General features: G+C 71.3%; 50 protein-coding genes and 2 pseudogenes (2 of these 52 cut by a window edge). 26 read left to right on the forward strand and 26 right to left on the reverse strand.

Annotated elements, in window-relative coordinates; all coding sequences use genetic code 11:
- The 3 genes in view from ABT034_RS13305 to ABT034_RS13315 are tightly spaced (at most 4 nt apart) and all read left to right on the forward strand, a layout consistent with a single transcriptional unit that may run on beyond the window.
- Nucleotides 1–1,272, forward strand: the 3' portion of a protein-coding gene (locus ABT034_RS13305; protein WP_351214446.1) for an FHA domain-containing protein. 1,368 nt of this gene lie to the left of the window's left edge; the window shows 1,272 of its 2,640 coding nt (coding positions 1,369–2,640); the start codon falls outside the window, past its left edge; it ends in the stop codon at nt 1,270–1,272.
- A 4-nt stretch (nt 1,273–1,276) separates the two neighbouring features.
- On the forward strand, nt 1,277–2,017 hold the full coding sequence (locus tag ABT034_RS13310) for an SH3 domain-containing protein (RefSeq protein WP_351214448.1): 741 nt from the start codon (nt 1,277–1,279) through the stop codon (nt 2,015–2,017).
- Nucleotides 2,017–3,015 (forward strand): serine/threonine-protein kinase, encoded by a 999-nt coding sequence (locus tag ABT034_RS13315; protein WP_351214449.1) that lies wholly within the window; start codon nt 2,017–2,019, stop codon nt 3,013–3,015. Before ABT034_RS13310 ends, ABT034_RS13315 begins: the two co-directional genes overlap by 1 nt.
- 36 nt (nt 3,016–3,051) lie before the next feature.
- Here ABT034_RS13315 and ABT034_RS13320 read toward each other — a convergent pair whose 3' ends face one another.
- A complete protein-coding gene (locus ABT034_RS13320) occupies nt 3,052–4,386 on the reverse strand; it encodes a streptophobe family protein (RefSeq protein WP_351214450.1) in 1,335 nt (444 codons plus the stop codon).
- 163 nt (nt 4,387–4,549) lie between these two features.
- On the opposite strand from ABT034_RS13320, the gene ABT034_RS13325 reads away from it, so the two are divergent.
- The gene (locus ABT034_RS13325; RefSeq protein ID WP_502972903.1) at nt 4,550–5,971 is read left to right on the forward strand and encodes a DUF6777 domain-containing protein; all 1,422 of its coding nucleotides are present in this window, start codon (nt 4,550–4,552) and stop codon (nt 5,969–5,971) included.
- Nucleotides 5,972–5,988: 17 nt separating this feature from the next.
- Here ABT034_RS13325 and ABT034_RS13330 read toward each other — a convergent pair whose 3' ends face one another.
- Nucleotides 5,989–6,930, reverse strand: a complete 942-nt coding sequence (locus ABT034_RS13330) for a hypothetical protein (RefSeq protein WP_351214452.1) — start codon at nt 6,928–6,930, stop codon at nt 5,989–5,991.
- A gap of 168 nt (nt 6,931–7,098) precedes the next feature.
- Between ABT034_RS13330 and ABT034_RS13335 the strand changes: the two genes are divergently transcribed.
- Nucleotides 7,099–7,602, forward strand: coding sequence for an FBP domain-containing protein (locus tag ABT034_RS13335; RefSeq protein WP_351214454.1), 504 nt, complete (start codon nt 7,099–7,101; stop codon nt 7,600–7,602).
- An 82-nt stretch (nt 7,603–7,684) separates the two neighbouring features.
- On the opposite strand, the gene ABT034_RS13340 is transcribed toward ABT034_RS13335, so the two are convergent.
- Nucleotides 7,685–8,875 carry an acyl-CoA dehydrogenase family protein gene (locus tag ABT034_RS13340; RefSeq protein ID WP_351214455.1) on the reverse strand — a complete coding sequence of 397 codons (1,191 nt, stop codon included), beginning with the start codon at nt 8,873–8,875 and terminating at the stop codon, nt 7,685–7,687.
- 182 nt (nt 8,876–9,057) lie between these two features.
- Between ABT034_RS13340 and ABT034_RS13345 the strand changes: the two genes are divergently transcribed.
- The 4 genes from ABT034_RS13345 to ABT034_RS13360 all read left to right on the forward strand — a co-directional run bounded on the left by ABT034_RS13345 (nt 9,058) and on the right by ABT034_RS13360 (nt 13,842).
- Nucleotides 9,058–10,260 carry a CaiB/BaiF CoA transferase family protein gene (locus ABT034_RS13345; RefSeq protein WP_351214456.1) on the forward strand — a complete coding sequence of 401 codons (1,203 nt, stop codon included), beginning with the start codon at nt 9,058–9,060 and terminating at the stop codon, nt 10,258–10,260.
- A gap of 65 nt (nt 10,261–10,325) precedes the next feature.
- A complete protein-coding gene (locus ABT034_RS13350) occupies nt 10,326–11,003 on the forward strand; it encodes a GntR family transcriptional regulator (RefSeq protein WP_351214458.1) in 678 nt (225 codons plus the stop codon).
- A 57-nt stretch (nt 11,004–11,060) separates the two neighbouring features.
- On the forward strand, nt 11,061–11,654 hold the full coding sequence (locus ABT034_RS13355) for a TetR/AcrR family transcriptional regulator (protein WP_351214460.1): 594 nt from the start codon (nt 11,061–11,063) through the stop codon (nt 11,652–11,654).
- A gap of 121 nt (nt 11,655–11,775) precedes the next feature.
- The gene (locus ABT034_RS13360) at nt 11,776–13,842 is read left to right on the forward strand and encodes a discoidin domain-containing protein (RefSeq protein ID WP_351214462.1); all 2,067 of its coding nucleotides are present in this window, start codon (nt 11,776–11,778) and stop codon (nt 13,840–13,842) included.
- 50 nt (nt 13,843–13,892) lie between these two features.
- On the opposite strand, the gene ABT034_RS13365 is transcribed toward ABT034_RS13360, so the two are convergent.
- Nucleotides 13,893–15,173 carry a YncE family protein gene (locus ABT034_RS13365; RefSeq protein WP_351214463.1) on the reverse strand — a complete coding sequence of 427 codons (1,281 nt, stop codon included), beginning with the start codon at nt 15,171–15,173 and terminating at the stop codon, nt 13,893–13,895.
- A gap of 176 nt (nt 15,174–15,349) precedes the next feature.
- Between ABT034_RS13365 and ABT034_RS13370 the strand changes: the two genes are divergently transcribed.
- Nucleotides 15,350–16,066, forward strand: coding sequence for a CBS domain-containing protein (locus ABT034_RS13370; protein ID WP_351214465.1), 717 nt, complete (start codon nt 15,350–15,352; stop codon nt 16,064–16,066).
- Between the two features lie 39 nt (nt 16,067–16,105).
- On the opposite strand, the gene ABT034_RS13375 is transcribed toward ABT034_RS13370, so the two are convergent.
- Nucleotides 16,106–16,405 (reverse strand): DUF1876 domain-containing protein, encoded by a 300-nt coding sequence (locus tag ABT034_RS13375; RefSeq protein ID WP_351214467.1) that lies wholly within the window; start codon nt 16,403–16,405, stop codon nt 16,106–16,108.
- A 128-nt stretch (nt 16,406–16,533) separates the two neighbouring features.
- Nucleotides 16,534–17,301 (reverse strand): SDR family NAD(P)-dependent oxidoreductase, encoded by a 768-nt coding sequence (locus ABT034_RS13380; RefSeq protein ID WP_351214469.1) that lies wholly within the window; start codon nt 17,299–17,301, stop codon nt 16,534–16,536.
- Between the two features lie 112 nt (nt 17,302–17,413).
- Here ABT034_RS13380 and ABT034_RS13385 point away from each other — a divergent pair, with 112 nt between their 5' ends.
- From ABT034_RS13385 to ABT034_RS13395, 3 genes are all read left to right on the forward strand, one after another.
- On the forward strand, nt 17,414–19,201 hold the full coding sequence (locus ABT034_RS13385; protein WP_351214471.1) for an NlpC/P60 family protein: 1,788 nt from the start codon (nt 17,414–17,416) through the stop codon (nt 19,199–19,201).
- A 307-nt stretch (nt 19,202–19,508) separates the two neighbouring features.
- Nucleotides 19,509–20,207 carry a type 1 glutamine amidotransferase domain-containing protein gene (locus ABT034_RS13390; RefSeq protein ID WP_351214472.1) on the forward strand — a complete coding sequence of 233 codons (699 nt, stop codon included), beginning with the start codon at nt 19,509–19,511 and terminating at the stop codon, nt 20,205–20,207.
- Between the two features lie 95 nt (nt 20,208–20,302).
- A complete protein-coding gene (locus ABT034_RS13395; RefSeq protein WP_502972904.1) occupies nt 20,303–21,253 on the forward strand; it encodes a LysR family transcriptional regulator in 951 nt (316 codons plus the stop codon).
- 15 nt (nt 21,254–21,268) lie between these two features.
- Here the strand turns inward: ABT034_RS13395 and ABT034_RS13400 are convergent, their stop codons facing one another.
- Nucleotides 21,269–23,296 carry a heavy metal translocating P-type ATPase gene (locus tag ABT034_RS13400; RefSeq protein ID WP_351214476.1) on the reverse strand — a complete coding sequence of 676 codons (2,028 nt, stop codon included), beginning with the start codon at nt 23,294–23,296 and terminating at the stop codon, nt 21,269–21,271.
- 95 nt (nt 23,297–23,391) lie between these two features.
- On the opposite strand from ABT034_RS13400, the gene ABT034_RS13405 reads away from it, so the two are divergent.
- The gene (locus tag ABT034_RS13405) at nt 23,392–23,760 is read left to right on the forward strand and encodes an ArsR/SmtB family transcription factor (protein ID WP_351214478.1); all 369 of its coding nucleotides are present in this window, start codon (nt 23,392–23,394) and stop codon (nt 23,758–23,760) included.
- A 108-nt stretch (nt 23,761–23,868) separates the two neighbouring features.
- Here ABT034_RS13405 and ABT034_RS13410 read toward each other — a convergent pair whose 3' ends face one another.
- Entirely contained in the window at nt 23,869–25,140 is a 1,272-nt protein-coding gene (locus tag ABT034_RS13410; RefSeq protein WP_351214480.1) for a hypothetical protein, read from the reverse strand.
- A gap of 44 nt (nt 25,141–25,184) precedes the next feature.
- Complete coding sequence (locus ABT034_RS13415) at nt 25,185–26,621, reverse strand: MFS transporter (protein WP_351214482.1); 1,437 nt, start codon at nt 26,619–26,621, stop codon at nt 25,185–25,187.
- Nucleotides 26,622–26,721: 100 nt separating this feature from the next.
- Here ABT034_RS13415 and ABT034_RS13420 point away from each other — a divergent pair, with 100 nt between their 5' ends.
- A complete protein-coding gene (locus ABT034_RS13420) occupies nt 26,722–27,300 on the forward strand; it encodes a helix-turn-helix domain-containing protein (RefSeq protein ID WP_351214484.1) in 579 nt (192 codons plus the stop codon).
- A 106-nt stretch (nt 27,301–27,406) separates the two neighbouring features.
- On the opposite strand, the gene ABT034_RS13425 is transcribed toward ABT034_RS13420, so the two are convergent.
- Nucleotides 27,407–28,288 carry a DUF2382 domain-containing protein gene (locus ABT034_RS13425; RefSeq protein WP_351214485.1) on the reverse strand — a complete coding sequence of 294 codons (882 nt, stop codon included), beginning with the start codon at nt 28,286–28,288 and terminating at the stop codon, nt 27,407–27,409.
- Nucleotides 28,289–28,486: 198 nt separating this feature from the next.
- Here ABT034_RS13425 and ABT034_RS13430 point away from each other — a divergent pair, with 198 nt between their 5' ends.
- Nucleotides 28,487–29,140 (forward strand): carbonic anhydrase, encoded by a 654-nt coding sequence (locus ABT034_RS13430; RefSeq protein WP_351214487.1) that lies wholly within the window; start codon nt 28,487–28,489, stop codon nt 29,138–29,140.
- A 127-nt stretch (nt 29,141–29,267) separates the two neighbouring features.
- Here the strand turns inward: ABT034_RS13430 and ABT034_RS13435 are convergent, their stop codons facing one another.
- The 8 genes from ABT034_RS13435 to ABT034_RS13470 all read right to left on the reverse strand — a co-directional run bounded on the left by ABT034_RS13435 (nt 29,268) and on the right by ABT034_RS13470 (nt 38,261).
- On the reverse strand, nt 29,268–30,083 hold the full coding sequence (locus ABT034_RS13435) for an ABC transporter ATP-binding protein (protein ID WP_351214489.1): 816 nt from the start codon (nt 30,081–30,083) through the stop codon (nt 29,268–29,270).
- Nucleotides 30,083–31,111: a FecCD family ABC transporter permease gene (locus ABT034_RS13440; RefSeq protein ID WP_502972911.1), complete on the reverse strand. Its 1,029-nt coding sequence runs from the start codon at nt 31,109–31,111 to the stop codon at nt 30,083–30,085. The genes ABT034_RS13435 and ABT034_RS13440 overlap by 1 nt, the downstream gene beginning before the upstream one ends.
- Nucleotides 31,112–31,193: 82 nt before the next feature.
- Nucleotides 31,194–32,219 carry an ABC transporter substrate-binding protein gene (locus ABT034_RS13445; RefSeq protein WP_351214493.1) on the reverse strand — a complete coding sequence of 342 codons (1,026 nt, stop codon included), beginning with the start codon at nt 32,217–32,219 and terminating at the stop codon, nt 31,194–31,196.
- An 82-nt stretch (nt 32,220–32,301) separates the two neighbouring features.
- Entirely contained in the window at nt 32,302–33,285 is a 984-nt protein-coding gene (locus tag ABT034_RS13450; RefSeq protein WP_351214495.1) for a PLP-dependent cysteine synthase family protein, read from the reverse strand.
- Nucleotides 33,282–34,424, reverse strand: coding sequence for a histidinol-phosphate transaminase (gene hisC / locus ABT034_RS13455; protein WP_351214497.1), 1,143 nt, complete (start codon nt 34,422–34,424; stop codon nt 33,282–33,284). The genes ABT034_RS13450 and hisC overlap by 4 nt, the downstream gene beginning before the upstream one ends.
- Nucleotides 34,421–35,872, reverse strand: coding sequence for an MATE family efflux transporter (locus ABT034_RS13460; RefSeq protein WP_351214499.1), 1,452 nt, complete (start codon nt 35,870–35,872; stop codon nt 34,421–34,423). Before ABT034_RS13460 ends, hisC begins: the two co-directional genes overlap by 4 nt.
- Nucleotides 35,869–36,849: an ornithine cyclodeaminase gene (locus tag ABT034_RS13465; protein ID WP_351214501.1), complete on the reverse strand. Its 981-nt coding sequence runs from the start codon at nt 36,847–36,849 to the stop codon at nt 35,869–35,871. The genes ABT034_RS13460 and ABT034_RS13465 overlap by 4 nt, the downstream gene beginning before the upstream one ends.
- Nucleotides 36,850–36,899: 50 nt before the next feature.
- Nucleotides 36,900–38,261, reverse strand: a complete 1,362-nt coding sequence (locus tag ABT034_RS13470) for an alanine racemase (protein WP_351214503.1) — start codon at nt 38,259–38,261, stop codon at nt 36,900–36,902.
- A gap of 392 nt (nt 38,262–38,653) precedes the next feature.
- Between ABT034_RS13470 and ABT034_RS13475 the strand changes: the two genes are divergently transcribed.
- The gene (locus ABT034_RS13475) at nt 38,654–39,484 is read left to right on the forward strand and encodes a glycoside hydrolase domain-containing protein (RefSeq protein WP_351214505.1); all 831 of its coding nucleotides are present in this window, start codon (nt 38,654–38,656) and stop codon (nt 39,482–39,484) included.
- A 162-nt stretch (nt 39,485–39,646) separates the two neighbouring features.
- Here ABT034_RS13475 and ABT034_RS13480 read toward each other — a convergent pair whose 3' ends face one another.
- Nucleotides 39,647–40,318 carry a TetR/AcrR family transcriptional regulator gene (locus ABT034_RS13480; RefSeq protein ID WP_351214507.1) on the reverse strand — a complete coding sequence of 224 codons (672 nt, stop codon included), beginning with the start codon at nt 40,316–40,318 and terminating at the stop codon, nt 39,647–39,649.
- 259 nt (nt 40,319–40,577) lie between these two features.
- On the opposite strand from ABT034_RS13480, the gene ABT034_RS13485 reads away from it, so the two are divergent.
- Together ABT034_RS13485 and ABT034_RS13490 are read left to right on the forward strand one after the other, a co-directional pair.
- Nucleotides 40,578–41,855 carry an MFS transporter gene (locus ABT034_RS13485; RefSeq protein ID WP_351214509.1) on the forward strand — a complete coding sequence of 426 codons (1,278 nt, stop codon included), beginning with the start codon at nt 40,578–40,580 and terminating at the stop codon, nt 41,853–41,855.
- Nucleotides 41,856–41,888: 33 nt separating this feature from the next.
- Nucleotides 41,889–43,667 carry a glycoside hydrolase family 3 protein gene (locus tag ABT034_RS13490; protein ID WP_351214511.1) on the forward strand — a complete coding sequence of 593 codons (1,779 nt, stop codon included), beginning with the start codon at nt 41,889–41,891 and terminating at the stop codon, nt 43,665–43,667.
- Between the two features lie 276 nt (nt 43,668–43,943).
- On the opposite strand, the gene ABT034_RS13495 is transcribed toward ABT034_RS13490, so the two are convergent.
- Both ABT034_RS13495 and ABT034_RS13500 read right to left on the reverse strand, forming a co-directional pair.
- Nucleotides 43,944–44,183 (reverse strand): chaplin, encoded by a 240-nt coding sequence (locus tag ABT034_RS13495; protein WP_502972906.1) that lies wholly within the window; start codon nt 44,181–44,183, stop codon nt 43,944–43,946.
- Between the two features lie 181 nt (nt 44,184–44,364).
- Nucleotides 44,365–44,508: a hypothetical protein gene (locus ABT034_RS13500; RefSeq protein WP_351214515.1), complete on the reverse strand. Its 144-nt coding sequence runs from the start codon at nt 44,506–44,508 to the stop codon at nt 44,365–44,367.
- 177 nt (nt 44,509–44,685) lie between these two features.
- Here ABT034_RS13500 and ABT034_RS13505 point away from each other — a divergent pair, with 177 nt between their 5' ends.
- Complete coding sequence (locus ABT034_RS13505) at nt 44,686–45,063, forward strand: TipAS antibiotic-recognition domain-containing protein (protein WP_351214517.1); 378 nt, start codon at nt 44,686–44,688, stop codon at nt 45,061–45,063.
- 219 nt (nt 45,064–45,282) lie between these two features.
- On the opposite strand, the pseudogene ABT034_RS35330 reads toward ABT034_RS13505, so the two are convergent.
- From ABT034_RS35330 to ABT034_RS13520, 3 genes and pseudogenes are all read right to left on the reverse strand, one after another.
- Nucleotides 45,283–45,327, reverse strand: a pseudogene (locus tag ABT034_RS35330) (hypothetical protein); the annotation flags it as partial.
- A 264-nt stretch (nt 45,328–45,591) separates the two neighbouring features.
- Nucleotides 45,592–46,482 (reverse strand): DUF4394 domain-containing protein, encoded by an 891-nt coding sequence (locus tag ABT034_RS13515; RefSeq protein ID WP_351214519.1) that lies wholly within the window; start codon nt 46,480–46,482, stop codon nt 45,592–45,594.
- Between the two features lie 171 nt (nt 46,483–46,653).
- A complete protein-coding gene (locus ABT034_RS13520) occupies nt 46,654–48,438 on the reverse strand; it encodes a cytochrome c biogenesis protein DipZ (protein WP_351214521.1) in 1,785 nt (594 codons plus the stop codon).
- Nucleotides 48,439–49,020: 582 nt separating this feature from the next.
- On the opposite strand from ABT034_RS13520, the gene ABT034_RS13525 reads away from it, so the two are divergent.
- The gene (locus ABT034_RS13525) at nt 49,021–50,523 is read left to right on the forward strand and encodes a serine/threonine-protein kinase (RefSeq protein WP_351214523.1); all 1,503 of its coding nucleotides are present in this window, start codon (nt 49,021–49,023) and stop codon (nt 50,521–50,523) included.
- 139 nt (nt 50,524–50,662) lie between these two features.
- On the opposite strand, the pseudogene ABT034_RS13530 reads toward ABT034_RS13525, so the two are convergent.
- Nucleotides 50,663–51,382: pseudogene (locus ABT034_RS13530) on the reverse strand (IS5 family transposase).
- Nucleotides 51,383–51,449: 67 nt separating this feature from the next.
- Nucleotides 51,450–52,145, reverse strand: coding sequence for a substrate-binding domain-containing protein (locus ABT034_RS13535; protein ID WP_351214525.1), 696 nt, complete (start codon nt 52,143–52,145; stop codon nt 51,450–51,452).
- Nucleotides 52,146–52,220: 75 nt separating this feature from the next.
- Between ABT034_RS13535 and ABT034_RS13540 the strand changes: the two genes are divergently transcribed.
- The 5 genes from ABT034_RS13540 to ABT034_RS13560 all read left to right on the forward strand — a co-directional run.
- Complete coding sequence (locus ABT034_RS13540; protein WP_351214527.1) at nt 52,221–52,988, forward strand: IclR family transcriptional regulator; 768 nt, start codon at nt 52,221–52,223, stop codon at nt 52,986–52,988.
- A gap of 112 nt (nt 52,989–53,100) precedes the next feature.
- A complete protein-coding gene (locus tag ABT034_RS13545) occupies nt 53,101–54,312 on the forward strand; it encodes a 4-hydroxybenzoate 3-monooxygenase (RefSeq protein ID WP_351214529.1) in 1,212 nt (403 codons plus the stop codon).
- A 105-nt stretch (nt 54,313–54,417) separates the two neighbouring features.
- Nucleotides 54,418–55,443, forward strand: a complete 1,026-nt coding sequence (locus ABT034_RS13550) for an amidohydrolase family protein (protein WP_351214531.1) — start codon at nt 54,418–54,420, stop codon at nt 55,441–55,443.
- Between the two features lie 16 nt (nt 55,444–55,459).
- Entirely contained in the window at nt 55,460–56,149 is a 690-nt protein-coding gene (gene ligK, locus ABT034_RS13555; protein WP_351214533.1) for a 4-carboxy-4-hydroxy-2-oxoadipate aldolase/oxaloacetate decarboxylase, read from the forward strand.
- 18 nt (nt 56,150–56,167) lie between these two features.
- Nucleotides 56,168–56,376, forward strand: the 5' end (the start) of a protein-coding gene (locus ABT034_RS13560) for an amidohydrolase family protein (RefSeq protein ID WP_351214535.1). 712 nt of this gene lie beyond the right edge of the window; 209 of the gene's 921 nt are visible here — the first part of the coding sequence; its start codon is at nt 56,168–56,170; its stop codon lies off the right edge, out of view.

The raw sequence follows: 56,376 nt of genomic DNA on the forward strand, positions 1-56,376 counted from the left end.
CAGCGCAAGCGGGTGAGCGTCGCCCTCGAGCTCCTCACCAAGCCGTCGCTGCTCTTCCTCGACGAGCCGACCTCCGGCCTCGACCCGGGCATGGACCGGTCCGTGATGCACATGCTGCGCGGGCTCGCGGACGACGGGCGTACGGTCGTCGTGGTCACGCACAGCGTGCTCAGTCTGGACGTGTGCGACCGGTTGCTCGTCCTCGCGCCGGGCGGTCGCGTCGCCTACTACGGGCCGCCAGGAGACGCCCTCGGCTTCTTCGGTTACGACCAGTGGCCCGAGGCCTTCGAGGCCTTCGAGAACGACCGGGACCGCGACTGGGCCGGTCAGTACGGGTCCTCGCGCTTCCACCGCCGGTACATCGCGGACGCCACGGCCCGCCCGCTGGTCCCCGTACCCGGGACCGGGACAGGAGCCGGGGCCGTCCCGCCGCCGGAGCCCGCCCCACCCCCGAAGGCGCAGAGCTGGGGCTCGCAGCTGCGGACGCTCGTACGCCGGTACGCGGCGGCGCTCTCCGCCGACCGCACCTTCCTCGCCATCATGATCGCGCTGCCGTTCGTGATGGGCGCGATGGCCAGAGCCCTTTCGGAGGGCAGCCTCAACCCCGAGTCGACCTTGAACGTCCTGCTCATCCTCTGTGTGGGCGGAGTCCTCACCGGCGCGGCGAACGCCGTGCGCGAACTGGTCAAGGAACGCACGATCTACCGGCGCGAGAGAGCCGTGGGCCTGTCCCGCTCCGCGTACCTCGCCTCCAAGGTGGTCGTCCTCGGCCTGATCACGGTGGTGCAGGCGGTCGTCCTCACCCTGGTGGCCCTGATCGGCGTGCCGCTGAACGTGCCCGGCGGCAAGGGCGTCCTGCTGCCTCCGCTCGTGGAGATCACGCTCGCCGTCGCGCTGCTCTCCTTCACCGCGATGATGCTCGGTCTGCTCGTCTCGGCCCTGGTCCGCAAGGAGGAGGTAACGATGCCGCTGCTCGTCCTCCTCGCCATCGTGCAGGTGGTGTTCTGCGGGGCGCTCCTGACCGTACGGGGCACGCCGGTCCTGGAGCAGCTGGCCTGGCTGGTGCCCTCGCGGTGGGCGTTCGCGGCGATGGGCGCGACGATCGACATCGGGGAGGTCGCGCCGAGCGACAAGACGGCTGATCCGCTGATGCGCCACACGGCGGAGGCCTGGTTGTTCGACATGGGCATGATGGTGCTGCTCTGTCTCGTCCTCGGCCTTCTCGTGGCCCGGCTGCTGCGCCGCCACGAGCCGGTCGTCATGCGGAGGTAGGCCCGTGAGCGTCCCCGTGTTCGAGTACCTGCCGGACTTCCGGCCCACCCACGTCGTACCGCGTGCCGGTCTCGCCGCCTGGGAGGCGCCGGACCCGGCGCTGCCCACGGTGCCGCTTGACGGGTTCCTGCCGGTGCGCCTGGAGGAGCGGACCGGCGACTGGGGGCGGGTCCAGTGTTCCAACGGCTGGACGGCGTGGGTCGACGCCCGCCTCCTCGTCTCCGTTCCCGACGACCCTCCGGCGGCGGGAAGGCCGCTCACCAGGACCGCCGACCCGCGCCCGCTGATCGCCCGCGCGGAGGACGCGCTCGGCCGCTACCGGCGCGCCGCCGAGGAGCTGGGGGCGGGCCGTCTCGACGGCGAGCACTTCCGGCTGCGGACCCGGGGCCTGCGGGTGGGCATGGTCGTCGACGGCGAGTCCGTGTGGCTGTACGACGCGGAGCACGAGCGCTGGGTGTACTGCGACGGCGTGGGGCTCAGTACGTACGCCGCTTCGGCCGCGCCCTCGGTCGCCTCCTCCCCCGCCGTCGCCGGATCCGCGTCCGCACCCGAGAAGACCCCTGAGGAACGGTCCGGCCCCACTCCCCCCGTGCACAAGCCGACGCAGGTGGCGGTGCGGGGCGACCCGTCCGCCGCCGCCGGGCCGCCACCGCCGACGCAGGTCGTGGAACGCCCGCCCGCCGCCGCGCCACCGCCGACGCAGGTCGTGGAGCGGCCGCCCACCGGACCGGTCGGTGAGGGCTGATGGCCGGCGGGCCGCGCGACGACCCCGAACTCCCGGCGGGCCGCCCCTCGGGGCTCCTCGGCAAGGAGGTCGCGGGCTACCGCGTGGAGGGCGAGATCGGGCGCGGCGGGATGGCGGTCGTCTACCGGGCGCGGGACCTGCGGCTCGGCAGGACGGTGGCGCTGAAGCTGCTCGCCCCCGAGCTGGCCCGTAACGACACCTTCCGCAAGCGCTTCGCGCACGAGTCGCGGGTCGCCGCCTCCATCGACCACCCGCACATCGTGCCGGTCTTCGAGGCGGGCGAGACGGAGGGCGTGCTGTACATCGCCATGCGGTACGTGGCGGGGCAGGACCTGGTGGCGCTGCTCGACCGGGAGGGGCCGCTGCCACCGGTGAAGGCGGGTCGGATCGCCGTACAGATCGCCTCGGCCCTCGACGCGGCGCACGCGCACGACCTCGTGCACCGGGATGTGAAGCCCGGCAACATCCTGGTCGCCGAAGGTACGGACCGCGACCATCCGGAGCACGTGTACCTCACGGACTTCGGCCTGACGAAGAAGTCGCTGTCGCTCACCGGCTTCACGACGGTGGGCGAGTTCGTCGGCACCCTCGACTACGTGGCGCCCGAGCAGATCTCGGGGAAGCCGGTGGACGGCCGGTGCGACGTGTACAGCCTGGCGTGCGTGGTCTTCGAGACCCTGGTGGGAGCGCCGCCGTTCCGCCGTGACACCGACTGGGCGGTGCTGTGGGCGCAGCAGTACGACCCGCCGCCGCCGCTCTCCGAGGTACGGCCCGGGTTGCCGGAGGCTGCGGACGCGGTGTTCGCGAGGGCGCTGGCGAAGACGCCCGAGGAGCGGTACGGGACGTGCCTGGAGTTCGTCGCGGAGCTGCGCGCCGCGCTCGCCGCGCTCGGCTCCGGGGGCGGCGGGACGGGGCCGGTGGGGACGAAGGGCCCCGAGCCCCTCGGGCCGCCGCGGGACCCGCCGGTGTGGGCGCGGCCGGTGTTCCGGGAGCTGTAGGGCCTCGTCCGGGAGCTGTAGGGCCTCGATCGTGAGCTATTGGTGCTCGATCTCGCCCTTGCGGCGTACCCGCGTGGCGAGGAGCCCGCCGAGGAAGCCGAAGAACAGGCCCCAGAGGAGGGCGAGTCCGACGGTCTTCCAGATGTGGGGGCGCAGGAGCACCTCTCCGCCGAGCGAGCCGAGGTCGCCGATGCCGAGGATCGAGAGGCCGAAGCGGGCTTCGACCAGGGTGAGGGGGGCGGCGACCAGCATGGTCAGGGCGAACGCGACCCCCAGGTGCAGGGCGTGCTGCCAGAGCCGGGTCCGGGCCGGGGAGCGGACCGCCGCCGCGAAGGCGGCGGCGAGGACGAGGAGGGCGGCGACGGGGAGCAGCCACCAGGCCTTCCCGTCCTGAGCGGCGAGCGAGCTCAGGTCGACGGTCGAGAGGTCCGGGGTGTCGCGGGTGCCGCCGCCCTGGCGCAGTACGGCGTCCAGGATCTGCGGCATGGGGAGGCCGAAGGGGCCTTCGGCCCGGCCCTCCCAGGAGCCGCCGATGCCCACGCCGAGGGCGAGCCAGGTGACGTTGGGCAGGCCGAGCAGGAGGACGGCGAGGGTTTCGGGGGCGTGGCCCCTGGTCGCCGCCACGACCAGGCCGATGACGAGACCGACGGCCACGTACGCGAGGAGGAGCAGGAGCATCGCGTGGGCGGCGGGCCTGACGGGTTCCTGGTAGCGGACGAGCCGGGGCGGCAGCGGGGCCCTGCGGGAGACGAGGAGCGCGACGACGAGTACGCCGAGGATCCACAGGAGGCCGTAGAACAGGGTGGGCCCGACATCGGTGCGGAAGCCGACGGTGGGGTTCACGGCGTCGAGGAGCTCTCCGAAGAGGTCCGCGAGGTCCCCGGTCTGCTCCCGGCCGCCGCCGATGGTGAGGGGGAAGTCGTGCCGGGCGAGCGCGCAGAGCCCCGCGAGGGCGGCCAGCCAGAGGACGACGGTGCTCGCGGCGCGCAGCAGGAGTTCACGGGAACTCGCCACGGCGTGGTGGCGCAGCGGGAGCAGGAAGCAGAAACCCGTGACCAGCGCGCCCACCAGGGTGACGGTGAGGGGCATGGCGGTCAGTTCGCCCTGGGTGCCCGCGAGGGATCCGGCGTCGCCGGAGAGTTCGACCTTGCCGCCCACGGCCATGACGACGACGGCGGCGAGGACGGCGGCGAAGCCGCCGGGCAGGTCGGCCGCGCCCGCGGCCCAGAGGCCGAGGCCGGCCGTGACGCCCATCGCGAGGTATCCGGCGACCACGGCCGCCAGGGCCTGGAGGCCGATGCGGGCGAGGGGCCCGGTGGAGGTCGCGGCGGGCCGCGTGGAGGTGGGGGGCCGACTGATCACGCTGACCACGCTAGTACCGGCGGCGGTCGGCCGCTTGCGGACGAGCGTGAAGCTGGTGCGGGGCTGCCACCGCTGCGGGGCCGCCCGAATGTCGCGACTGCGGGGCTGCCGGATGTCGGATGCCGGGGCGTGAGTCCCTCCGCTTGCGGGCGGGCACCGTTCGGCGCACACAATGGGCCCGGAACGGAAGAAAGGGAAAAACGTGACTTCCCACCCGCCGTCCGGCCCTCCGTCGGTCCCTCCCGCAGGTCCCCCCTCCGGCCCCCTCTCGGGCCGGAGCACACGCCCCGGGTCCGCCGGTCCGCCGCCACCCGCCGGGCCTCCCCACGACGGTTCGGGGGGAGGCTCGGGCGGCGGCGGTTCCTCCGGCGGCTCAGGGAGCGGCGGTTCGGGCGCCTCCCGCAGCGGCGGCCCCGGCAAGGGACCCTGGTGGCGCTCCGTCCCGAAGGTCGCCTCGGTCACCGCCGTCGTGGTGGCGGCCGCCGCCCTGGTCGTCGTCCTCACCAACCGCCCCGACGGCGACGGCACGGCGGGGGCGGGCGGCGGTGAGGTGTTCCTCCAGAACGCCGCCGCCGCGGGACCCGACCCGTTCACCAAGTCGACGGCCCGCACCGGCGGCGCCTCCGCCTCGCCGGCCTCGCTGCCGCCCCGTACCGCGTCGGCCACCACCGAGGTGTCGGGGTCGACGCCCGGCCTCTACGGCGGGACGCGGTCGGTGGCCAGCTGCGACGTGGAACAGCAGGTGCGCTACCTCTCCGGCGAGCCCGCGAAGAACACGGCCTTCGCCTCGGTCCTGGGCATCTCCGCGAACGAGGTACCGGCCTATCTCCGCTCCCTGACCCCGCTTCAGCTCCGTGCCGACACCCGGGTGACGAACCACGGCTTCCGGGACGGCGCCGCCACCACGTACCAGGCGGTGCTCCAGGCGGGGACGGCCGTCCTGGTCGACAACCGAGGAGCGCCCCGGGTGCGCTGCGCCTGCGGCAACCCTCTGACCGATCCGGTGGCGCAGAAGGAGCCGCGGACGACGGGGACGCCGTGGCAGGGGTACAGCACCTCCCAGGTCGTCGTCGTGGCGCCCTCGGTGACGGTCGTGAACGTCTTCGTCGTGTACGACCCCGAGGACGAGAAGTGGTTCGCGCGGAAGCACGGCGACACGGGCCGGCAGGACAAGCCGACCCCGCCGCCTCCGCGGCCTCCCTTCGTGTCCCCTACGGCCTCGGCGCCCACGTCCCCCTCCACGTCGACCTCCACATCCCCGTCCTCGCCTACCGACTCCCCGTCGACGGACACGTCCTCGCCGCCGACGTCCCCCTCGGACACGTCTCCTTCCACGGACACGTCCTCTCCCGAGTCGTCTCCGCCGACCGAGTCGTCTCCGTCGACCGAGTCGTCGGAACCGGGGTCGTCGCCCGCCACGGAGGGTCCGGCGGACCTGACCACCACGAGTGAGGAGGCCGACCGCTCCGCCTCGGTCGGCTCTCCCGCGAGCGTCTCCCCGCTGTCACCCCCGGCCGACACGGCTACGGCCTCGGTCTCGGGCCCCGCCTCGCTTCCGGTCCCCGGTCCGCAGGCGGCGGCAGGGGCGGCGTAGGCCGCCGGCTCCGGCCGTCAGGTGGCGGCGGCGGGCTGCTGCGGACCGTCGTTCTGCTGGCGCATCCAGACGATGGCGGCGCGTGTCGTGGTCATGGCGGTGACGATGGCGGTGAAGAGGGCGGTGTAGCGCCGTTTGGCCTCGGTCTCCCAGAGGGCGAACTTCCTCTTGTCCGCGTTGACGGTCAGACGCCGGTTGAGCACCTTGCCCGCCGCGTCGGCGTCGTATATCCGGTCGGCGAGATACGTCGGCCAGGTGGCCTCTCGCGCCGCCGCCTCCATGTCCGCGGGGACCGCCCACGTGCCCTCGACGCATGCGGAGGCCAAGGCCTTGAGCTCTTCACTGAAATCGCCGAACGTGGCGGAGTTCGCGTCGGACCCGGACGTCGAGTGCTCCGGGAGAGTGGCGATGTAGGACATGAACTCGGAGCCCTTGTCCGGGTGTCCGTACTCCTTGGCGGCTGCTGCGGCGGTGGTCAGGGCCGTCAACGCGTCCTTGCGTTGCTGGTGGACACGGGCGAACTCCGCCCTCAGGGTTTTCGCGACGGTCTTCTTCGTATCGTCGTCCACGCCCGCGAAGAACGTGTCCCACGCCGCCACGAGACGGGTGTGGACGCGGTCGGCGGTGTCGTCGAGCGAGTTGAAGACGTGGTCCCCCTGGCGCTTGCCTCCCTGGGAGGCCGCCGCCTTCCCCGAGGTGCCCTCTCCGTTGTTCCTCTTGTCGTTCCTCACGCGCTGCACCGCCGCCGTGGAACCGCCGGGCGTCCCGGCGGGCGCCCGCTGGACGGCCGTCTCCTGCGCCCAGGGGTGCCCCGCCTGCCGGAGCAGCTGCACGACGGCGGCGTTTCCCGCGAGGCGCTGGATGTCCGGGAGCCCGGGCCGGTCCGCCGGAGCCCGGCCTCCCGGCCGGTCGGGCTTCCTGACGGCAGACGCCTGGTCCGGCCTCTGGTCGTGCCTCATGGGGTGCCTTTCGTCGGGTCCAGGACGTACCCGAGCCCATCGGAAGGGCCACATGCGGGAGAAGGGCCGCGGGGGCACCTTCCGGGGCACGTTCCCCTGCCCGAGGACACACGAGCACGAGGTGTTATTCGGATGCCCGCTCACGGAGGTCCGTGTACGGTCCACCGAGTGGAACCACTCACCGACAAACAGATCCGCTCGTCCTTCGTGAACTGCACCAAGGGCGAGGCGGCGCGCCTCAAGCTGCCGCTCGACTTCGCCGAACTCCCCTGGGAGGACCTGGACTTCCTGGGCTGGGTCGACCCGGGCGCGCCGCTGCGCGCGCACCTGGTCGTGCCCCGCGCGGACGGGCCGGTCGGCGTCACCCTGCGCGTCCCGGCCTCCGGCCGGACCAGCGCCGTGAAGTCGAGCATGTGCCAGGTCTGCCTGACCGGGCACGCCTCCTCGGGTGTGACGCTCCTCGTGGCGCCCCTCGCCGGCAGCCGTGGCCGCGAGGGGAACACGGTCGGCATCTACCTCTGCGCCGACCTGGCCTGCTCCCTGTACGTGCGGGGCAGGCGGCTGCCGAAGCTGCGCGGCGGGCGCCACGAGGAGTCCCTCACGCTCGACGAGCAGGTCGCCCGTCTGACGGGCAACCTGGACGCGTTCGTCGGCCGGGTGACGTCGGGCTGAGCCCGGCCGGGCCGGACCCGGCGCAACGGCGACGGCCCGGGCCGGGATCGGCGTCACGGCGACGGGCCTGGCCGGGATCGGCTCAGCGGAAGGCCTGCTCGCCGGTGAGCGCCTTGCCGATGACCAGGGAGTGGACCTCGCTCGTGCCCTCGTAGGTGAGCACCGACTCCAGGTTGTTGGCGTGGCGCAGCACCGGGTACTCCAGGGTGACGCCGTTGGCGCCCAGGATCGTGCGGCACTCGCGGGCGATGGCGATGGCCTCGCGGACGTTGTTCAGCTTGCCGACGCTGACCTGCTCGGGGGTGAGCGCGCCCGCGTCCTTGAGCCGTCCCAGGTGGAGGGCGAGCAGCATGCCCTTGCCGAGTTCGACGGACATGTCGGCGAGCTTCTGCTGCGTCAGCTGGTACGAGGCGAGGGAGCGGTCGAAGACGGTCCGGTCGCGGGCGTACGAGATCGCCGTCTCCAGGCAGTCGCGGGCGGCGCCGAGCGCGCCGAACACGATGCCGAAGCGGGCCTCGTTGAGGCAGCCGAGCGGGCCGGAGAGACCGCGGGCCTCCGGCAGCATCGCGTCGGCCGGGAGGCGTACGTCCTCCAGGACCAGTTCGCTGGTGACGCTCGCCCGCAGGGACAGCTTCCGCTTGATCTCCGGGGCGCTGAAGCCGGGCGTGCCGGCCGGGACGAGGAATCCGCGCACGCCGTCCTCGGTACGGGCCCAGACGACGGCCACGTCGGCCACGGAGCCGTTGGTGATCCACATCTTGGTGCCGTTGAGGATCCAGTCGGAGCCGTCGCGCTTGGCGTTGGTCCGCATGGCGCCCGGATCGGAGCCGGCGTCGGGCTCGGTGAGCCCGAAGCAGCCGATGTACTCGCCGGCCGCCATCTTCGGGAGCCAGCGCTGCTTCTGCTCCTCGGAGCCGTACTTCCAGATCGCGTACATGGCGAGGGAGCCCTGGACGGAGACGAGGGAGCGCAGGCCCGAGTCGACGGCCTCCAGTTCCAGACAGGCGAGGCCGTACGCGACGGAGTCGGTGCCCGCGCAGCCGTAGCCCTCCAGGTGCATGCCGAGCACGCCGAGGGAGCCGAGGGTGCGGGCGAGTTCACGGGCGGGGATCTCGCCCTTCTCGAACCAGTCGGCGACGTGCGGGCGCAGCTCGCGGTCGGCGACGGCGCGGACGGTACGGCGGATCTCACGCTCCTCGTCGGTCAGCAGTCCGTCGACGGCGAGCAGGTCGAAGGGGTGGACGGGAGCGGAGCTGGACTGCGGCGACTTCACGGACGGCCTCCTGGCGGCTGTGGCGACTCGGCGTGCCGAAGCGTAGCGCCAGATCGGATATTGGATCCAGTATTGAAAATCCGATATCCGGGCCGTACGGTCCGACCGACTGGATCCGATCGATTGGATCCGATCCACTGGATCCCGTCGACTGGATCCGATCGCCGGCGAGGGAGAGCGGAATGCGCGCAGATCAGCCTGGCACACCGACGTCCGAGGGCGGCGCCCTCTCCGGGATCGTCGTCGCCGACTTCGGCCGGGTGCTCGCCGGGCCGTACATGACGATGCTCCTCGCCGACCTGGGCGCCGACGTCATCAAGATCGAGCGTCCGGGTTCCGGCGACGACACGCGCGCGTGGGGGCCGCCGTTCGCCGGCGGGGAGGCCACGTACTTCCTCGGGGTGAACCGGAACAAGCGCTCCGTCGCCCTCGACCTCACGGACCCCGAGGACCTGGCGGCGGCACGCGCGATCGTGGACCGGGCGGACGTCCTGGTGGAGAACTTCCGCCCCGGCACCATGGAGAAGCTCGGCCTCGGGTACGAGGACGTCCGGGCGGCCAACCCCGGGCTCGTGTACTGCTCCGTGACCGGTTTCGGTACCGCAGAGGGTGCCCGGCTGCCCGGCTACGACCTGCTCGTCCAGGCCATGGGCGGTCTGATGAGCGTGACGGGCGAACCGGGCGGCCAGGGGACGAAGGCCGGGGTCGCGCTGGTCGACGTCATCACCGGGCTCCACGCGGGCCTCGGCGTCCTCGCCGCCCTCCGGCACCGGGAGCGTACCGGCGAGGGCCAGCGGGTCGAGGTCTCCCTCCTCTCCTCGCTCCTCTCCGCCCTCACCAACCAGGCGGCCGCCCACCTCGGGGCCGGGGTCGTACCGCGCGCGATGGGCAACCGGCACCCGAGCATCGCCCCGTACGAGGTGTTCGAGGCCCAGGACCGCCCACTCGTCCTGGCCGTGGGCAACGACCGGCAGTTCGGGGCCCTCTGCGAGCGGCTCGGCCTGCCGGGGCTCGCCAGGGATCCCCGCTTCGCCACCAACACGGCCCGGGTCGCCCACCGGGAGGAGCTGGTCGCGGCACTCGCCGGGCCGCTCGGCGCCCGTACGGCCGACAGCTGGTTCGAGGAGCTCACCGCGGCCGGCGTGCCCTGCGGGCCGATCAACGACCTGGCCGCCGCGTTCGACCTCGCCGACCGGCTGGGGCTCGCACCCCGGGTCCCGGAGTCCGCGGCCGGCCCCGGCCAGGTCGCCCACCCGATCCGGCTCGACGCGACGCCGCCCACGTACCGCGCCGCTCCCCCGCGCCTCGGCGAACACACGGACGGCCTGCTGACAGCCCTGGGACGGTCTGTCCACAGGGGCTCAGCGGCGAACGGCCGCACGTAGGAAGATGGTCGGCACCGGCGCAGGAATGCGCGGGTGGGCAACGAGGGAACGGAAGGTCACAGGCGATGAGCAGCGCGGTGCAGAAGAGGCGGCCGCAGACCGCCCAGCAGTTCGTCCTGGAGGAACTGCGGCGCGCCATCACCAGCGGGGAGCTCAGGCCCGGCGGGCAGATCCGGCAGGACGCCCTCGCGGCCCGGTTCGAGGTGAGCCGGGTGCCGCTGCGCGAGGCGTTGAAGGCCCTGGAGGCCGAGGGCCTGGTCGTCCATCACATACACCGGGGCTACTTCGTCGCGGAGCTGTCGCTCGACGACCTCGAGGAGATCTACCGGATCCGTGAGCTCCTGGAGACGGAGGCCGTGCGCATGGCCGTCCGGTGGATGCCGGACGGCACGGTGGGCACCCTCGAACGCATCCAGCGCGAGGTGGAACGGGCCGCCGACGAGGGTGACGTGCCGGGGATGGCCGCGGCGAACCGGCTCTTCCACTTCACCCTGATCGAGGCGTCGGGCATGCCGCGCCTGGTCCGCCTCATCGCGACCCTGTGGGACTCCACCGACGCGTACCGCTCGCTCTACTACACCGAGGGCTCTCACCGGAAGCAGGCCGTGCGCGAGCACCGCGCCGTCATCTCCGCCCTCCGCCACGGCGACGAGGAGGCCGCCGTCCGATGGCTCGACGAACACCGGGCCCACGCGGTGGCGGCGCTGCGCGAGGTCCTGGGCCGGGACCTGGACCTGGCCTGAGGCGGTTACACCGGCCGCGGCTCTCGCCTACCCTGGCGCCGGACGCGAGGAGGAACCATGGGGCGGATGCCGTCGGCCGAACGACGCAGGCAGCTGGTCGAGGCGGCGATCAGGGCGATGACCAGGGACGGAGTCGCCCGGACCACGACCCGGTCGATCTGCGCCGAGGCCGGGGTGTCGCTGAGCGTCTTCCACTACTGCTTCGAGTCCAAGCAGGCGCTCCTGGAGGCCGCGATCGAGACGATCACCGGCAACTACGTGGCGCGGGTGATGTCGGCGGTCGAACCCGGCGCCACGCTGCGGGAGACCGTACGCGGGGCGCTCCAGACGTACTGGGACCACGTCACGGACCGTCCCGGTGAGCACATGCTCACCTACGACCTCACCCAGTACGCCCTGCGGGAGCCGGGGTTCGAGCACCTGGCGCGTGCCCAGTACGAGCAGTACGTGGTGTCGGCGGGCGCCTTGATCGAGCAGGTGCGCGCGGTGCGGGGCCTCGAGCCGCGGGTGCCGGTGGAGGTGCTCGCGCGGTATCTGGCGGCGGCGATCGACGGACTGACGCTCCAGTTCCTGATCCTGGGAGACCAGCAAGCGGCCGCCCGGCAACTCGACATGATGGCTGATCAGCTGGTGGGCATGATCGAGGGGTGACGAGCTACTGATCGGTCACATCGCCAACAGGTCATCTGTCCCGGACTCTTGACTCGGTCCACCGACACCGCGATCCTCGGGGCGCCCGGTACACCCCCACCGACCGGAGGCATCGCTGACCATGACTCGACCCCACTCGCGCGGGACCGGCGGCCGATCCGCCCTCCTGGCGCTGTTCCTCGCCCTGGCCGCCGTCCTCTTCGGCTCCGGCCCCGTCCCCGCGGCGGACGCCGCCGGTTCGTGGTGGGAGCCCACGTCCCGGCCCGCCGCCGACTCGCGGATCGACGTCACGGGCGCGCCGTTCACGGGAACGGACGCGCAGGGGAAGGTGCGCGGCTTCGTCGACGCGCACAACCACCTGATGTCCGACGAGGGCTTCGGGGGCAGGCTGATCTGCGGCAAGACGTTCGCCGCGGGCGGCGCCGCCGAGGCGCTCAAGGACTGTCCCGAGCACTACCCCGACGGTTCGGGCGCGCTGTTCGAGAACATCACCGGCGGCTCCGACGGCCATCACGACCCGGTCGGCTGGCCGACGTTCAAGGACTGGCCCGCCCACGACTCCCTGACCCACCAGCAGAACTACTACGCGTGGGTGGAGCGCGCCTGGCGCGGCGGGCAGCGCGTGCTCGTCAACGACCTGGTGACGAACGGCCTGATCTGCTCGATCCTGCCCCGGGACCGCAGCTGCGACGAGATGACGTCGATCCGCCTCCAGGCCCGTAAGACGTACGAGCTCCAGGACTACGTCGACGGGCTGTACGGCGGCCCCGGCAAGGGCTGGTTCCGTATCGTCACCTCGGCCGCGCAGGCGCGCTCGGTGGTCGAGCAGGGCAAGCTCGCGGTCGTCCTGGGGGTGGAGACCTCGGAGCCGTTCGGCTGCAAGATGATCCTCGACGTCGCCCAGTGCGACAAGGAGGACATCGACCGCGGCCTCGACGAGCTGTACGGGCTCGGGGTGCGCAGCATGTTCCTCTGCCACAAGTTCGACAACGCGCTCTGCGGTGTCCGCTTCGACTCGGGGACCATCGGGACGGCGGTCAACATCGGCCAGTTCCTGTCGACGGGCACCTTCTGGGCCACGGAGAAGTGCACGGGCCCGCAGCACGACAACCCGATCGGTCTGGCGGCCGCCCCGGTGATGGCCTCCAAGCTGCCGCCGGGCGTGAGCGTCCCCTCGTACGCCTCCGACGCCAGGTGCAACACCCGCGGTCTGAGCCGGCTCGGCGAGTACGCGCTGCGGGGCATGATGGACCGGGGCATGATGCTGGAGCTCGACCACATGAGCGTCAAGGCGGCCGGTAGGGCGCTCGACATCCTGGAGTCCGAGGAGTACCCGGGCGTCCTCTCCACCCACAGCTGGATGGACCTGGACTGGACCGAACGGCTCTACCGCCTGGGCGGTTTCGTCGCCCAGTACATGCACGGCGCGGAGGGCTTCATCGGCGAGGCCGGGCAGAAGGCGGACCTCCGCGAGAAGTACGGGGTCGGTCTCGGCTACGGCACGGACATGAACGGGGTCGGCGGCTGGCCGGGCCCGGTCGGGACGGGCGCGCCGAACGCGGTGAAGTACCCCTTCCGCAGCTTCGACGGCGGGTCGGTGATCGACCGTCAGGTGACGGGCGAGCGCACCTGGGACCTCAACACCGACGGCGCCGCGCACAACGGCCTGGTGCCGGACTGGATCGAGCAGATCCGGCTCACGGCCGGCGGGCCGGGGGTGGTGGACGAGCTGGCCGGCGGCGCCGAGTCGTACCTGACCACCTGGAAGTCGACCGAGGACCACCAGCCTGGCGTCAACCTCGCCGCGGGGGCGGCCGCTTCGGCCAGCTCGTCGGAGTGGAACCCGTTCACGAGCTACGCCCCAGGGCGTGCCGTCGACGGCGATGTGGGCACGCGCTGGGCGAGCGACTGGTCGGACGACCAGTGGATGGGCGTGGACCTCGGGGCCGTACGCCGGGTCGGCCGGGTCACGCTCGACTGGGAGCGGGCGTACGCGCGCCAGTACCGGATCGACGTGTCCGAGAACGGCGCGGACTGGCGGACGGTGTGGTCCACGGACGCCGGGGACGGCGGGTACGACACGGCGGTGTTCCCGTCGACGTCCGCCCGCTACGTACGGATCCATGGCGAGCGGCGGGCGACCACGTGGGGGTACTCGCTCCACGAGGTCGCGGTCCACAGGGCCTGAGAGCCGCCCGGGAACGGGGCCGGCCCTGCAGCCGGCCCCGTTCCCGACGGTCAACTCCCGTTCACGCCCGTCCAGTCGGCGGGGATACGGGCGAGCCGTACGCGCTGGGGGTGGTCGCCGACGTCCACGGAGGCCACCCGCTGCCCGGTGGCGAAGTCGATCGCGGTCACCCGGTCGGCGCCGCTCTCGGAGACGACGCAGGACCGTCCGTCGCCGCTCACGGTCGCCCAGTACGGCTTGGAGGCCTCGACGAGCGGGCCCTCCTGGAGGGTGGCGCGGTCGACGACCGTGGCGTAGTCGTCCATCGTGCCCGCGACGCAGAGCTTGGTGCCGTCGGGGCTCATCGAAAGGCCGTGATGGCGCGAGTCGTTGACCCAGGTGGTGCGGTCGGGATCGGTCGCCGGGTTGCCGGGGAGGGCCTTGGCGCGGGTGATCCGGTCCGTGGCGATGTCGTACTCCAGGAAGCCGTTGAAGAAGGAGACCTGGAAGTAGAGCTTCTTCTCGTCCGGCGTGAAGACGAGCGGGCGGACGGCGTCGGAGAGGTCGCCGCGCCCGAAGGCGTCGAGGCGTCCGCGCATGTCGATGACGCGGACGGTCTCGAAGGTGCGGGAGTCGACGACGGTGATGCGGCGGTCGCCCTTGGTCCAGTCGAGCCAGGGCGCGTCGAGCGCGGTGGTGACCTCGCCGATGGACATGTTCCACAGGAGTCCGTCGGAGGTGAAGACGTTCTCGTGCGGCTTGTCGCCCGTTTTGAAGGAGCCGAGTTCGCGGCCGGTGGTGATGTCGAGGACGTGGACCGTGTTCGCCGTGGACGCGGAGACGGCGACGCGGGTGCCGTCGGGCGAGACGGCCATGTGGTCGGCGCGGTAACCGGCTACGGGGAAGCGCCAGTTGATCCGTCCGGTGCGCAGGTCGAGGGAGACGACGTCGGCGAAGCTGGGTCGGGAGACGACCATCGCGGAGCCGTCGGGGGTCGCGTACATGTCGTCGACGAACTGGTCGTGGCCCTCCCCCGGGCCGTTGCGGACGCCGAGGAAGAAGGCGAGCTTGACGGGGTTGAGATAGATCTCGCGGAGGCGCTGCTCCTTGTCGGGGATCACGTTCAGGCGGCCGATGCGGCGGAAGTCGCCCTGGGAGGCGATGACATCGGCCGTGCCGTCCCAGTTGTTGCCGACGAACATCGCCTCGCGGAGCCCGGCGGGCGACGCCGTCCCCTCGGGGGCGGCCGAACCGGTGCCACCGACGGTGGCGACGAGCGCGAGGGCGACCGCGACGGCCGCGGTGAAGCGGCGGGGCCCGGGGCGGTGAGGGCGGGGGCGGGGAGAGGGCATGCGGGGGTCCTTCTTCCGGCTCACAGGATTGCGCCTGGGGTGGCTTACCCGAAGTAACCATGCACATGACAATCCTCGCAAGCCCTTCCGCCGCCTGTTTTCACCACATGTCCGACTCGGAAGGCCTCCGGTAGGAGATCATGGGATCCGGAACCCAGAAGGGACGGGAACGGACGATGAGGCACCGCAGTGTCGCCGACCTGATGACGCCGACCGCGGTGGCGGTGCAGCCCGGGACGCCGTTCAAGGAGATCGCGCGGCTCCTCGACGAATACGGCATCACCGCGGTCCCCGTGGTCGACGAGGAGAACCGGCCGGTGGGCGTGGTCTCCGAGGCGGACCTCCTGCGGCGGCACACGGCGAAGGACGGGCCGAGCACGGCGGAGGCCATGATGTCGAGTCCCGTCGTGACGGCCCGGCCCTCGTGGACGGCGGTCGAGGCGGCTCGCCTGATGGAGCGGCACCGGGTGAAGCGGCTGCCGGTGGTGGACGCGGAGGGACGGCTCATCGGGGTACTGAGCCGGAGCGATCTGCTCCAGCTGTTCCTGCGGAGGGACCGCTCGATCCAGGAGGAGATCCGCGAGGACGTGGTCGTCCGCATCCTGCGCCTCTCCCCCTCCGCCGTACACATCGACGTCGAGGAGGGCCGGGTGACGCTCAGCGGCACCCTGGACCGCCCGGGGCTCGGCCCGATCCTCGTCCGGCTGTGCGAGACGGTGGACGGGGTGGTGGAGGTCGCGGACCGGCTCGCGTACGAGGAGGCGGAGGGCGCGGAGGACGCCGCGGAGGACACGGAGAACGCGGCGCGAGCCGAGGGCGCGGCCGAGGGCTCGGCGGGAGGCGAAGGCGCGGCGGGAGACGGAGGCGCGGGCCAGCGCCCGACGGGTGTCTGACGGCGGCCCGCCGGGCCTTCGCCGCGGGAGGCGGTCCCGTCAGGAGACCGCCTCCGGCCAGCCGTATCCGGGGCCGGTGTGCTGGGGTACGGTCCCCGCGCCCACCGCCTCCATCTCCCGGTTGGCCTCGCGCATGAGCTTGCCGGCCAGGTCCTTCATCGCCCGGCTCGCGGCGAGCTCGTCGCCGATCGCCGGCACGTCCACGTCAGCCGGGTTGCACCGGGCGGAGCCGTGGCCCGTGAGGGTCGAGTGCCCGGTGCTCAGCCGGGCCTCGGCGTTGGTCCTGCCGCCCTCCTCGACCAGTTCCACGCCGACCGTCCATTCCAGGTTGCGGGTCATGGCCTGCCTCCTCGTACACCGGGCCGTGCGGACGTCGAAGCGCGGCCCCTTCCTCTCCCTCCAGGATCCATCCAGGGGGGCCGGGGCGCACGGGGACGGCGCGGGTGCCACCACCCCCGCTGCCGGAGTCAGCCGCGCAGGTGCGAGGCTCCGTTGAGGTCGAGGATCGTGCCGGACGACCATTCGGCGGCGGGAGAGGCCAGCCAGAGGACCGCGGCCGCGATCTCGGCGGGCTCGACGACCCGGCCGAAGGGGCTCTGGGCGAGGATCGCGGCCCCCTCGGGCCCTTCCAGGCGGGGCGCGACGCGTTCCGTGGCGAAGAAGCCGGGCGCGACCGAGGCGACGGCGATCCCGTACGGGGCGAGGGAGACGGCGAGCGACTGGCCGAGGGCGTGGACGGCGGCCTTGGTCGCCCCGTAGGCCGGGTGGTCGGGTTCGCCGCGGAAGGCGCCCCGGGAACCGATGTTGACGATCCGGCCGCCCGAGCCCTGGTCGATCATCCGGCGAGCGGCGAGATGGCTGAGGTTCGCGGTGGCGAGCAGGTTCACGGACACGTGCCGCTGCCAGACCGCCACCCACTCCTCGTACGGCGTCTCGGCGAGGGGGTGGCGGACGTTGACCGCCGCGTTGTTGACCAGGACGTCGATCCCGCCGAGCGCCTCGGCCGCCGTGTCGACCACGGCCACGGCTCCCGCCGGGTCCGCGAGGTCGCCTCCGACCAGGGTGTGCCCCGTGCCGTCGAGCGAGTCCAGGGTCGCGCGGGCCTCGTCGGCGCGCGAGCCGAAGTGGACGGCGACCCGGTCGCCGTTGGCCGCGAACGCCTGGGCCACGGCCCGCCCGAGACCGCGGGAGGCACCGCTGACGAGGACGCGGCGGCCTGATGCGGGCAGGTTCATGAGGGTGCCTTCCGGTCGGGTACGTACCCCCGGGCATTCTGCCCGCCGCCGGACACGCCCCAAGAGGCACCCGGGTGAGGGCGGTTCGCGGGGCGCCCGGATGATGGCTGTCATGATCCATACATCTCGCGCCGCCGGCACCTCCCGGCGCAGTCTCCTCACCGCCCTGACCGCCACCGCGGCCGCTGTTCCGCTCGCGTCGCTCACCGCCTCTCCGGCGCGCGCCGCGCAGGCGGGTGCTCCGGCCGCCGCGCCCGCCGCGGCTCCGCTCGCCGCCCCCGTGACCGGGCTCGGCGCGCCCAGATCCGCCGTGACCATCGCCTCTCTCGGTGCCGACTGGTTCGGTTCCGTGGCGCTCGGCGCGCTCGGTGTCGGCGTGCTGGCCGGCACCCCGGCCCGTACCGAGGTCACCTCCGGCGGCAAGCGCGTCGCGCTCCTCACGCACGGCGCCCGCACGGTGGTCCTGCCCGGTCCCGAGCGCACCTTCACCGAGGACAAGCGGCTCTTCGTCGACGACTTCCAGCGCACCCTGCCGGACCTGGCGGTCCCCGAGGCCGACCGGGTGTACTGGGGCACCGCGCCCGAAGGCGGTGGCTGGACCACGCTCGGCGGCTCGGCCTCCGACTTCTCGGTGACCCCCGGCGCCGGCGTCATCAATCTGACGACGGACTTCGCGAGCCGCCACGCCAGCATCCGCGACGGCGAGATCACCGACGTCGACGTGCGCTCGGTGGCCAGGTTCGACAAGGTGCCCACGGGCCAGGCGTGCTCGTACGCCCTGTCCTTCGGCTACCAGGACTCGCACAACAACTACCGGGCCCGGCTGTCCTTCACCACCACGGGGGCCGTCGAACTCCGCGTCGAGAAGGAGGTCGCCGACGCCGTCACACAGCTGGCACCGGCCGTCACCCTGGCCACCGGAGTGGCCGCCGGCACCAACTGGACCATACGGGTCCGCCGCGTGGGCACCAGGATCCAGGTCAAGGCCTGGCGCACGGCCTCCGCCGAGCCCGACGCCTGGGCCACCGAGGCCGACGACGCCACCTTCGCCAAGGGCCGGGTGGGCCTGCGCGCCCTCGCCAACGACGGCTGCACCAACCTGCCGGTCAAGCTGACCGTCAGCCGTTTCGAGGTCACCGACGCCACCTGGGACGCGCCGCCGACCGTCACCCACGGCGACTGGGTGCGGGTCCTCGACCAGCCCTTCGACGGCACCTGGACCCCGGCGGTGGAGACCCAGATCCGCGCCTGGGCCGGTTCGACCGCGCCCGACGTACTCGCCTACGCGGCCATGTTCCTGCCGGGCGCGCCGAAGGTGACCGCGGGCGCGGGCACCGCCGCGGGCAAGCAGGTCCTGGGGGAGGCCGGCTACGGCTACCTCGACCCGCAGGGCAACCGCTACGAGGGCGCCGACTTCCACGAGTACATGAACCTCGGCTGGACCTTCCCCGACGGCACGTACACCGGCCCCTCCAGCAAGCAGGTCGGCAACCTGGACTGCTCCGGCTACACGCGGATGGTGTTCGGCTACCACCACAAGGTCCCGCTGGCGGCCGGCGCCGACACCTCCGGGACCCGGCTGCCGCGCAAGTCCCGCGACATGGTGGACCACGCGCCGGGGGTCCGTATCGACCAGACGGCCGGTGGCACCCCGCCGGCCGCGGCTCTGCTGCAGCCGGGCGACCTCGTCCTCTTCAACGCCGACTCGGGTGACGACGGCGCGACCGTCACGGTCGACCACGTCGGCATCTACCTCGGCAAGGACGCGAACGGCAAGCGCCGCTTCCTCTCCAGCCGCAAGACCGGCAACGGCCCGACCATGTCGGACCTGGCGGGCTCCTCCACCCTGGACGGTACGGGCACGTACGCCACCAAGCTCCACACCGTGCACCGGATCTGACGCACGGGCCCGCCGTCACCCGCCGGGCCCACCCGCTCCCCCGGCTCGGGCACGGGACGCTGCGGCACTCGCACTCGTCCGTGTCCGCGCCGGGGGAATCGTGTTCTCGCAGGCCAGAGGCGCGGGGTTATTCCCTGGAACCCATCGGAGTTCCCATGGGAGCCATTGGATTCCGCATTGGAAAGCTCTCCGGAACGGGACTACGTTCGAGGACATCGCCACCCCGGCGGTCTCGGACCGAGGCGCCGGGTACGCGATCACCGCCCCTCGGGCCGGACCCTGGCCCGTACCTCCCGGGAGAACCCACATGCCCAAGATCCTTTTCGTGATGACCGGCGCCGACCACTGGACCCTGGCCGACGGTACGGAGCACCCGACCGGCTTCTGGGCCGAGGAGGCCGCCGCCCCGTACGAAGCGTTCACCGGCGCCGGGTACGAGGTCGTCGTCGCCACCCCCGGCGGTGTCGTCCCCACCGTCGACAAGAGCAGCCTCGCCCCCGAGTTCAACGGCGGGCAGGACGGCGCCGACAAGGTCGCCGCCACCCTCGACGCGATCACCGGGCTCCAGCACCCGCTCCGCCTCGAGGACGTGGACCTGGCCGACTACGCCGCCGTGTTCTACCCGGGCGGCCACGGGCCCATGGAGGACCTCGCCGTCGACGCGGTCTCCGGCAGGCTGCTGGTCGACGCCCTGAACTCCGGCAGGCCGCTGGCCGTCGTCTGCCACGGTCCGGCCGCACTCCTCGCCGCGACGGACGCCGACGGCGCGAACGCCTTCGCCGGGTACCGGGTCGCCGCCTTCACCAACGCAGAGGAGACCCAGTCCGGTTTCGCCGACAAGGCGAAGTGGCTCTTGGAGAGCCGCCTCGGGGAAGCCGGCGTGGACGTCCAGGTGGGCGAGCCGTGGGTGCCGAACGTGGTCGTCGACCGCAACCTCATCACCGGCCAGAACCCCTCCTCCTCCGCCCCGCTCGCCGCCCAGGTCCTCAAGACCCTGGCCGGCTGACGCTGTCGGTCACGGTGACGACCCCGGTCGGGCGCCCCGACCGGGGTCGCCAACCGTGACGCTCCCCAGCCATAGGGGGCGCGTAGGCTTTCCGTGTGAGGCATACGGATCCTGATGGGGCGACGGGCGGAGTACGGCCCGCCGCGGCGCCCGTGGCGGACCTGAATCTGCTGCGTACCTTCCTCGCGGTCTACCGCTCCGGTTCGTTCACCGCCGCCGCCGGGCTCCTCGGCCTGTCGCAGCCCACGGTGACCACCCAGATCCGCGCCCTGGAGCGGCAGACCGGCCGGGAGCTGTTCGAGCGGCTGCCGCGCGGTGTCGCCCCCACCGCGGTCGCCCATGACCTCGCGGCCCGTGTCGCCGCCCCTCTCGACGCGCTCGCCGCCGCGGGCGGCCACGAGTCCGCGCCCCACGAGCGGGCCGTCCCGGTGCACCTGGCGGGTCCCGCGGAACTGCTCTGCACCCGCGTCCTCCCGGCCCTGGCCCCGCTGACGGCCGAAGGGGTACGGCTCCGCGTCACGCCGGGCCTGACCGAACCGCTCCTCGACGAACTCCGCGCGGGTCGCCACGACCTGGTGATCGCCACGTTCCGGCCGCGCGGGCGCGCCCTGACGGCCGTACCGCTGATGGACGAGGAGTTCGCGCTGGTCGCCGCACCCGCCTGGGCCGACCGCGTCAAGGGCCGGCCGGCCGAGGATGTTCCGGCGGCGCTGCACGGGATCCCCCTGATCACGTACGCGGAGGACCTGCCGATCGCCCGCCGCTACTGGCGGCACGTCTTCGGCGCCCGGCTGTCGCGGCCCGCCGCCGTGACCGTCCCCGACCTGCGCGGTGTCCTGGCCGCGGTCACCGCCGGAGCCGGTTTCACCGTCCTGCCGCGCTATCTCTGCGAGGCCGAACTGGCCTCCGGAGCCCTCGTACTCCTCCACCGCCCGGACGACCCGCCCATCAACACCGCCTATCTCGCGCAGCGCCCCGGCCGCCCCGCCGACCCGGACGTCACCCGCGTCCGCGACCTGCTGATCGAGGCCGGCCGGGCCTGGTGACCCGCCCGCCTCGGCTCACCCCGTGCGTACGGGACGGGGCTCGACGGCGTCCGCGGCGGCGCGGCGCCAGGCGGATTCGCGGAGCAGCCGCAGGCCGTTGAGGCCCACGAGGACGGTGGAGCCCTCGTGGCCGAGGACGCCGAGGGGCAGCGGCAGGGTGCCCAGGAGGTCCCAGAGCACCAGGACGGTGATGAAGGATCCCGCGATGACGAGGTTCTGCACGACCAGGCCGCGGGCGCGGCGGGAGAGTGCGACGACCGTGGGGACGGTGGCGAGTTCGTCCCTGACGATCACCGCGTCGGCGGTCTCCAGGGCGAGGTCGGAGCCTGCGCGGCCCATGGCGATGCCGGTGTGGGCGGCGGCCAGGGCGGGCGCGTCGTTGACGCCGTCGCCGATCACCATGACCTTGCGTCCGGCCTTCTCCTGGTCCTGGACGGCGGCGACCTTGTCCTGCGGCAGGAGTCCGGCCCGGACGTCGGTGATGCCGACCGCCGCCGCCAGGCGGGCGGCGGCGCGCGGGTTGTCGCCGGTGAGGAGCGTCGGCGCGGTGCCGGTCAGGCCGGTCAGGGCCGCGACGGTGGCGGTGGCGTCGGGGCGGAGGCGGTCCTCGATGCCGAGGAGGCCGACCGGTGCTCCGTCCACCGTGACGAGTACGGCGGTGTGTCCGCCCGCTTCGAGTTCGGCCGCCGCGTCGGCGGCGCGGGCGGAGAGCGGATCGCCGGCAGGGTCGTCGGCGCCGGGCAGGAGCCGGGCGGGGGCGCCGACCTGGACCGTGCGGCCGCCGACGGTGGCGGTGACTCCGATGCCGGGGGTGGAGCCGAAGTCCTCGGCCGGCGCGAGCCGATGGCCGCGGGCCTGGGCGGCGAGGACGACCGCGCGGGCCAGCGGGTGCTCACTGGGGTGTTCGGCGGCCGCCGCGAGGGCGAGGAGCCCGTCCTCGTCCAGGCTGTTCGTCGCCGGGTCCGGTACGGGCAGCAGGCGGACGGCGGTGACCCGCGGGGTGCCCTCGGTCAGGGTGCCGGTCTTGTCGAGGGCCACCGCGTCGACCTGTCCGAGGCGCTCCATCACCACGGCGGACTTCACGAGGACGCCGTGCCGGCCGGCGTTCGCGAGCGCCGAGAGCAGCGGGGGCATGGTGGCCAGGACCACGGCGCACGGCGAGGCGACGATCATGAAGGTCATCGCGCGCAGCAGGGCGGCGGTCAGTTCGGCGCCGAACGCCAGGGGGATCAGGAAGACGGCCAGGGTGGCCGCGACCATGCCGAGCGAGTAGCGCTGCTCGATCTTCTCGATGAACAGCTGCGTGGGCGCCTTGGTCGCGGAGGCTTCCTCGACCATCCGCACGATCCGGGCGATCACCGAGTCGGAGGCGTCCCGGCCGACGGCGACCCGCAGCACGCCCGTGCCGTTGAGGGTGCCCGCGAAGACCTCGTCCCCGGCCTCCTTGGGCACCGGCAGGGGCTCGCCGGTGATGGTGGCCTGGTCGACCTCGCTCGCCCCCGCCAGGACGCGGCCGTCGGCCCCGATCCGCTCACCGGGGCGGATCACGATGACGTCCCCGACCACGAGGCCGCCGGTCGGCACGCTCTGCTCGGAGCCGTCGTCCAGGGTCCGGGTAGCGGTGGCCGGGGCGAGGTCGAGCAGGCCGCGTACGGAGTCCTCGGTACGGGCGGTCGCCACCGCCTCCAGGGCGCCCGAGGTCGCGAAGATGACGATCAGCAGCGCGCCGTCGAGGACCTGTCCGATGGAGGCGGCGCCCAGGGCGGCGACCACCATCAGGAGGTCCACGTCCAGGGTCCTGTCCTTCAGCGCCTTCAGGCCCTCCCACGCCGGTTCCCAGCCGCCGGTGAGATAGGTGGCGGCGAAGAGCGGGCCCCACGTCCAGGCCGGGGCCCCGAGGAGGTCCAGGGGGAGGGCGGCCAGGAACAGCAGCAGGGCGGCCAGGGCCCAGCGGGCCTCCGGCAGCGCCAGGACGCGGGTGCGCCGCCGGGCGTCCGCCGGGCCGGCGGACGGGGGTGCGGGCTTGGTCAGGGTGGAGGCCATGACAGAGGAGTCCCTTCACGGGAGGAGTCGTACGCCCACACCGTACAGGAACACATGAACATCTATTCATGTCTTCGTTTCCGTAGGATGCAGCCATGGGCCACGGAGTGAACGCACCGGACAGCAGCACGACACCGCGCACCCGTCTGACCCCGGAGAACGCGCAGCAGGTCGCCACCACGCTCCAGGCGCTCTCCACGCCGTCGAGGCTCCTGATCCTGGCCCGCCTCCGCGAGGGGCCCTGCGCGGCAACGGAACTGGCGGGGGCCGTCGGCATGGAGCAGTCGGCCTGCTCCCACCAGCTGCGCCTGCTCCGCAACCTCGGTCTCGTCACCGGCACCCGCGAGGGCCGCTCCGTCGTCTACGCGCTCCACGACGACCACGTCGCCGGTCTCCTCGACCAGGCCCTCTACCACGTGGAACACCTGCGCCTCGGCGTGACCGACACGCCGACCGGGCCGTGAGGCGAGACGTACGGGCCGACGGCCAACGGCCTACTGGATACGAAATACGGGATACGGGATACGGGATACGGGCGTCGCGGCAGGCGCGGCCGGATCCGTCGGCGTCGGTCAGCGGAGGGTCGGCGCGTATGCGTGGAGCGCCGCCAGGGTCTCCATCCGCTTCGTCACCGCACGTGCGGTGCCCACGGCGGCGCTCACGGTGATCAGCAGGGTCGTGGCACTGAGGGCGAACCTCTCGGCCGGCCCGTCGAGCACGAGGAGCGTGACGACGGGGAGGAGGGCCACGGCCGTCATGCACAGCGCGGCGGCGAGTCCGATCCGCGACTGGACGTAGGCGATGTACTCGGCGGTCGGCCGACCCGGGCGGATACCGGGGACGAAGAGCCCCGACCCCTTCAGCCGGTCGGCGAGTCCGGCGGCGTCCGGCTCGATGCCCGCCCGCAGCCACGCGTGCGCGAAGACGACGAGCACGTACACGGGCAGCAGCCACGGCCCCACCGGAGCCGGCACGAGGAGCAGCAGCGACGCCGGAATCATCACGCCGAAGCCGCCCTGGCCGCCCCTGACGGGCACGTACGTCGGCGTGGGACCGGAAATGCGGCGGCCGATCATCCGCCGGGCCCGCTGAACCGGAATGCGCCGCTCCCCCTGCTGCACGGTGATGACCACCGCCACTATGACCACGAGGGCGACGGCGATGAGCAGGAGGACGACGGTACCCCGCGTGCCGCCGGTCTCCCGCGCGGCGCTCAGCACCTGGGCCGGGACGACCGCGGCGATCTGGGCGAGGAAGAGGACGGAGAATCCCTCGCCGATGCCCCGGGCCGTGATCAGCCCGGCCAGCAGGACGACGACCGCCGTGCCGGCCGTCACACAGGCCACGATCACGACCTGTGCGAGCAGGCCGTCCGCGCGCGCGTGGAGCAGGGGCGAGTCGCCGGAAGCGCAGACACCGGTGAGCGGAACGCATCCGCCGCCGCTCACCGCCGCGGCCACCGACGCGGCGAACACGGCGGCCAGGAGGACGGCAAGCCACCGGGTCCCGCGCGCGATCGCGGCGGCGCCCTCCTCGCCGGCGTCCGTCAGAGCCCGCACGCGGGGAACCAGCGTGCCCATGACTTCCATGACGAGACGGGCGGCGATGACGGGCGCGATCCCGAAGGCGAACACCGAGAGCTGCCCGAGCCCGCCGCCGGTGAGCAGCTCGACGAGGCCGTGGAGTGGTGGCCCTCCCCCGTCGTCGGTGGCGGCCTCGGCCGGTGCCCCGCCGCGTACGCCCGGCAGGGGCAGGTTCTGCCCCAGCCGGAAGACGACGACGGCGAGCACCGTCCACAGCAGTTGCCTCCGTAGCGCGGGTACGCGCAGCACTCGTGCGAGCATGACCGACTCCCCCGTCCGTCCCACCGTCGCCGGGGCCGGATGTTTCACCCCACCGAACGCTCTCTCTTGTTCGACACGCAGTCAACTCCCTTACTCTGAGCGGGCGTCGCCGCGCGCGCCACGGCGAAGAGGCAGAGTCCGCAGGCCGTGACGAGCAGCCATCCGGGGCGGGTCGCGGCGGCGAGACCGGTGGGGGCGACGCCCGCGACCAGGCCACCGGCGACGGCGATGCCGACCGCCGCGCCGACCTGGCGGGCGGTGGAGGTGATCGCGCCCGCCACTCCGGCGCGGGACGGCGGCAGACCGCTGACGGCGGTGTTGGTCAGAGGGGCGTTGGCGAAACCGAACCCGATGCCGATGAGCAGGAAGGCGAGGAGGATCAGCCATACGCTCGTGTCCTGGTCGAGGTTCGCCAGACACAGCCCGCCGGCCGCGGTGAACCCGCCCGCGAGCATCAGCGGCAGCCGCGCTCCGCGCCGGCCCACCAGGGCGCCGGACCAGGGCGCGCACAGGGTGGCCCCGAGCGCCAGGGGCAGGGTGACGGCGCCGGTCGCGAGCGGGGTCCAGCCGCGGGCGTGCTGGAGGTGGAGGGTGTTGAGCAGCAGGGCCACGTTCAGGGCGACGAACACCGCCGCCGCGCCGAGGACGGCCGTGACGAACGGTGGCCGGCGGAAGAGGCCGAGGTCCATCAGGGGTTCGTCGCGGCGCAGTTCGACCAGGACGAAGCCGGCGGTGGCCGCCGCGGTCAGGGCGTAACCGGTGAGGGCCGGGGGTGACGTCCAGCCGATGCGGGGCCCTTCGATGAGGATGCCGACGGAGAGTCCGAGGATCACGGTGAGGAGCGCGGTGCCCGGCAGGTCCAGGCGGCGGGCGCGCTCCCCTCGGGACTCCGGCACGAAGACGGCGACGAGGACGAGAGCGGCGAGGACCACCGGCACATTGATCCAGAACACGGAGCGCCAGCCGAACGCGGCGATGAGTGCCCCGCCGGTGACGGGGCCCGCCGCCATGCTGAGGCCGAAGACGGAGGCCCACACCCCGATCGCGCGGGCGCGTTCCCGGGGGTCGGGCATCGCGTTCACCACGATCGCCAGGGCCACCGGGCTCAACATGGAGGCCCCGATCCCCTGGACGGCCCGGGCGGCGACGAGCGCGCCGGGGGAAGGTGCGAGGGCGCACGCGAGGGAGGCGAGACCGAAGACGAGCAGTCCGCACCGGAAGACCCGGCGGCGCCCGAAGCGGTCCGCGAGGGCGCCGGAGACGATGAGCAGGCCGGCCATGACCACGGTGTAGGCGTCGACGACCCACTCGAGGCCGCGGGTTCCCACGTCGAGGCCGCGCCCGATCTCGGGCAGTCCCACGTTGACGATGGTGGTGTCGACACCGACCAGGAACATGCTGAGCGCGCAGACCGCGAGCACCGTCCAGCGCCGGCGTGGGCTCAGCGGGGCGGGTGGAGCGGACAGGGACGTGGTGAGCACGGGAGTTCCCCCTTCGACTTCGACGCGAGCGGACGCCGTCAGGTTCGGGCGGGGGAAGGGCCCGGGACCAGGAACTTTGCGAAGACCGCAAAATGGCCGCATGGACGCCGAACTCGCGGAACTCCTCGACAGCATCGGGCCACGGCTGCGCGCCCTGCGGCGCGACCGCGACCTCACCCTCGAAGCCCTCGCGGAGGACACCGGAATCTCCGTCAGCACGCTGTCGCGCCTGGAGTCGGGCCGGCGCCGGCCGACCCTGGACCTCCTCATCCCGCTCGCCAGGGCTCACCGCGTGGCGCTCGACCAGTTGGTGGCGGCCCCGGCCACCGGCGATCCGCGGGTCCATCTGACGCCGCGCAGCCGGGAGCGGGGAAGCGTGCTCGTCCCGCTGACGCAGTACCCGGGCCGCGTCCAGGTCTTCAAGCAGGTCCTCGCGCACCGCGAACCGCGGCTGGTGACCCACGCCGGTTACGAGTGGCTCTACGTGCTGGCCGGTGAGCTCCGGCTGATCCTCGGGGAACGTGAGGTCGTCCTCCGGCCGGGCGAGGTGGCCGAGTTCGACACCGGTGAACCGCACTGGTTCGGTCCCGCCGGCCGCGAAGCGGTCGAGATCCTGCATCTGTTCGGTCCCCACGGGGACCAGGCCGTGATCCGCACGGGTCCGGCGGCGGGCGGCTGAGGGGGGCGCGGTCGGCAGGTCGACGGCCCGGAGGAGCAGCGGCCGGATGGCCGTCGTTCCTCCGGGCTCGTGCGTTCTTGCGGATCGGTCTCGTCCGGCAGAGGGGTCAGAGAAGGCCCTCGTCCGTCCGGCCGCGGCGCTCGCGGAGTTCGTCGGTCGCTTCGGCGTCGTCGACCGCCTCGGTCTCGATGTCGATGCGCTCCTTGCGGACCTGGCCGGCGACCGTCTCCTCTTCCGTGATCTCGTCCGTGCGCAGGCTGACCCGCTCGACGGGGACGGCCCGGGTCTCGACGACCGGGCGCTCCTCGTGGAGGGTGACCTCGTGTTCGGCCTCGGAGATCTCGGGTCCGGTCAGGGCCTGGTCGCGGTTCGCCTCGGTGATGGGCTCGCGCTCCACGCGGACTTCCTCGTGCCTGACGGGGATGGTCTGCTGGACGTTCTCGGTGACGACGTACTTGCGCAGCCTGATGCGGCCGGTCTCGACCTGTTCGGTGCCGACGTGCATCTGCTCCTCGGAGCGGGTCATCGCGTCGTCGCCCGTGCGTGCCGTGCCGCTGTCGGCGCGGGCGCGGGCCGCGTCGCCGTCTCCGCTCCTGGCGGTGCCGGTGTCCGCCGTGCCGTACGCCCAGCCGCCGTCACCGGGCTGGTTCGCCCGCTGCCAGGCCTCGTCCCAGGCGATGCCGTAGTGCTCGTACAGGCGCCGTTCCTCGTGGGTGGACAGATGACCGCCGCCGTCCACGTCGACGTGGGGGGCGTCCTTGATCCGTTCCTTGGGGTACGGGACCTCCAGGTGGTCGTCGACCATGGACGCGTCCTTGATCGGTACGAACGACTCGCTGGTGCCGAACAGCCCGGTCTTGACGGTGACCCATTCGGGGCGACCGGTGGCGTCGTCCACGTAGACGTGCTTGGCGTCGCCGATCTTCTTGCCCTGGGTGTCGTAGACCGGGTGGTCCACCACCGCGGGGATCTGTTCCTGGGCGATCATGATGGCCCTCCTGATTCTGTCGCGGTCACCGCGCGACTTTCCGCCCCCAGGAGATGAAAACACCCATATCCGAGCATATTTGGTTGATTCATAACCGGTTGAGCACTCAACACCCGTCCTGGGCGCCGGGGTGAAGTGTGCGCGCGTCAACGGGCACCCGGCCGGGCGTGGAGCGAGGCCGGATCATAGGCTGCGGGTATGCCCAGAACTTCACCCCACATCGCCTTCGACGCCCTCCTCTCCGGCAACAAGCGCTTCGTAGCGGGCACGGTCGAGCACCCGAACCAGGACGCCGCCCGCCGCACCGAGCTGGCCCCCGGTCAGGACCCGTTCGCCGTCGTCCTCGGCTGCTCCGACTCGCGCCTCGCCGCGGAGATCATCTTCGACCAGGGACTCGGGGACCTGTTCGTCGTACGGACCGCCGGCCATGTGCTCGGCCCCGAGGTGCTGGGAAGCGTCGAGTACGCCACCAGCGTGCTCGGCGCCCGTCTGGTCGTCGTCCTCGGCCACGACTCGTGCGGGGCCGTCGCCGCCGCCCGCGCGGCGGTGGAGGAAGGTTTCTCCGCCGGCGGCTTCGTCCGTGACGTGGTCGAACGCGTCACCCCGAGCATCCTCGCCGCCCGGGCGGCCGGTCTGACCAGCGACAGCGACATCATCGACGAGCACATCCGGCACACCGTGGACCTGCTCATCGACCGCTCCCGTCTCCTTTCGCAGCAGGTCGAGGCCGGTGAGGTCGCCGTGGTCGGTCTCGGCTACCAGCTCGCCGAGGGCAGCGCACGCCTGGTGACCTCCCGCGGCGACATCACCGAAAGCGACGACGCCGTCCTCGACGCGCCGTCGCCCCGGTGACACCACCCGCCACCCGCATCTGACCCGGCGTCGCTCTTCTCCGGGAACTCCGGAGGGCGCGGCGCCGGTCGGATCCCGTCGTCGGTCAGCAGGGGAACACCGGCTGATCAAGACCAGCAGGTGAGTTCTACCGGGAATCGAGTGGCACCGTCTTCGTGGCAGCCGTTCGCGTGGCGGTGGCAGCCAGGTAGGTGATGCGGAGGGCGCCGGTGGTGTGTTCGCGGTCGGCGAGCACCTCGACTCCGTAGACCGACTCGATCAGTTCCGGGGTCAGCACGGCCTCCGGGGCGCCCGCGGCTGCGACCTGTCCGTGGTCGAGGACGACGACGTGGTCGCAGTACCGGGCCGCGAGGTTGAGGTCGTGCAGGGCGACGACGCAGGTGACGTCCAGTGATGTCAGCAGGTCGAGGAGTTCGAGCTGGTGGCGGATGTCGAGGTGGTTGGTGGGTTCGTCGAGCAGGATCTCCTGGGGCTCCTGGGCGAGGGCGCGCGCGAGTTGGGCGCGCTGTTTCTCCCCTCCGGACAGGGTGTGCCAGCTGCGGTGCTGCTTGTCGGTGAGGTCGGTCCGTTCCAGTGCCGCGTCGACGATCCGCCGGTCGTGCGCGGTCAGAGCGTCGAAGCGGCCACGGAAGGGTGTCCGGCCGAGTTCTACGACCTGGCGGACGGTGACGTGGTGGGGGGCGGACACGTCCTGTTCGACGACGGCGAGCCGTCGGGCCAGCACTCGGCGGCTGAGGTCGTCCAGGCTGGTGTCGTCGTAGCGGACGGCTCCGGTGTGGGGCCGCCGCAGTCCGGCGAGCAGGCGCAGCAGGGTCGACTTGCCTGAACCGTTGGGGCCGAGGAGGCCGATGGTCTTCCCGTCGTGAGCCGCCATCTCGATGTTGTCCAGCAACTGGTGGCCTTTGACCGACCAGGAGAGTTGGGTGGTGGTGATACGGCCCATCAGGACTCCAGACGCTTCAGGAGCAGCGCGAAGGCAGGGGCGCCGAGAAGCGCGGTGATGACGCCGGCGGGAAGCTCGTGGGGCGAGAACGCCGTCCGCGCGAACGCGTCCACCCAGATGAGGAAGATGGCGCCGGTGATCGCGGACAGGGGAAGCAGAGTGCGGTGCGTCGGGCCGGCCAGGATGCGGACCGCGTGCGGGATGAGCAGCCCGATGAAGCCGATCGCGCCGGAGGCCGCCACGGCGGCTGCCGTGATGACCGAGGTCAGCACCATCAGCCAGACGCGGGCCGCGGTGACGTTGATCCCCAAGGCGGCGGCGGAGTCCCACCCGAACGTGAAGGCGTCGAGGGCCGGCGCGAAGAACTGCACGGCGAGCACCCCGATCAGGACGATCACGACGGTGACGGTCACCCCCTCCCACCGGGCACCACCGAGGGTGCCGAGCAGCCAGTAGGTGAAGCCGCGGGTGGAGTTGGCGTCCCCGCTGACCATGAGGATGACCGAGGTGACCGCGGCGAAGAACTGGGACACGAGCACGCCGGTGAGGACCACGCGGGAGGGGCTGGCGACGCGTCCCCCGCCGAGCAGGGCCAGCAGCAGGCCGAAGGAGACCAGGCCGCCGACGAAAGCGCCGGTCGAGAGGGAGATGCTGCCGCCGATGCCCAGCAGGAGCACGGCGACCGCACCGGTGGAGGCGCCGGAGGAGACTCCCAGCAGGTAGGGGTCGGCCAGGGGGTTCCTGGTGACGGCTTGCAGGACCGCGCCGGAGACCGCCAGGGCCATACCGACGGCGGCGGCCAGCAGGACACGCGGGAAGCGCGACTCCCAGATCAGGGCGTCCAGCAGCCCGGGCAGCGGCGGGGTGGGGGCGAGGCTGCCCAGGCCGGCATGGCGGAGGATGGTGGAGACGACATCCAGGGGCCGGATGTCCGCGCTCCCGAACAGCGACGCGGCGACGACCGACGCCAGCAGCCCGGCCCCGGCCAGGAAGAAGAGCGCCACCGTCGAGGCGCGCCGCCGGCGCACCGGAACGTTTTCACGGCTGGTGATCGTGGTTCCGGTGGGCGCGACGGTCTTGCGTGAGGTCTTCGTCATCGTGGTGGGCGGTTCACCCGAGCCGGTGCAGGCCGTCGACCAGCGCGGGCACCACGGAGGCACTGCCGTAGCTGGGATCCATGTGCGAGCCGGGGATGGATATGAACCGGTCGCCCTTCACCGCGGCGAGCTTGCTGGTGAGGGGGTCCTTCTTGAGCAGGTCGATCTTCTCCTTCGCGGTGTCGTTGGGCTCGCCCCTGGTCAGATCGGCCAGGATGATGACGTCCGGGTTCCGGGCGGCGACCTCGTCCCAGCTCACCTCGGCCCACTTGGTCTTCGCGTCGGCGAAGACGTTCTCGACACCGACGAGTTCGGAGATGTGCTGCGGCATACCACCGGGGCCCGCTGCCCACGGAGTGCCCTCATAGGTGGAGTAGAACCACATCACCTTCAGCGGCCTGTCCCGCTTCTTGACGTCGCCCAAGGCCTTCTGCACGACGGCCTTCTGCTCGGTCGCCAGTTTCTCGCCGGCGGCGGGCACACCCATGATCTTGCCCAGTCGGCGGTACTCCTCGTACAGCATCTCGAAGTCCGCGCCCGCCACGCTCTCGTGGAACGAGCAGTCGAACTCGGTCAGGTAGGTCGGCACGCCCAGGTCGTGCAGCTGCTTGCGGTCGCCGGACTGCTCCGCGGTGAACATGCTCGCGAAGGAGCCGTAGACGAAGTCCGGCTGCGCTTCCAGCAGTTTCTCGTGCTTGATCTCCTGCCCGGGCGCCGAGAGCTGCGGAATCTTCTCGTACTGCTCGGCGACGGCGGCCGGCGTCTTCTCGATCTCGTAGCCGGATCCGGCGATCCGGTCACCCACGCCGAGGTGGATGAGGATCTCGGCGGCGGTCTGGTTCAGGGTGACGGCCTTCTTCGGAGCGGCCTTGTAGGTCACGTCGGTGCCGCAGTTCTTGAGCGTGAACGGATAGGAGGTCGCCGCGCCCGTCCCCGTCGCCGTTGCCCGCTCGCCGGTATCGGCGGCCGGATCTGCAGTGCATCCCGCAACCGCGAGCAGCGCCAGGGCCGTTATTACGGTAATCGTTTTCGTTTTCATCAGCGGTAAAGTACCAGTTCGTAGGGGGGGGCAGGAGGGCCCGGCTCCGCCAGGGGTTCAGATCATTCGGTCGGGTCGGGCGCTACCGCAGCATCGCGGCCAGCCGGCGGACGACCTGCTCGTCGAACAGGCCGTTGGCCGCCATCCAGTCGTCGTTGAACACGGTGTCCAGGTACTTGTCGCCGCCGTCGCAGACCAGCACGACGATGGTGGTCCCGGGGCCGGAACTCTGCGCCTGCTCCAGGGCCTTGTAGACCACGCCGCCCGCCGAGCCGCCGATCAGGATGCCGAAGTTCCTGGCCAGGAAGCGGCAGGTCTCGAAGGCTTCCGAGTCACTGGCCTTGACACCCTCGTCGAACAGTTCGTAGTCGACGACGCCGCCGATTTCCGAGCCTTCGGGCGTGCCGGTGCCGGACTGGTGGTAGGGCGCGCCCTTGCCGCCGAAGACGACGGATCCCACCGGCTCGACGCCGATGATCTTCAGGTTGGGGATGCGTTCGCGCAGGACGCGGCCGGTGCCGCAGAGCGAGCCGCCGGTACCGACGGCCCCGTACAGGTAGTCGATGCCGTCGCCGAGGTCGTCGTGGAGTTCGCGGGCGAGGGGCCGGTACCCGTTGGGGTTGCCTTGATTGCGGTGTTGGGCGGTCCAGTACGCGCCCTGTTCGGCCGCGAGCAGCTCGGCCACGGTGTCGCGTTCGGCGGTGGCGAGGCCTTCCTCGTCCCCGGCGACGTTGAGGATGTCGGCGCCGTAGGCGAGCATCCCGCGCAGCTTGTCCGCGCTGGAGTGGTTGTCGACCACGGCGGTGAACTTGTATCCGCGTTCGGCGGCGATGAGCGCCAGGCCGAGTCCGGTGTTGCCGGAGGTGGACTCGACCAGCCACCCGCCGGGGGCGAGCAGCCCCGCCGCCTCCGCCTCGTCCACCATGTTCCTGGCCATGCGGATCTTGGCGGTGCCGGTGGGGTTGAACTGCTCCATCTTCAGCAGGACGGTTGCCGAACCGTCCGCAACTGACAGTTCGAGCAGAGGCGTCCGCCCGATCAGATCGGATATTTTAGATTTGATCATGATGTGTCTTTCGCGCATATCTCCGTCAGACACCGCACGAAGACGTCGTTGTCCTCGGGGGTGGACAGGGAGGCTCGGATGTAGGTCTCGTATCCCGGCTCACGCCACGCCTTGACGATGATTCCGGCGCGGTGCAGCTCCTGGGCGACCCCGTCGGAGCGGCGGCCGGTGTCGATGAAGAGGAAGTTGGTCGAGGACGGGACCACGCGCAGTCCTGCGCCGCGCAGCCGGTCGGTGACCCTGGCGATCTCCGCGGCGGTACGGCGGACCGTGTGCGCCAGATGCGCGTGGTCGCCCAGGGCGGCGATGGCCGCGTCCTGGGCCGGCTGGTTGACGTTGTACGGCGTACGGACCCGGTCCAGGGCCTGGATCAGAGCGGCGTCGGAGGCGATGCCGTACCCCACCCGGACGCCTGCCAGGCCGTACGCCTTGGAGAAGGTGCGCAGCACGATCCACGGCCGGTCCAGGCCGCGCAGAGCCTCCAGCCCGTCGGGGTACTCCGGGTCGCAGCGGGCGAACTCGCCGTACGCCTCGTCGAGCACCAGCAGGGCCGATTCCGGGATGGCGGCCACGACCTGCTGCAGTTGGCCGGCGCTGAGCATCGCGCCGGTGGGGTTGCACGGGTTGGCGAGGAAGACGAGTTTCGGGCCTGCGGCCAGCGCGTCGCGCCAGGCGGCCGTGTCGAACCCGAACTCGGCGGTGACCGGCACTTTTTCGACCCGGGCACCCATGACGCGGGGGAAGGTCTCGTGCAGGCTGAACCCGGGCGCCTGGGTGGTCACCAGGTCGCCGGGATCGAGTACGGCCCGGCACAGCAGTTCCAGGATGTTCTCCGAGCCGTTGCCGAGCACGACATGGTCGGCAGGCACGTCCAGGCTCTTCCCGATGGCCTCGGTCAGCCGTTTGCCGGTGGGGTCGGGGTAGCGGGAGACGCCGTCGGCCAGGCCCCGGCGTACGGCTTCGGCGACCGCGGGAGAGCTGCCGAACGGACTCTCGTTGTTGGAGAGTTTGATCACGCGGCGGCCGCCGCTGAGGGCAGCCACCTCGTCCGGGTCGGCGCCGGGATCGTAGCTGGGCAGGCCCGCCACCTCCCGGCGTATCAAGGAGGACGAAGCGGCTGGTGCGAGGGCGTGGTTCATGACGGCTCCGATCGCGGGACGGGTGCGCTGGACGTCGCCCGGTGGAGCCGGTCGACGCGGCGCAGGAAGGCGACCAGCAGGATGGCGGCGGTGGCCGCGAGGCCGATGGTCTGGCCGGTCCAGACGCCCTCGACGCCCCAGCCGGCGGTCACCCCGAGCAGGTAGCCCGCGGGCAGTCCGATCAGCCAGTACCCGACGAGGGAGATCCGGAAGGGTCCGGCGGTGTCGCCGATGCCGCGCAGGATGCCGTTGCCGATGTTCTGTGTGGCGTCGAAGACCTGCATGAGGGCGGCGATCAGCAGTCCGGTCACGGTCAGCGCGACGATGTCCGCGTTGCCGGCGTGCTCGGCCGAGATGAACAAGGACACGATCGTGTCCGGAATCGCCAGGTACACGAGGGCGACGAGCAGCGTCGCGATCACGCCCCAGGCCGTGCCGAGGAGCCCCATTCGGCGAGCTGTCGCATAGTCGTCGTCGCCGTCGGCCTCGCTGATGTGAATCGACGCGGCGTGCGACAGGCCGGCGGAGATCATGAAGACGATGTAGACGATCTGGTTCAGCACGGTCTGCGCGGCCAGCGCCTCGACGCCCAGGGAACCGATGACCAGGGTGAGCACGCTGAAGAACCCGGCCTCCGACGCGTACGTCCCCGAGATCGGCAGGCCCAGGCGCCAGACGGACCGTACGGCGTCCCCGTTCCAGCGCCGCGCGCCGGGCGAGGTGAGGTAGGGGCGCAGGACGCTGTCGCGGAGGAGTACCGCGACGAACGCCAGGAAGGACAGCAGGAACACGGTGACGGTGGCGATCGCGACGCCGACGAAGCCGAACGCGGGCAGGCCGAACTTGCCGTGGATGAGCACGTAGTTCAGGCCGATGGTCACGCCGACCGAGACCAGCGTGATGGCCAGCAGGGGGCCGGGCCGCTTGAGGCCGGTGGTGAAGTGCCGGAGGTTCTGGAACCACAGGCAGGGCAGCATGCCCGGCGCCAGGACGATCAGGAACTCGCCTGCCTTCTCGACCACCATCGGGTCCTGCCCCAGCAGGACGAGCAGCGGACCGATCAGCAGCAGCGCCGCACAGAACACCACCCCGCACACGGTCGACCAGAAGAATCCCGCGAACAGCAGCGCCCCGACGCGTTCGCGGTCGCCCCGCACCCGCGCCTCGGCCACCAAGTTGCTGACCCCGGTGACCAGGCCTGTGCCGGTGGTACGCAGCTGGTTGAAGAGCGCGATGGCCAGACCGGCGGCGGCGATCTCCACCGCGCCGAGCCTGCCCAGCATCACGATGTCCACGGTGGTCAGCGCGACATAGGCGAAGTTGGTCAGGATCAGCGGGAACGCGAGCTTGAGCAGCGTCCGCGAGTTCCTGACCCACCAGCCGAAACCGCCACCGCCCTGTGCCGTGCCGGTGGTACCGGCCACGCCGGTCGTTTCAGTACTGCTCACCAGAAGTCGACCTTTTCCCCGCGCCCACTCGCCAGCGCGAGATCGGCTATGTACCGGCCCAGCGCGGCGTCCGTGACCGCCATACCGCTGTTGTAGGCGAAGACGACGTCCTCCGGACGGCGGCGGGCGGGTGCCCGGCCGAGCAGGATGTCGGGCAGCTGGGCATCGACCTGTGGCAGGGACCCGTCTTCGCCCCGCAGGTCGTCGCAGGTGGCGAGCATCTGCGCGGTGTCGGTGGCGATCCGGTAGTCGGCGCCGTGGCACACGTCGGCGTGCACGCCGTAACCGAGGAGTACCGCGACCGAGCCCGGCTTCATCCAGTCACGCCGGACCTCCTGTGTGACGGACAGGCCGGCGGCGCCGATCACGATGTCCGCCTCGCCGGCGGCCTCCCTGAGATCCGTGACGATCTCGACCTCGCGGCCCTCGACGCCGTCCTGGACCGCGCGCAGACCCTCTGGGTAGGTGCCGAACACCTGCAGCCGCTCCAGCTTCGGCAAGGCCGCGAGCAGCATTGGCAGTGCCGTCTGCGCCTGGACGCCGGTACCGACGACCAGGGCGCTTCGTGCCTCGGGGCAGGCCGCGCGGGCGAACAGCGCGGTGGTGGCCGAGGACCGAAGCGGTCCGAGCTTCACCACGTCCATCAGTGCGATGGGGGCACCGGTGGTGTCGTCGACGAGGAAGACGAACGAGTGGAACCGGTAGCCGTCGCGGGTGCGGCGCGGGTCGAACTCGTAGACGGCCTTGAAGCAGACGGTGCCGCTGCCGCCGTCCCTGGCCACCATCGAATAGCTCAGCGAGCGGTGGCTGGGATCGTCGATGATCGTCTTGACCGGGTTGTCCGAGCCGCCTTCACGCAGCGCGCGGTACGCCTGCTCGACGACCTCGATCACCTGGCGACGGTCGAGGGCGAGTCCTTCCTGCTGGGACTGCGGCAACAGCCACAACTGCCCGGGTGGGGCACAACTCTGCGACATGCGAGGCTTCTCCTTCATTGGGGGTCGCATCGGATTGGTTCGAGGCCGCATCAGATTCCGTCCAGGCGCCAGCGCGGCGGGGCCCCGCCCTCGCCGAGCCGGATCACGGCCTTCATCGGCAGTGCGGCCTCATGGAACGGTGATTCGTTGGAGTCCATCTGGTAGCCGGCGGTGTTGAGGTAGACCAGGTGGTCGCCGCGGCGTACGGGTCGCGGGAAGCCGATCTTCCGCCAGGTGACCAGGTCGCTCTCCAGACAGGTCGAACCCGCGACACAGGCCGGGAACGACTCATCCGCGGCCGGCTGGGCGGACATCAGCAGCGGGTCGGGCAGGTAGTCGCTGTTGAACCACTGCTCGGAGAGGCTGAAGCTGCTGCCCGCGACGGTGACGACGGCGTACCCGTCGGTGTCCCGCCGGTCGTCGACCTGCTGCACCCGGTACACGGTGAATCCGGCCTGGTCCAACAGGGCCCGGCCGGGCTCGACCACGAAGCGGACGCCGTTGCGTTCCGCCTTCGCCGCCAGGCTTTCGTCCCCGTCGACCGGGTGCGTCATGATCGCGCGCACGGCCTGGGCCGCGGTCTGCCCCCCGTACGGATAGAAGTCCTGGAAGTGCTTGGCCGCGTGGTAGTGGGCCGGCCTGTTCTGCTCAAGGAACTCGTCCCAGAGCCGCGGCTCGACATAGCGAACCGGCAACCCGCCGCCGATGTTCACCAGTTCCGCGGAGAGCAAGCCGCGCCGCCGGGCGTCGAGACAGTGCTCGATCATCTCGTTCGCCGCGGTCGCGCGTTCCGCTGTGGAGTAGCCGTTCAGGTGGAACGAGAATCCCCGGAGGCTGATGCGGTCGGCGAGTTCCGCACACAGACCGACAGCGGCCTCTCGTTCAGCGGCGGAAAGCCCGAAGCGACTCGCCGGCTGTCCGACCGTCCGGGACCTCAGCAGCACACTCGCCTGCCGTTGCGCGAGCCGCGCGGTCGCGGCAAGCCTGCGGAGTTCACTGATCGAGTCGACGGCGACCAGACAGCCGTGCTGCACGGCGAGGGCGTGCAGCGTGTCGTCCTTCTCCGGGCCGGAGATCCCGATCCGGTGTCCAGGAACCCCGCCGGCCAGGGCCTTGACCAGTTCGGGAGCGCTGGCCACGTCGATCCCGACACCGAGGGAAGCGGCCGACGTGACGAAACAGTCGGCTTTGTTCGCTTTCTTGGCGAAAAGGATGTCGGCAGTGGCACCCGCCTCGGCGAACGCCTGGCGGAGTCCGACGACGTTCTCCTCGAAGATCCCGGGCAGCACGATGTGCAGCGGTGACCCGAGGCCGTCCAGAAGGTCGGCGAGCAGGACGCGGTGGTCCGCCAGGAGCGTGGAGACCGTGGGATGCCGGAGTGCGGTGAGCGCGAAGGGCCGGACTCCGACCATCGGGCGCTCCAGCACTTGTTGTGAGATGAGCACCCCGTACTTCTATACGATTATGACACTCATTTTCAATACTGGCTCGTGGAAGACGCCTGGCCGGCGAGGTCCAAAAGGTACATAAACGCCACGAATCAGATACAGGGTCAGCGAATCCGTCGAGCTGCGACGCGAGCAGTCGAAGTAGGCGCGGCGGAGGCGGACGCCAGCACCCCACCCCTGCGGTGGACCGTCGCCCAGCGCGGGGCAACCACCCTGGTCCTTGAGCACCGGACTCCCTAGGCTGAATCGTCTCCTAGAACCCTGGAAGGCCCTGGCCAGTCGCTGTGATGCGGTCGTACGTGGATAGGCTGGGCGGGCTCCGGAGGACCGGGGCCAGATCATGTGTGGGGTGGGGAATGCCGAAGCACCGGTTGTCCAAGAAGGGCCGCTACATCGCCATGGCGACGACTGGTGTCGTCGTCGTGGCAGGCGCCGGGATCGCGGCGCAGACCTCGATGGCCGCCCCTGCGTGGCCGGCACAGAAGACCTACACCGGCCGGGCGTTCGACGCCTGCACGGCACCCTCGCTCACCGCGATGAAGGCATGGAAGAAGGACGCCTACTACGGCGGCGTCGCGGTCTACGTCGGTGGCAGGAACCGCGGCTGCGCCCAGCCCAACCTGACCAAGTCCTGGGTGAAGTCGGTCGACACGCTCGGCTGGCGGGTCATCCCCCTCTACGTCGGCGCCCAGCCGCCCTGCCAGAAGAGCCGCAACAAGGAGAGGTTCACCGCCACCACCGCCGCATCGGTCGGGGCGAGCAACGCCAACGACGCGATCGCCAAGGCCTCGGCACTCGGCATGAAGGCCGGCAGCCCGATCTACCTCAACATGGAGTCGTACGACATCGCCGACAAGGCATGCAACGACGCCACCCTCACCTACGTGCGGTCCTTCACCAAGACCCTGCGCGCCAAGACCTACCGCGCCGGCCTCTACGGCTTCAGCACCTCCAGCGCCAAGGCCATCGCCACCGCCAAGGACCGCACGAACCTGCCGGGCAACCTCTGGTACGCCCTGTGGAACGGCCAGGAGACCACCACCAAGGACTGGCCCTGGGACCCCAAGCTGTACACCGACCACAGCCGCGGCCACCAGTACAAGGCCAACAGCAAGGAAACCCGCGGCGGCCACACCATCACCGTCGACCGCAACGCCTGGGACGCCCCGGTCGCCATCATCGGCTGACCAGCGCCGGCGCCGGCGGCTCCCGAGTGTCCTGACCCCGTCCTTCCCGCCCCGATCTGCGTGGTGGTCTCACACAAGGCCGGTAGCGGCCCGTCCAGTTGGCGTTCGGCTGGTGTCAGAGGGCTGGCACCGGCCGGCTGAGCCTCTGTGCTGCCCGACGAGTCAGTCGGGCAGCACCTTCGACGGCAAGGGCTCGCCGGTGGCGGAGATCGACCGGTACAGCCTGTCGAGGTAGGTGCGCAGCCGTTGTGCCATGTCGACGGAGTCCGGGGCCAGGGCCCATTGGAGCTGGTGTCCGTCCATGACGGCGAGGAGTTCCTGGGCTGTCGCCGTGCAGTCGGTGTCCGGGAGGAGCTCGCCCGTGCCGACCGCGCCGCGGAGAGTACCGGCCAGCCGCGTGACGATCGTGTCGTAGCGGCGCGTGAAGAAGGCGTGTGCGGGGTGCCCGGGTTCGGAGGACTCGCCGAGCAGGACGTTGAACATCCGAGTGCGGCCCGGGCGGCGGCTGTTGTACGTGACGAGGTCGATCAGGCGCTGGAAGCAGTCCGCCGCGGAGTCGAACTCCGCGGCGAAGAAATGCTCGACGTCGTGTTCCTCGCTGCGCTCGAGTACCGAGACGAGCAGGTCCTCCTTGCTGCGGAAATGGTGCAGCAGACCACCCTGCGTGACGCCGACCTCCTTCGCGATACGGGCCAGGGAGGAGGCGTGGAAGCCCCACCGTGCGAAGTGCTCGACGGCGGCGTCGAGAATGCGCCGCCTCCGCTCGTCGCCGACGGCATAGGGGCCGCGCGTCCTGGGTCCGTTCCGGGGAGGCCGGTCGTTGGTCCGATCCATGCGGATCACCGTAGTCCGGCGGTCGGACCACCCGCACCCAAGTGACGTGGGTCACTTGCTGAAAACCTACTAGCCACTCGGGTTTCGTGGTTCTCTGTGCTCGCCCACACGATGTCAACGCACTCACCTGCCCCCAGTTGACACGTGTCATCCCCGCCAACGCCTCTCCCGTAGGGGGTGTCGCGCGGGGGCCGTCGGCGCATCCGTCACCCCCTCTGCTTGCCCCGCCCCGCATGAGCCGCCCCTGAGGAGGCTGGACATGAGCACTTCCAGACCCGCAACCCACGACACTTCCGCGGCAGAACCGCCGGATCCGGCCGGCGAGGCCCCGGCCCGGGGGCCCGCCGAGCGGCTGGGCCCGCTGCTGGGCCTCCTCGCCGTCGGCAACACCGCCATGTTCATGATCTACATGGGTGTCGGCCAGGTGCTGCTGCCCGTACAGGTCGAAGCGCTGAACCCGGCGGACAAGGTCGCCAACCTCGGCCTGGTCTCCGGCGTCGCCGCCGTGTTCGCGACCCTCTTCAACCCGCTGGCCGGGCTGCTGTCCGACCGCTCCGGGCGGCGCAATCCCTGGATACTCGGCGGCGGACTCGCCGCGCTGGGAGCCCTCGCCCTCCTCGGCGCGGTGCGCAGCATCCTGCTGGTCACCGTCGGCTGGTGTCTGGTGCAGGCGACGATGAACGTCTACCAGGCCGCCATCACCGCCATCGTTCCCGACCGGGTGCCGATGGAACGCCGTGGCCTGGCTTCCGCCATGGTCGGCATCGGAACCCCGGTCGGCACGATCATCGGCGTCACGGTCGCGTCGGCGTTCGTGAAGGACGTCGGAACGGGTTACCTCGTGCTCGGCGCGGTGATCGCCGTCGTGGCCGTGCTGTTCACCGCCCTGGTACGGGAAAGGAAGGTGCCCGTCGCTCCGACGGAGTCCCTGGGGCGCCAGCTCGCCGCGTTCGGCTCCGCCATGAGGGAGGGCGACTTCCGGTGGGCCTTCATCGGCAGGTTCCTGCTGATGCTCGGCTATTTCGCCGTCGTGCTCTATCAGTTGTACATCCTCCAGGACCACGTCGACCTGCCCGAGGGGCTCTCCCCGGCCGGGGCGGTGGCGATCCTCGCCCCGATCGGCGCGGTCTGCACGCTGCTGTCCACCGTGGTCGGCGGTGTGCTCTCGGACCGCGTGGGCCGCCGCAAGCCGTTCATCGCGGTCTCCTGCGCCTTCACCGCGATCGGCATGATGATCCCGGTCCTCAGCCCCACCTGGCCCGGGATGCTCGCCTTCGGCATCCTGACCGGTCTGTCCTTCGGATGCTTCATGGCGGTGGACACCGCTCTGGTCACCCTCGTCCTGCCCAGCGCGGACGATGCCGCCCGGGACATGGGCGTGCTGAACATCGCCAACGCGGGTCCCCAGATCATCGCCCCCTTCATGGCCTCGGTGGTCGTCGCCTCATTCGGCGGCTACACCGCGCTCTTCGTCACCGGCGCAGTGATCACGGTCCTGGGCGCCCTGTCCGTCCTCCCGATCCGCAGCGTGCGCTGAAGCACCGCCCCCTCACCCACCAGGAGAAATCCGATGCCTGCCCTCGCCGCCCGCGATGACGGCCACCCCTACCAGGACTCCTCCCTCGCCGTCGACGAGCGCGTCGCCGACCTCCTCGCCCGGATGACCCTGGAGGAGAAGGCCGGGCTGCTCTTCCACACCATGCTCCCGCTGCACCCCGACGGCCGGCCCGTCGAGGCCGGCGACGAGGCGTTCGTCCCCGCGGACACCACCGGCGCGATCCACTCGAAGCTGATGAGCCACTTCAACCTGTTCGGCACGGCAGGGCCCCGGCAGATGGCGCAGTGGCACAACACCGTCCAGGAACTCGCCGCCGGCACCCGTCTCGGCATCCCCGTGACCGTCTCCACCGACCCCCGCCACTCCTTCACCACCAACATCGGCGCCTCGATGAACGCCGGAGCGTTCTCCGCATGGCCGGAGCCGACCGGTCTCGCCGCCGTCCGCGACCCCGAACTCGTCCACCGTTTCGCCGACATCGCCCGCCGTGAATACCTCGCGGTCGGCCTGCGCGTCGCCCTGCACCCGCAGATCGACCTCGCGACCGAGCCCCGCTGGTCACGCCAGTCGGCCACGTTCGGCGCCGACGCCGTCCTGACGAGCGAGCTGGTCCAGGCGTACATCCTCGGCTTCCAGGGGGAGACGCTCGGCGCCGGCAGTGTGGCCACCATGGTCAAGCACTTCCCCGGCGGCGGCCCCCAGAAGGACGGCGAGGACCCGCACTTCCCGCACGGCAAGGAGCAGATCTACCCCGGCGGCATGCGCGAGTACCACCTGGCTCCCTTCAAGGCCGCCATCGCCGCCGGAGCCTCGCAGATCATGCCGTACTACGGACAGCCCATCGGCACCGACTGGGAAGAGGTCGGCTTCGGCTTCAACCACGGCGTCGTCACCGGTCTGCTGCGCGAGCGGCTGGGGTTCGACGGCATCGTCTGCACCGACTGGGGCCTGCTCACCGACCACGAGATCTTCGGCGAGGTGCACGAGGCCCGCGCCTGGGGCGTCGAGCACCTCACGGTCGCCGAGCGCGCGGCGAAGGCCATCGACGCGGGCGCCGACCAGTTCGGCGGCGAGGCGTGCCCCGAGATCGTGGTGGAACTGGTCCGCTCCGGCCGGATCGGCGAGGAACGGCTCGACGTCTCGGTGCGCCGCCTGCTGCGCGAAAAATTCGTCCTGGGCCTCTTCGACAACCCCTACGTCGACCCCCACCTGGCCGAGGAGATCGTCGGGGCCGGTGAGTTCCGCAGCGCCGGCAAGGCCGCCCAGCGCCGCTCCCTGACCGTCCTGGTGAACCGTGACCGAACCCTGCCGGTGACCTCGCCACGCCCGAAGCTGTACGTGGAGGGCGTCGACGCCCGCACCGCATCGCGCTACGGGGACGTGGTCGGCGACGCGGCCGAGGCGGACCTGGCCGTACTGCGGCTGCACACGCCGTACGAGCCGCGGGACAACCGCTTCGAGGCGCTGTTCCACTCCGGACGACTGGACTTCACCGAGGAGGAACTCACGCCGATCCTGCGGCTGCTCGACACCGTGCCGACCCTCGTGTTCCTCAACCTCGAACGGCCCGCCGTCGTCCCCGAGATCGCCGAACGCGCCGCCGCGCTCATCGCCGACTACGGCGCGAGCGACGCGGCCCTGCTGGACGTGGTCTTCGGCCGCGCCCGCGCCGAGGGACGGCTGCCGTTCGAGATGCCCCGCTCGATGGCCGCGGTCGAGAGCTCCCGCCCGGACGTGCCGCACGACACCGCCGATCCGCTCTTCCCGTACGGCGCCGGCCTGGACGTCTGACCGACCGACCCGTCCACCCGACCACCAGTCAGGGCGGCGTCGCCCTGACTGGTGGTCAACGGCGAGGACATTGACGGAAGGCTCCTGAACCGCCCGGCTGTCACACATGGAGATCTCCAGGTGTGAGAGCGGGACGGGGGCCGCTGGCCCCCGTCCGCTCCGGCTCGCGGCCGGCCCCTGGCCTCTGCCTGTCGCTGCCAAGGGCATATCGCCATCCGGGCCTTCCGGCTCCCTCCGCCCCCGAACGTCAGCGGAGGGCGCCGGCGTCCTTCACCTTCAGTGGTTCACACAGACGTTGCCGAACGTCGGGTTCAACAGTCCGATGACCGACACCGTGTTGCCGCACGCGTTGATAGGGACGTGCACCGGCACCTGAATCACGTTGCCCGATCCGACACCCGGCGAGTACGCCGCCACTCCCCCGGACCAGCTGTCCGCCGAAGCCGCCGACGCGCCACCGACCACCGCCGCTCCCGCCGCCACGGCCAGGCCGACGCTCATCCATCCACGAGACATCGCACAACTCCTCGTTCTCTTCCACCCACCGACGCGACGAGCGCCGCACGGACCCCGACGAGGTCCGTGCTCCTGATTCGGCCGTGGTGGCGGCCCGGCTTGGGCGAGGGGATCGCATTCACTCGAAGGGAGCAGCAGCTCGGCGCACGAGCCGTGGTCAGCCGCCCTCGCACCACCGCGCTCAGTGGGCCGCCGCGCCCGATTCGGCGTGCCGCCCGAGCACCTCGTAGAGCGACTCGCCTTCGGTCATGACGGGCGGCAGCAAGTTCTTGCGTGCTTCCTCCTTCGCCTCCTGGAGGAGGCGAAGAAACTCTTCGTCGGTCATCTCACTCACCGCATTCGATGTCTGTCACATGTCATTCGTCGCGAACGTCCTCGTGGATGGGCCTGTCAGGCGATGCGACGCGCCGGAGGGTCCAGGAAATGGATTGCCGACCCGGTGGCTGCGTCTCACCGTCGGCCTGGACCGGCAGTTGATCATCGGCGGTCGGTCGATGTCGACATGTCGTTGGCCCAGGAGCAGGCGGAGAGCCTTGCCGGGACCAACGACTGGGAACATGTGGACAGGGAGCGGGTCCACCAGGACTGGGACGTCCTGTACCGGGAGGTCACGCCTTTCCTGGACGGCGGCTTCCTGCCCGGGGACCAGCAGATACAGGAGCTCGTCCGCAGGCACTTCGACATCGTCTGCCGCTTCTACACCCCCTCCAGGGAGGCTTACGTCGGCATGTCGCTCTTCTACGCCGAGGACGAGGCCATGAGGGCGTTCCACGATTCCTACCACCCCGGGATGGTGGAGTTCCTGGGCGCCGCGATCAAGGTGTTCGCCGAGCAGGGAAGCGGGTTCGCCCCCCGCGCAGGGACCGAGGCTTCGGCGTAGTCGGGCGACACGGGCCAGGACATGCATGGGCGAGCTCTGCATCACCGTCTGAAGATCTGGCGCGGAGCGGCGGGCCACCAGGGCCGGTCTCCGAGGTCGAGGATGAGGGCCGGGACGAGGAAGAGGCGTACCAGCAGCGTGTCGATCAGGACACCGACGCGCGATGATGCACCCGATCTGGGCGAGGTAGAGAAGCGGCATCACGGTGAGGGCCGCGAAGGTGGCGGCCAGGGTGACGCCGGCTGCGCCGATCACACCACCCACCCTGCCCGGGGCGCGCGAAGCTGCGTCCCGGGGCCCGGGCGGTCTCTCACTTCGGCATGGGCACCGTGTCGATGATGTGCACGCCTGTCTCCGTCTGCTCCGCCGTACACACCCGCAGGAAGCTCGTTTCGGGGTCCCGCGCCACCGCTCAGGGGACCATGTCGACGATCCGGTTGGTGCTGCAGCAGAGTTTCCGGAGACGTCGCGCGGGACCGCCCTCGTGCCCTCGTGGACAGAGGGCGGTCCATCGGACTGAGAGTCCGGTTATCGCTGGTTGATGGGCAGAGACAGGTCGGTCACCTGGTGCTTCATCGGGAAGGCGCCCTTGTCGGCCGCCTTGCCGGCCAGGACGTCGACGCTGTACAGGCGGTAGCCGCCACCCGTGTTGATGGTCGCGAAGCCGTGGTTCGTTCCGGTGGCCGGGTGGGTGTGGATGTCGAAGCCGGCGTCGGGGCGGGCGTTCACGCCGAGGTTGCCGGTGGGGGCGAGGGTGCCGGCGTTGGCCGGGGACTGCAGGGAGATCCGGTCGGCCATCGTGTCGAGGTCGAACAGGGTCGTCGCGGTTGCGGTGTTCAGGTCGTTGTTGGTGTAGGCGGCGCCGGTGACACCCCTCGCGGTCGACGGCGGCATGGTCGGGTTGGTGAGCCGGCCGTCGACGACGGTCGTCAGCGGCGCGGCCGTGTCGTCGATGTTGTGGCGGAGGTTCTGCCCGGTGTCGGAGACGACCCGCAGCCGGTTCGCGGCCGGGTTGAAGTCCACGCCGAACACGGTGCCGGTCAGGGCGACGGTCAGCTGGGACACCTTCCGCGACGAGGCGTTCATGGTGTCCAGGGTGTAGACGCCGCCCCTGTCTCCGACGCCGTACAGCTTCTCGTCCTGGACGCGGAAGTCGATGCCGATCAGCTTGGTGTCGCCGCGGAGTCCGGTCACCTTGCCCAGCGACCACGTCTTGGCGGGCTTGTGGACGTGGAACTCGACCAGACGCTGGTCGGCGGTCAGACCGATCGCCGTCAGCCCCTTGTGGTCGGTCGCGGGCAGGGTCTGCGACCGGCCGCCGGCAGCGGCGAGCGCGGGGGCCGCGCAGGCCGCGCACAGGGCAGCCAGTACCGCGGTGGCGGTGGCGGTGGCGGTGACGGCGGCGGTGCGATGGCGCATGTTCACTCCTGGATCGGATGCCTCGGCCGGACCGGCCGAACGTCTCGGCCGGGATTCGTGGCCGCTGCCGTGCCGGACGTGTCAAGGCCGCAGAACCCACCCGCTTGGGTCAAGGTGCGACTTCCCGGCTGCTCCGACCGGGTCACGGCTCCCCCTCGTCGTCACGGACGGTCAGCCGAAGGTGAACGCGAAGGCCTGCAGGCCCGGGGTCAGGCGTAGTTCGAGCCGGGCTTCGCGGGCCGTGTCGTGGTCGGTGAGCCGGTAGAGCGTCGGTGTGCCCCGGACCTGGAGCGACTTCGTCTGCTTGCCGTCGACGAGGACCGTGACGGTGCCCTCGCCCGCGAGGACGAGGTTGGCGTTCTTCGCCCGGTAGGTGAGGGCGAGGCGGGCGTTCGGGCCGGTGGTCAACTGCTCGTACGAGGCCGTCCAGGTGCCCGCCAGGGAGACCTTGTTCAGGGGTACGCCCCCGGGCGGGAAGGCGTACGCGACGGCCTTGTCCGCGGTGAGCTCGGGCGTTCCGGTGTAGCCGCGGATACGGTGCGTGCTCAGGTACGTCTCGGGAGTACGGCCTTCGGTGAGCTGGTCGTTGACCTGGCCGGTGGGCGGCGGGAGCCGGGTTCCGGGGTCGGCCTCCGCGAGGAGCTCGCGGATCAGTTCCTCGGTCTGGGCGTACCGGCCTTCACCGAAGGTGAAATGGCGCACTGTTCCCTGCGCGTCGATCAGGTACTTCGCGGGCCAGAACCGGTTGCGGTAGTTGTCCCAGGTGTCCAGCTTGTTGTCGAGGGCGACCGGGTAGGTGATCCCGAACTCGCGGGTCTGGTCGGCGACGTTTCCCGCATCCCTTTCGAAGGCGAACTCGGGGGAATGGACTCCGATGACGGTCAGGCCCTTGTCACGGTAGGCGCGGTCCCAGTCCTTGATGTGCGGCAGGCTGCGCTGGCAGTTGATGCAGGAGTAGGTCCAGAAGTCGATCAGAACGACACGGCCGCGCAGGGAGGCGAGGTCGACCGGTCGGCCTTCCGGCGTGTTGAGCCACGCGGAGATGCCGGCGATCGGCGGGGCCGGGCCGCAGGAGCGGAGCTCGTTCACACCGTCTTCGCAGCGGGACAGCTCCTCGTTGGAGTCGTCGTAGAGCCCGGAGAGCTGCTGCCGGGCAGCGTCGCTGTCCTCCACCTGCTTCTGCGCGGAGGCCGTGTAGTCGGGGAGCGCCCGCTGCAGCGCTGTGGTGACGTCGAAGGCGAGGGCGAAGGCCAGCGCGATCATCAGGGCGCCGGAGACGATCCGCACCTTCCGCGCCCGGGTCCTGAAGGCGGCGACACGCTCGGCGACCCGCCGGCCCGCGAGAGCAAAGACGAGGAGCGGGATCGCTGTGCCGACGGCGAAGGCCAGGGTCAGAGCGACGATGTCGGCGCTGATCTCGCCCCGGGCACCGGCGACGGTGATGGCGGCGAGGACCGGGCCGGCGCAGGGGACGTAGAGGAGTCCGAGTCCCAGACCCAGGACGAAGGCGCTGCCTTCCTTGTTGATCCGACGCTGAGGGATCCGCGCGAACGGCTTCTCCAGCAGCCGTTCGACGGGCGGGAGGATGAGGCCCAGTCCGATCAGGATCAGGAGCGACAGGCCGAGGTACCGCATGATGTCCTGCGGTAGCCCCAGTGCGGTGATGATCGTGACGCCGAGCAGGGTGAAGAAGCTGAAACTGAGCACCAGGCCGGCGACGACCGCGTAGGGGCGGTGGTTGCGGGCCGGTGGCCGCGGCGCCTCCCGCGGGGCATCGGCCGTGACGACCCCCGCTCCGGCCCGGGCAACACCCACCGACGCCGCGGCCTCGCGTGGTGCAGATGCGTCCTTGCCGGGGGCGCCCGTGAGGAACACGACAGGCAGGACCGGCAGGATGCAGGGAGAGACCGCGGTGATGAGGCCGCCCAGCAGACCGATCAGGACCAGGGTGAGCATGGCGACCGCCTCGATTGTCCGAATAGCTTTCTTCACACCTATTCGTCACGAAATCGCCCCTGGATGGGCATGGCCCTGTGTAGATCGACCGGCCGTGTGCGCCGAGCTCAAGCGGCAGCGCCTCTGGCTCAGGCCGCTAGGGCCTGTCCGGCGGATCATGGCGCCAATTGCTAGTTCGGCCACGATGGTGTGAACAGCACGTGCCTATTGAGAGGACCTGTGCGGTGCCAATCAGCATGAGACTCGAACGACGGGTCCGACGCGACTTCCTCGAGGCCGGCTCTGCGGTAGAGATCATGCGGATGCTTGATGAGCTCCCAAGCACGGCGGGCTATGACGCGGAACTGTTCGCAGGTGAACGTCTGCAAGCCGCGATCGTGCTGCTTGCCGAGAGGAGGATCCGTTGGTTTCCCACCGGGAGTTCAGGGTCCACCGCGCGCAGGCATCCCGGACGCGCCCTGGGCGGGTCCGGCTGTACGAGCGGGTAGCGAGCTGCGGGTGACGTTGGCCGGAAGGGGCGGCCATACTGTCACGTGGTACCTCAACGGGGAGCGTGCGGCACATGGGTGGGGAGTGGATGGCGTGGACCTGCCGGGACACATAGGCGGGTACGCCGTGGAGCGGGAGCTGGGCGCGGGCGGCATGGGGATGGTGTATCTGGCGCGTTCCCGTGGTGGACGCACAGTGGCCGTTAAGGTGGCCCGTCCCGAGCTGGCAGCCGATCCGCATTTCCGCGCGCGGTTCCGTGCCGAGGTCGAAGCCGCCCGCAAGGTCGGCGGATTCCATACGGCGCAGGTCGTCGACGCCGATCCGGACGCGGAGACGCCCTGGCTGGCGACCGCCTACGTCCCGGGGCCGACGCTGTCGGGGCTCCTCGCTGAGAAGGGCCCGATGGATGAGCGTCAACTACGGCTGCTCGGGGCGGCGTTGGCGGAGGCTCTGCAAGCCATTCACGCCTGCGGACTTGTCCACCGTGACCTCAAGCCGGGCAACATCATCATGGCTGATGACGGGCCCCGGGTCCTCGACTTCGGCATTGCCCGGGCGGTCGAGTCGACCCGGCTCACCGCCACCGGATCCGCCTTCGGCACCCCAGGCTTCCTCGCCCCCGAGCAGGCACAGGGTCGCGAAGTCGGCAGCGCAGCCGATGTGTTCGCACTGGGCGCGGTGCTGGTCGCTGCCGCTGGCGGGAGCGCGTTCGGGGAAGGCACGCCAATGGTGCTGATGTACCGCTCGGTGCACGAACAGCCGGACCTGTCCACCCTCCCTCAGGACCTGCAGCCGATAGTCGCCGACTGCCTGGCCAAGGATCCGGCACAAAGACCCACACCGGGAAAGCTGTTGGACCTGTTCTCGCCGGACACCGCTCTGTACACGCCGACTTTGCCCGTATCGGCCGTACCGCCCGAGCTGACGCCAACGCCGACGCAAGCCGCTCCGACCGAGGCCGCACCGGTACCGACAACCGCTCCGCCGAGGAAGAAGCTCACAGAGGACCGGATTGCCGCCTTCGTGGCCATTACGCTGGCCGTGGCCAGCTTGGCAGGCTTCGGTGCGTATTCTCTCAACGGCTGGTTCAGTGCTCCCTTCCCCGAGGCCACGCACCGGCTTACCGCGCCCATCAAGGTGGCGGGGGGCGCGTACGAGCTCGCCAACGAAAAGTCTTCCTCCCCGGGCCATATCAAGGACACCGAGTACGACAGGGACGTGATTTCCGTTGATGCTTCCTACACCGGGACCGAAAAGGCCCCTGTGTTCCAGAAGGTGGACGTCAACGGCGGTTACGGGCGGTTCAAGAACTTGAAGGGGCAACGGGACGCCCTGCTGCACTCCGTGAGCGTGACAGGCACGGAGATTGTCGACGAGCCGCGCAAGGAGATCCGCGTCCCCGGCTCCGACGTAGAATTCAGCTGCCAGACGGTGTCCTGGCCGCATTCCTACCCGGCGAGACCCACAAAGACCCAGTGTGCCTGGTCCGACGGCAACACCCAGGCCGTTGTCGAGTTCGTGCCGGCTGGCCCGCTCGAACTGGCGGCGGCGGAAACCCGCAAGATACGCGACGACATGCGCAAGCCAATCGACTGACGGGCCCCTCCCACCGAGCGACAGGCGGCCGCCGCCTTCCCCGCCCCAGCCGCCGAAGAGCCCCTTGTCCTGGTGAAAGCCCGCTCACGGACTGCCCATCGCGCCTGATCAACGAGCCCTCTATGCACTGTCCGGCGGATCATGGGCGGAGCCATGAGCGGACTGCCGCTGCGGTGACCGTGCTGTGGAAGACGTAGGCCCTCTTGTCGTAACGGGTGGCGACCGCACGGGAGTTCTTGAGCCGGTTGATGGTCCGCTCGACCTCGTTGCGTCGCCGGTAGCCGTCCCGGTCGAAGCTGGCAGGTCTGCCGCCCGTACTGCCTCTGCGCCGGCGGTTGGCTCGCTGATCCTTCGGCTCAGGGATCGTGTGCTTGATGCGGCGTCTTCGCAGGTAGTGGCGATTGCGGCGGGAGCTGTAAGCCTTGTCTCCGCTGACGTGATCGGGCCTCGATCATCTGCAGGGCGTCGCCCTTTTTTTCGGGACCCGCGGACTGGCCTTGCGGGCGCCGGCCGCGTGCTGATGGGCCCGGCAGGACGTCGAGTCGACGCCGACCATGCCCCAGTCGATCCGCCCGGCAAGGTCGGCGTCGGCCTGGACCGCCTGCAGAAGGCGGTCCCAGGTGCCGTCCGCCGACCAGCGGCGATGCCGCTCGTAGACGGTCTTCCAGGAGCCGTAGCGTTCGGGCAGGTCACGCCACGGGACACCGGTACGGACCCGGAACAGGATCCCGTTGAGCACGGTCCGGTGGTCGTTCCACCTGCCGCCTCGACCGCCCGGCGGAGGCAGATGCGGCTCCAGCAGCGACCACTCGTGATTCGTCAGATCCCCCCGACCCCCGACCCATGACCCATGACCCATGACCCATGACCCATGACCCAACCAACGAGCGACCGGTCGGAAAGTCACATGATCCGTCGGACAGTGCCTAGTCGCCAGGCGCCCGCATGCCCCTGGCGCGGGCGGTCCTTGATGCCGCGTCGGAGCCAAGCAGGTCAAGGACTTCGCGGGCGAGGCCCGGTCGGCTGGAGGCGGCCAGGACACCCCCGCTGAACGTCGAGCTGATGGCCGTGTCACCTGGCAGCGGGCCGATGACGACGACGCCCGGCAGGTCCATCAGCTCGCTGTGCTGTTGAAAGGCGAGGTCGGCTCGGCCGGACGCCAGCAGGCTGCCTGCGGGCACCCCCGGTGGCGCTTGGACGAGCCGGTCGCACAGCGCGTCGGCGAGGTCCAGCCGGGTGAGCAGAGAGACGAGGGCCGTGCCGCTGGGGCCGGTGGAGTAGGCGATCCCCTTCGCGGAGGTCAGCGCGGCTCGCAGCTCGGATTCCGAGCCGAGTGCCGGAACGGGTGTTCCTTCCGCCACGGCGGCGACGACCTGAGAGATCCACAGCGGTCGCGTCGTGCCTTCGAGGATGTGCCCTTCCTTCTCCAGCTCGGCCAGTGCGCCGTCGGCGAGGACGAGGAGGTCGGCCTCGGCGCCTTCGCGCACCCGCCGCGCGATCTCGACGCCGCCGGCGGAGTCGAAACGTACGGGGAGCCCGTGAGCGAGCCGGAGCTGTTCGGACAGCTCGGCCAGCACGGGCCGCGTCGCCATCGAGGACAGCCCTGAGATGTCTCGGTCCACGTCGCCTCCTTGGTGTCCGGCAGATGGTACGGCGCGCGACCGGGTGCCTCAACGCCGGTCTGGGAGACTGACGACGTGAGTACAACCCGGAGCACGGCGGCTGGAAAAGTCCTGGAGGTCCTCTCGGCCTTCGACCGCGAGCACCCGTCGCAGACGTTGTCGGAGATCGCTCAGCGCACGGGTCTGGCCCTGAGCACCACGCACCGGGTGGTGGCCGAGCTGGCGGGCTGGGGCGTGCTGGAGCGGGCCGAGGACGGGTCGTGGCACGTGGGGCTGCGGCTCTGGGAGATCGCCTCGGGGTGCCCGCGCACCCAGATCCTGCGCGATGTGGCGCTGCCGTTCATGCAGGACCTGTACGAGGTCACGCACGAGAACATCCAGCTGGCGGTGCGGGAGGGCACGGAGCTCGTGTTCGTGGAGCGGATCGCCGGGCACCGCTCGGTGGAGCTGCTGACGATGGTGGGGACCCGTTTCCCGATCGCCTCCACGGGGATGGGGCGGGTGCTCCTCGCGCACGCGCCGCAGGAGATCCAGGAGGAGGTCCTGCGCGCGCCGCTGCGGTCATGGACCCCGCACACGGTCGTCGATCCGAAGGCGCTGCGGGCGCAGTTGGACCGGATCCGCCGGGAGCACGTGTTCGTCAGCGATCGGCAGCTGTCGGAGAGCACGGTCGCGGTGGCCGCGCCCGTGCGGATCGGTCGGGTCGGGCCGGTGAGCGCCGCTCTCGGGGTGGTGATCACGGCGCAGGGCGCGGGTCGTGCGCGCCGGCTGCGGGAGCCGCTGCTGCGGGCCGCGCACGGGATCTCGGAGGAGCTCGGCCGGCGCACCCGTACGACCTCCTGAGGTTCCGGTTTCGGGGCGGGCTTCCGCCTGACGGAAACGGCAGCGACCTGGCGACGGACCGGGTGTCAACGTTCGGGGTGTTCGAAACGTCCGCAGCCGCTCAGGAGTTGCCATGGCCGATGCCCCCGTCGACACCGTCGCCTCGGTCCCCGTAGCCGTCGTCGGCGCCGGCCCCGCCGGCCTGATGCTGGCGCACCGGCTCGGGCGTGCGGGGGTCGGGACGATCGTGCTCGACACCCGTACCCGACGGGAGATCGAGACGACGCAGCGCGCCGGGATCCTGGAGGCCGACGTGGCCCGGGACCTGGTCGAGACCGGTGTCTCCGACCGGATCCTGCGGGACGGCCACGAGCACGAGGGCATCGAGCTCCGGTTCGGCGGCCGGGCGCACCGGATCCACTTCAAGGCCCTGGTGGGCGAGTCGGTGTGGCTCTACCCGCAGACCGATGTCTTCATCGACCTGGCCGACGCGCGGGAGCGCGACGGCGGCACGGTCCACTTCGGTGTCCGGAACACCGAGGTCCTCGACATCGCCACCGACGCCCCGCGGGTCCGCTACACCGCGGCCGACGGGTCCCGGCACGAGATCCGGGCGCGGTACGTCGTCGGCGCGAACGGCTCGCGGAGCATGTGCCGCGACCTGGTGCCGGAGGACCGGCGGACGCGGTACGGCAAGGAGTACCCCTTCGCGTGGTTCGGCATCCTCGCGGAGGCGCCGATGAGCGCGCCCGAGCTGGTCTACGCCCACTCGGAGCACGGGTTCGCGCTGATCAGCCAGCGGACCGAGGCCGTGCAGCGGATGTACTTCCAGTGCCCGCCCGACGAGTCCGTGGACGACTGGTCGGACGACCGCGTCTGGGAGACCCTCCAGGCGCGAGTGGCCGGTGAGGACGGCTTCCGGCTCAAGGAGGGTCCCGTCATCGAGAAGACGGTGCTGCGGTTCCGGTCGTTCGTGCAGGAGCCGATGCGCTGGGGTTCGATGGTGCTCGCCGGCGACGCGGCGCACACCGTGCCGCCGACCGGTGCCCGCGGTCTCAACCTGGCGCTGCACGACGTGAAAGTCCTCGCCGACGTACTGCTGCGGGCGCTCGGCCGCGAGGGCGGGGGCGCGCTGGACGAGTACCAGCCGCGGGCCCTCCAGCGGGTGTGGCGGGCGCAGAACTTCTCGTACTGGATGACCCGGCTGCTCCACACCGCGCCCGGCGCCTCGGCCTTCGACCTGCGCCGCCAGCTCGGCGAGCTCGACAACGTGGTGGGCACGCGCGCCGGACGCGCCTACCTAGCGGAGCAGTACACCGGCTGGCCCGTCAGCGCCCAGGGCTGACCGGCCTACCTCTCGGAGCAGTACACCGGCTGGCCCGTCAGCGCCCAGGGCTGACCGCGTACCCGGCCCGGCCGGCCCCCGCCCCGACACCCCAGGAGACCTCCCATGATCATCGACTGTCACGGTCACTTCACCACCGCGCCGCCGCAGCTGGCCGAGTGGCGCGACAGGCAGATCGCGGCCGTCGGCTCCCCCGCGGACGCGCCCGACCCCGGCGACCTCGTCATCACCGACGACGACCTGCGCCGGGCCGTCGAGGGCAACCAGCTGCGGCTGATGGACGAGCGCGGCAGCGACCTGACGATCTTCTCCCCGCGGGCCAGCTTCATGGCCCATCACATCGGCGACTTCCAGGTCTCCTCGACCTGGGCGCGGATCTGCAACGACCTCGTCCACCGCGTCAGCACGCTCTACCCCGACCGGTTCGCGATGGGCGCGATGCTGCCGCAGTCCCCCGGCGTCGACCCCGCCACCTGCCTGCCCGAGCTGCGCCGCGCGGTCGAGGAGCTCGGCGCGGTGACGGTCAACCTCAACCCGGACCCGTCGGGCGGCCGTTGGACGGCGCCGCCGCTGACGGACCGGAGCTGGTACCCCCTCTACGAGGCGATGGTCGCGTACGACATCCCCGCGATGATCCACGTCTCCACGTCCTGCAACCCGGCCTTCCACACCACCGGCGCCCACTATCTGAACGCCGACACCACGGCCTTCATGCAGCTCGTCCAGGGCGACCTGTTCGCCGACTTCCCGACGCTGCGGTTCGTCATCCCGCACGGCGGCGGCGCGGTGCCGTACCACTGGGGCCGGTTCCGGGGTCTGGCGATGGCGCTCGGCAGGCCGGACCCGGAGACCCTGCTCGACAACGTCTTCTTCGACACCTGCGTCTACCACCAGCCCGGCATCGACCTGCTGGCCCGGGTGATCCCCGCCCGGTCCCTCCTCTTCGCCAGCGAGATGATCGGCGCGGTCCGCGACATCGACCCGCGCACCGGCCGCCACTTCGACGACACGAAGCGGTACGTCGACGCCACCCCGCACCTGTCGGACGAGGCCCGCGCCGCCGTCTTCGCCGGCAACGCCCTGCGCGTATACCCCCGACTCGCCGCCCGTCTCGCCGCGGCCGGCCGCTGACCCCAGGAGAACCACGATGGAACACACCGAGATCGGCGTCGTCCACACCAAGGTCGACCGGGCGGACCCCGAGGCCGTCGCCGAGCTGTCGACGTACGGCGTCGCGACGATCCACGAGGCCATGGGCCGGGTCGGACTGATGCGCCCCTACCTGCGCCCGGCCTACCCGAAGGCCCGGATGTGCGGCACCGCCGTGACCGTGCTCCTCCAGCCCGGCGACAACTGGATGCTCCACGTCGCCGCCGAACAGATCCGGGACGGCGACGTCGTCGTCGCGGCCTGCACGACCGAGAGCGAGGACGGCTTCTTCGGCGAGCTGCTCGCCACCTCCTTCCGCGCGCGGGGCTGCGCCGGCCTCGTCATCGACGGCGGTGTCCGCGACGTCGCCGACCTGGAGGACATGGACTTCCCCGTCTTCTCCCGCGCGGTCAACGCCAAGGGCACGGTCAAGGCCACCCTCGGCTCGGTCAACGTGCCCGTCGTCTGCGGCAACGCCCTCGTGCGCCCCGGTGACGTCATCGTCGCCGACGCCGACGGTGTCGTCGTGGTACCGCGCGAGCGGGCCGCGGAGGTGGCCGCCGCATCGGCCGCCCGCGAGGCCACCGAGGAAGGCAAGCGCACGCAGTTCCGCGCCGGGAAGCTCGGTCTGGACATGTACGGCATGCGCGGCCCGCTGGCCGAACTCGGCCTGCGCTACGAGGACTGACGAGGACGGAGCGGACCCATGACGACCGACTTCGAGAAGACCCCCGGCTGGCTCGACTGGTACGCCGACCCGAGCCGACCGCAGTTCCGGCTCCCCGAGGGTGCCGTCGACGCGCACTGCCACGTCTTCGGCCCGGGCGCCGAGTTCCCGTACGCGCCCGAGCGGAAGTACACGCCGTGCGACGCGTCGAAGGACCAGCTCTTCGCGCTCCGCGACCACCTCGGCTT

It is taken from the genome of Streptomyces sp. NPDC002773 (assembly GCF_040295605.1).
In the GTDB taxonomy this organism is placed as follows: Bacteria; Actinomycetota; Actinomycetes; order Streptomycetales; family Streptomycetaceae; genus Streptomyces.

Coding starts and splice junctions, on each gene's coding strand:
- ABT034_RS13385 (WP_351214471.1), top strand. CDS start 17,414: ATGATCCATACATCTCGCGCCGCCGGCACCTCCCGGCGCAGTCTCCTC.
- ABT034_RS13500 (WP_351214515.1), bottom strand. CDS start 44,508: ATGACCGACGAAGAGTTTCTTCGCCTCCTCCAGGAGGCGAAGGAGGAA.
- ABT034_RS13325 (WP_502972903.1), top strand. CDS start 4,550: ATGGGCCCGGAACGGAAGAAAGGGAAAAACGTGACTTCCCACCCGCCG.
- ABT034_RS13430 (WP_351214487.1), top strand. CDS start 28,487: ATGCCCAGAACTTCACCCCACATCGCCTTCGACGCCCTCCTCTCCGGC.
- ABT034_RS13435 (WP_351214489.1), bottom strand. CDS start 30,083: ATGGGCCGTATCACCACCACCCAACTCTCCTGGTCGGTCAAAGGCCAC.
- ABT034_RS13350 (WP_351214458.1), top strand. CDS start 10,326: ATGAGCAGCGCGGTGCAGAAGAGGCGGCCGCAGACCGCCCAGCAGTTC.
- ABT034_RS13495 (WP_502972906.1), bottom strand. CDS start 44,183: ATGTCTCGTGGATGGATGAGCGTCGGCCTGGCCGTGGCGGCGGGAGCG.
- ligK (WP_351214533.1), top strand. CDS start 55,460: ATGGAACACACCGAGATCGGCGTCGTCCACACCAAGGTCGACCGGGCG.
- ABT034_RS13355 (WP_351214460.1), top strand. CDS start 11,061: ATGGGGCGGATGCCGTCGGCCGAACGACGCAGGCAGCTGGTCGAGGCG.
- ABT034_RS13315 (WP_351214449.1), top strand. CDS start 2,017: ATGGCCGGCGGGCCGCGCGACGACCCCGAACTCCCGGCGGGCCGCCCC.
- ABT034_RS13545 (WP_351214529.1), top strand. CDS start 53,101: ATGGCCGATGCCCCCGTCGACACCGTCGCCTCGGTCCCCGTAGCCGTC.
- ABT034_RS13550 (WP_351214531.1), top strand. CDS start 54,418: ATGATCATCGACTGTCACGGTCACTTCACCACCGCGCCGCCGCAGCTG.
- ABT034_RS13405 (WP_351214478.1), top strand. CDS start 23,392: ATGGGCCACGGAGTGAACGCACCGGACAGCAGCACGACACCGCGCACC.
- ABT034_RS13375 (WP_351214467.1), bottom strand. CDS start 16,405: ATGACCCGCAACCTGGAATGGACGGTCGGCGTGGAACTGGTCGAGGAG.
- ABT034_RS13360 (WP_351214462.1), top strand. CDS start 11,776: ATGACTCGACCCCACTCGCGCGGGACCGGCGGCCGATCCGCCCTCCTG.
- ABT034_RS13520 (WP_351214521.1), bottom strand. CDS start 48,438: ATGCTCACCCTGGTCCTGATCGGTCTGCTGGGCGGCCTCATCACCGCG.
- ABT034_RS13465 (WP_351214501.1), bottom strand. CDS start 36,849: ATGTCGCAGAGTTGTGCCCCACCCGGGCAGTTGTGGCTGTTGCCGCAG.
- ABT034_RS13330 (WP_351214452.1), bottom strand. CDS start 6,930: ATGAGGCACGACCAGAGGCCGGACCAGGCGTCTGCCGTCAGGAAGCCC.
- ABT034_RS13410 (WP_351214480.1), bottom strand. CDS start 25,140: ATGCTCGCACGAGTGCTGCGCGTACCCGCGCTACGGAGGCAACTGCTG.
- ABT034_RS13490 (WP_351214511.1), top strand. CDS start 41,889: ATGCCTGCCCTCGCCGCCCGCGATGACGGCCACCCCTACCAGGACTCC.
- ABT034_RS13380 (WP_351214469.1), bottom strand. CDS start 17,301: ATGAACCTGCCCGCATCAGGCCGCCGCGTCCTCGTCAGCGGTGCCTCC.
- ABT034_RS13425 (WP_351214485.1), bottom strand. CDS start 28,288: ATGATCGCCCAGGAACAGATCCCCGCGGTGGTGGACCACCCGGTCTAC.
- ABT034_RS13390 (WP_351214472.1), top strand. CDS start 19,509: ATGCCCAAGATCCTTTTCGTGATGACCGGCGCCGACCACTGGACCCTG.
- ABT034_RS13480 (WP_351214507.1), bottom strand. CDS start 40,318: ATGGATCGGACCAACGACCGGCCTCCCCGGAACGGACCCAGGACGCGC.
- ABT034_RS13450 (WP_351214495.1), bottom strand. CDS start 33,285: ATGATCAAATCTAAAATATCCGATCTGATCGGGCGGACGCCTCTGCTC.
- hisC (WP_351214497.1), bottom strand. CDS start 34,424: ATGAACCACGCCCTCGCACCAGCCGCTTCGTCCTCCTTGATACGCCGG.
- ABT034_RS13420 (WP_351214484.1), top strand. CDS start 26,722: ATGGACGCCGAACTCGCGGAACTCCTCGACAGCATCGGGCCACGGCTG.
- ABT034_RS13475 (WP_351214505.1), top strand. CDS start 38,654: ATGCCGAAGCACCGGTTGTCCAAGAAGGGCCGCTACATCGCCATGGCG.
- ABT034_RS13400 (WP_351214476.1), bottom strand. CDS start 23,296: ATGGCCTCCACCCTGACCAAGCCCGCACCCCCGTCCGCCGGCCCGGCG.
- ABT034_RS13445 (WP_351214493.1), bottom strand. CDS start 32,219: ATGAAAACGAAAACGATTACCGTAATAACGGCCCTGGCGCTGCTCGCG.
- ABT034_RS13470 (WP_351214503.1), bottom strand. CDS start 38,261: ATGGTCGGAGTCCGGCCCTTCGCGCTCACCGCACTCCGGCATCCCACG.
- ABT034_RS13365 (WP_351214463.1), bottom strand. CDS start 15,173: ATGCCCTCTCCCCGCCCCCGCCCTCACCGCCCCGGGCCCCGCCGCTTC.
- ABT034_RS13370 (WP_351214465.1), top strand. CDS start 15,350: ATGAGGCACCGCAGTGTCGCCGACCTGATGACGCCGACCGCGGTGGCG.
- ABT034_RS13345 (WP_351214456.1), top strand. CDS start 9,058: ATGCGCGCAGATCAGCCTGGCACACCGACGTCCGAGGGCGGCGCCCTC.
- ABT034_RS13485 (WP_351214509.1), top strand. CDS start 40,578: ATGAGCACTTCCAGACCCGCAACCCACGACACTTCCGCGGCAGAACCG.
- ABT034_RS13515 (WP_351214519.1), bottom strand. CDS start 46,482: ATGCGCCATCGCACCGCCGCCGTCACCGCCACCGCCACCGCCACCGCG.
- ABT034_RS13505 (WP_351214517.1), top strand. CDS start 44,686: ATGTCGTTGGCCCAGGAGCAGGCGGAGAGCCTTGCCGGGACCAACGAC.